The organism is Herbaspirillum sp. GCM10030257, assembly GCF_042666555.1.
Classification (GTDB): Bacteria; Pseudomonadota; Gammaproteobacteria; order Burkholderiales; family Burkholderiaceae_D; genus Noviherbaspirillum.
This window is the reverse complement of sequence record NZ_JBHTDH010000009.1, coordinates 114,443-172,113: the sequence shown is the minus strand read 5'-3', so window position 1 is coordinate 172,113 and position 57,671 is coordinate 114,443. Positions and strand designations below refer to the sequence as shown.

At 57.1% G+C, this 57,671-nt stretch carries 51 protein-coding genes and 1 tRNA gene (1 of these 52 cut by a window edge); 30 read left to right on the top strand and 22 right to left on the bottom strand.

What is annotated here, in order from left to right:
* The 6 genes from ACFQUU_RS15955 to ACFQUU_RS15930 form a co-directional block, all read left to right on the top strand.
* On the top strand, positions 1–430 hold the 3' portion of the coding sequence (locus ACFQUU_RS15955) for an ethanolamine ammonia-lyase subunit EutB (protein WP_382248834.1). 965 nt of this gene lie to the left of the window's left edge; the window shows 430 of its 1,395 coding nt (coding positions 966–1,395); the start codon falls outside the window, past its left edge; it ends in the stop codon at positions 428–430.
* Positions 431–462: 32 nt separating this feature from the next.
* The gene (eutC, locus tag ACFQUU_RS15950) at positions 463–1,272 is read left to right on the top strand and encodes an ethanolamine ammonia-lyase subunit EutC (RefSeq protein ID WP_382248832.1); all 810 of its coding nucleotides are present in this window, start codon (positions 463–465) and stop codon (positions 1,270–1,272) included.
* A gap of 432 nt (positions 1,273–1,704) precedes the next feature.
* On the top strand, positions 1,705–3,171 hold the full coding sequence (locus ACFQUU_RS15945; protein ID WP_382248830.1) for an efflux RND transporter periplasmic adaptor subunit: 1,467 nt from the start codon (positions 1,705–1,707) through the stop codon (positions 3,169–3,171).
* A 70-nt stretch (positions 3,172–3,241) separates the two neighbouring features.
* Complete coding sequence (locus ACFQUU_RS15940) at positions 3,242–6,322, top strand: efflux RND transporter permease subunit (protein ID WP_382248828.1); 3,081 nt, start codon at positions 3,242–3,244, stop codon at positions 6,320–6,322.
* Positions 6,319–9,618, top strand: coding sequence for an efflux RND transporter permease subunit (locus ACFQUU_RS15935; RefSeq protein WP_382248826.1), 3,300 nt, complete (start codon positions 6,319–6,321; stop codon positions 9,616–9,618). The genes ACFQUU_RS15940 and ACFQUU_RS15935 overlap by 4 nt, the downstream gene beginning before the upstream one ends.
* Before the next feature lie 8 nt (positions 9,619–9,626).
* Positions 9,627–11,060, top strand: coding sequence for an efflux transporter outer membrane subunit (locus ACFQUU_RS15930; RefSeq protein WP_382248824.1), 1,434 nt, complete (start codon positions 9,627–9,629; stop codon positions 11,058–11,060).
* A 443-nt stretch (positions 11,061–11,503) separates the two neighbouring features.
* Here the strand turns inward: ACFQUU_RS15930 and ACFQUU_RS15925 are convergent, their stop codons facing one another.
* A complete protein-coding gene (locus tag ACFQUU_RS15925) occupies positions 11,504–11,854 on the bottom strand; it encodes a VOC family protein (protein ID WP_382248822.1) in 351 nt (116 codons plus the stop codon).
* 613 nt (positions 11,855–12,467) lie between these two features.
* Between ACFQUU_RS15925 and ACFQUU_RS15920 the strand changes: the two genes are divergently transcribed.
* The 8 genes from ACFQUU_RS15920 to ACFQUU_RS15885 all read left to right on the top strand — a co-directional run bounded on the left by ACFQUU_RS15920 (position 12,468) and on the right by ACFQUU_RS15885 (position 20,587).
* A complete protein-coding gene (locus ACFQUU_RS15920; protein WP_382248820.1) occupies positions 12,468–13,334 on the top strand; it encodes an STAS domain-containing protein in 867 nt (288 codons plus the stop codon).
* Between the two features lie 7 nt (positions 13,335–13,341).
* Positions 13,342–13,698 carry an STAS domain-containing protein gene (locus tag ACFQUU_RS15915; RefSeq protein ID WP_057294006.1) on the top strand — a complete coding sequence of 119 codons (357 nt, stop codon included), beginning with the start codon at positions 13,342–13,344 and terminating at the stop codon, positions 13,696–13,698.
* A 60-nt stretch (positions 13,699–13,758) separates the two neighbouring features.
* Positions 13,759–14,175: an anti-sigma regulatory factor gene (locus tag ACFQUU_RS15910; protein ID WP_382248818.1), complete on the top strand. Its 417-nt coding sequence runs from the start codon at positions 13,759–13,761 to the stop codon at positions 14,173–14,175.
* A complete protein-coding gene (locus ACFQUU_RS15905) occupies positions 14,160–15,179 on the top strand; it encodes an ATP-binding protein (protein WP_382248816.1) in 1,020 nt (339 codons plus the stop codon). The genes ACFQUU_RS15910 and ACFQUU_RS15905 overlap by 16 nt, the downstream gene beginning before the upstream one ends.
* A 23-nt stretch (positions 15,180–15,202) precedes the next feature.
* Positions 15,203–17,035, top strand: a complete 1,833-nt coding sequence (locus tag ACFQUU_RS15900) for an ATP-binding protein (RefSeq protein WP_382248814.1) — start codon at positions 15,203–15,205, stop codon at positions 17,033–17,035.
* A gap of 10 nt (positions 17,036–17,045) precedes the next feature.
* Complete coding sequence (locus ACFQUU_RS15895; protein WP_382248812.1) at positions 17,046–18,578, top strand: response regulator; 1,533 nt, start codon at positions 17,046–17,048, stop codon at positions 18,576–18,578.
* Positions 18,579–18,635: 57 nt separating this feature from the next.
* Positions 18,636–19,172: a GNAT family N-acetyltransferase gene (locus tag ACFQUU_RS15890; RefSeq protein WP_382248810.1), complete on the top strand. Its 537-nt coding sequence runs from the start codon at positions 18,636–18,638 to the stop codon at positions 19,170–19,172.
* Between the two features lie 155 nt (positions 19,173–19,327).
* Positions 19,328–20,587 carry a M20/M25/M40 family metallo-hydrolase gene (locus ACFQUU_RS15885; RefSeq protein WP_382248808.1) on the top strand — a complete coding sequence of 420 codons (1,260 nt, stop codon included), beginning with the start codon at positions 19,328–19,330 and terminating at the stop codon, positions 20,585–20,587.
* A 14-nt stretch (positions 20,588–20,601) separates the two neighbouring features.
* On the opposite strand, the gene ACFQUU_RS15880 is transcribed toward ACFQUU_RS15885, so the two are convergent.
* The 5 genes from ACFQUU_RS15880 to ACFQUU_RS15860 form a co-directional block, all read right to left on the bottom strand.
* Entirely contained in the window at positions 20,602–21,876 is a 1,275-nt protein-coding gene (locus ACFQUU_RS15880; protein ID WP_382248806.1) for an RNA polymerase sigma factor, read from the bottom strand.
* The gene (locus tag ACFQUU_RS15875) at positions 21,876–22,283 is read right to left on the bottom strand and encodes a VOC family protein (protein WP_382248804.1); all 408 of its coding nucleotides are present in this window, start codon (positions 22,281–22,283) and stop codon (positions 21,876–21,878) included. Before ACFQUU_RS15875 ends, ACFQUU_RS15880 begins: the two co-directional genes overlap by 1 nt.
* Positions 22,284–22,418: 135 nt before the next feature.
* Complete coding sequence (locus ACFQUU_RS15870; protein ID WP_382248802.1) at positions 22,419–22,841, bottom strand: YciI family protein; 423 nt, start codon at positions 22,839–22,841, stop codon at positions 22,419–22,421.
* A 155-nt stretch (positions 22,842–22,996) separates the two neighbouring features.
* Entirely contained in the window at positions 22,997–23,353 is a 357-nt protein-coding gene (locus ACFQUU_RS15865) for a YciI family protein (protein ID WP_382248800.1), read from the bottom strand.
* A 405-nt stretch (positions 23,354–23,758) separates the two neighbouring features.
* The gene (locus ACFQUU_RS15860; protein ID WP_382248798.1) at positions 23,759–23,926 is read right to left on the bottom strand and encodes a hypothetical protein; all 168 of its coding nucleotides are present in this window, start codon (positions 23,924–23,926) and stop codon (positions 23,759–23,761) included.
* A gap of 273 nt (positions 23,927–24,199) precedes the next feature.
* Here ACFQUU_RS15860 and ACFQUU_RS15855 point away from each other — a divergent pair, with 273 nt between their 5' ends.
* The 3 genes from ACFQUU_RS15855 (at position 24,200) to ACFQUU_RS15845 (ending at position 25,810) form a co-directional block, all read left to right on the top strand.
* Positions 24,200–24,400 (top strand): DUF2892 domain-containing protein, encoded by a 201-nt coding sequence (locus ACFQUU_RS15855; protein ID WP_382248796.1) that lies wholly within the window; start codon positions 24,200–24,202, stop codon positions 24,398–24,400.
* Between the two features lie 8 nt (positions 24,401–24,408).
* Entirely contained in the window at positions 24,409–24,927 is a 519-nt protein-coding gene (locus tag ACFQUU_RS15850) for an RNA polymerase sigma factor (RefSeq protein ID WP_382248794.1), read from the top strand.
* A 490-nt stretch (positions 24,928–25,417) separates the two neighbouring features.
* Positions 25,418–25,810: a hypothetical protein gene (locus tag ACFQUU_RS15845; protein ID WP_382248792.1), complete on the top strand. Its 393-nt coding sequence runs from the start codon at positions 25,418–25,420 to the stop codon at positions 25,808–25,810.
* Positions 25,811–25,944: 134 nt separating this feature from the next.
* On the opposite strand, the gene ACFQUU_RS15840 is transcribed toward ACFQUU_RS15845, so the two are convergent.
* Positions 25,945–26,505, bottom strand: a complete 561-nt coding sequence (locus tag ACFQUU_RS15840) for a DedA family protein (RefSeq protein WP_382248790.1) — start codon at positions 26,503–26,505, stop codon at positions 25,945–25,947.
* A gap of 134 nt (positions 26,506–26,639) precedes the next feature.
* Positions 26,640–27,584: an alpha/beta hydrolase gene (locus ACFQUU_RS15835; protein ID WP_382248788.1), complete on the bottom strand. Its 945-nt coding sequence runs from the start codon at positions 27,582–27,584 to the stop codon at positions 26,640–26,642.
* Positions 27,585–28,076: 492 nt separating this feature from the next.
* Here ACFQUU_RS15835 and ACFQUU_RS15830 point away from each other — a divergent pair.
* Positions 28,077–28,152, top strand: a tRNA-Thr gene (locus ACFQUU_RS15830).
* A 165-nt stretch (positions 28,153–28,317) separates the two neighbouring features.
* On the opposite strand, the gene ACFQUU_RS15825 is transcribed toward ACFQUU_RS15830, so the two are convergent.
* Positions 28,318–29,817: a tripartite tricarboxylate transporter permease gene (locus tag ACFQUU_RS15825; protein ID WP_382248786.1), complete on the bottom strand. Its 1,500-nt coding sequence runs from the start codon at positions 29,815–29,817 to the stop codon at positions 28,318–28,320.
* A 9-nt stretch (positions 29,818–29,826) separates the two neighbouring features.
* Positions 29,827–30,288 (bottom strand): tripartite tricarboxylate transporter TctB family protein, encoded by a 462-nt coding sequence (locus ACFQUU_RS15820; RefSeq protein ID WP_382248784.1) that lies wholly within the window; start codon positions 30,286–30,288, stop codon positions 29,827–29,829.
* 409 nt (positions 30,289–30,697) lie between these two features.
* Between ACFQUU_RS15820 and ACFQUU_RS15815 the strand changes: the two genes are divergently transcribed.
* Positions 30,698–31,366, top strand: coding sequence for a response regulator transcription factor (locus ACFQUU_RS15815; RefSeq protein ID WP_382248782.1), 669 nt, complete (start codon positions 30,698–30,700; stop codon positions 31,364–31,366).
* Positions 31,363–32,724: a sensor histidine kinase gene (locus ACFQUU_RS15810; RefSeq protein ID WP_382248780.1), complete on the top strand. Its 1,362-nt coding sequence runs from the start codon at positions 31,363–31,365 to the stop codon at positions 32,722–32,724. Before ACFQUU_RS15815 ends, ACFQUU_RS15810 begins: the two co-directional genes overlap by 4 nt.
* 94 nt (positions 32,725–32,818) lie before the next feature.
* Here the strand turns inward: ACFQUU_RS15810 and ACFQUU_RS15805 are convergent, their stop codons facing one another.
* The 3 genes from ACFQUU_RS15805 to ACFQUU_RS15795 all read right to left on the bottom strand — a co-directional run bounded on the left by ACFQUU_RS15805 (position 32,819) and on the right by ACFQUU_RS15795 (position 37,403).
* Positions 32,819–35,005, bottom strand: coding sequence for a DUF4142 domain-containing protein (locus ACFQUU_RS15805; RefSeq protein WP_382248778.1), 2,187 nt, complete (start codon positions 35,003–35,005; stop codon positions 32,819–32,821).
* A gap of 299 nt (positions 35,006–35,304) precedes the next feature.
* On the bottom strand, positions 35,305–36,459 hold the full coding sequence (locus ACFQUU_RS15800; RefSeq protein ID WP_382248776.1) for a YbfB/YjiJ family MFS transporter: 1,155 nt from the start codon (positions 36,457–36,459) through the stop codon (positions 35,305–35,307).
* 56 nt (positions 36,460–36,515) lie between these two features.
* Positions 36,516–37,403, bottom strand: coding sequence for a LysR substrate-binding domain-containing protein (locus tag ACFQUU_RS15795; protein WP_382248774.1), 888 nt, complete (start codon positions 37,401–37,403; stop codon positions 36,516–36,518).
* 126 nt (positions 37,404–37,529) lie between these two features.
* On the opposite strand from ACFQUU_RS15795, the gene ACFQUU_RS15790 reads away from it, so the two are divergent.
* The 9 genes from ACFQUU_RS15790 (at position 37,530) to ACFQUU_RS15750 (ending at position 47,206) form a co-directional block, all read left to right on the top strand.
* The gene (locus tag ACFQUU_RS15790; protein WP_382248772.1) at positions 37,530–38,591 is read left to right on the top strand and encodes an NAD(P)H-dependent flavin oxidoreductase; all 1,062 of its coding nucleotides are present in this window, start codon (positions 37,530–37,532) and stop codon (positions 38,589–38,591) included.
* A gap of 283 nt (positions 38,592–38,874) precedes the next feature.
* Positions 38,875–40,488 carry an AMP-binding protein gene (locus tag ACFQUU_RS15785; protein WP_382248770.1) on the top strand — a complete coding sequence of 538 codons (1,614 nt, stop codon included), beginning with the start codon at positions 38,875–38,877 and terminating at the stop codon, positions 40,486–40,488.
* Between the two features lie 71 nt (positions 40,489–40,559).
* Positions 40,560–42,959: a bifunctional salicylyl-CoA 5-hydroxylase/oxidoreductase gene (locus ACFQUU_RS15780; protein WP_382248768.1), complete on the top strand. Its 2,400-nt coding sequence runs from the start codon at positions 40,560–40,562 to the stop codon at positions 42,957–42,959.
* Positions 42,956–43,741, top strand: a complete 786-nt coding sequence (locus tag ACFQUU_RS15775; protein WP_382248766.1) for an SDR family NAD(P)-dependent oxidoreductase — start codon at positions 42,956–42,958, stop codon at positions 43,739–43,741. The genes ACFQUU_RS15780 and ACFQUU_RS15775 overlap by 4 nt, the downstream gene beginning before the upstream one ends.
* 8 nt (positions 43,742–43,749) lie before the next feature.
* On the top strand, positions 43,750–44,289 hold the full coding sequence (locus ACFQUU_RS15770) for a MarR family winged helix-turn-helix transcriptional regulator (protein WP_382248764.1): 540 nt from the start codon (positions 43,750–43,752) through the stop codon (positions 44,287–44,289).
* Between the two features lies 1 nt (position 44,290).
* Positions 44,291–45,145, top strand: a complete 855-nt coding sequence (locus ACFQUU_RS15765; RefSeq protein WP_382248762.1) for an enoyl-CoA hydratase family protein — start codon at positions 44,291–44,293, stop codon at positions 45,143–45,145.
* A gap of 14 nt (positions 45,146–45,159) precedes the next feature.
* Positions 45,160–46,335 carry an acyl-CoA dehydrogenase family protein gene (locus tag ACFQUU_RS15760; protein WP_382248760.1) on the top strand — a complete coding sequence of 392 codons (1,176 nt, stop codon included), beginning with the start codon at positions 45,160–45,162 and terminating at the stop codon, positions 46,333–46,335.
* Positions 46,332–46,784 carry an acyl-CoA thioesterase gene (locus ACFQUU_RS15755; protein WP_382248758.1) on the top strand — a complete coding sequence of 151 codons (453 nt, stop codon included), beginning with the start codon at positions 46,332–46,334 and terminating at the stop codon, positions 46,782–46,784. The genes ACFQUU_RS15760 and ACFQUU_RS15755 overlap by 4 nt, the downstream gene beginning before the upstream one ends.
* 17 nt (positions 46,785–46,801) lie before the next feature.
* Positions 46,802–47,206, top strand: coding sequence for a RidA family protein (locus ACFQUU_RS15750; protein ID WP_382248756.1), 405 nt, complete (start codon positions 46,802–46,804; stop codon positions 47,204–47,206).
* A 45-nt stretch (positions 47,207–47,251) separates the two neighbouring features.
* Here the strand turns inward: ACFQUU_RS15750 and ACFQUU_RS15745 are convergent, their stop codons facing one another.
* The 9 genes from ACFQUU_RS15745 to ACFQUU_RS15705 all read right to left on the bottom strand — a co-directional run bounded on the left by ACFQUU_RS15745 (position 47,252) and on the right by ACFQUU_RS15705 (position 56,356).
* On the bottom strand, positions 47,252–48,289 hold the full coding sequence (locus tag ACFQUU_RS15745; RefSeq protein WP_382248754.1) for a zinc-binding dehydrogenase: 1,038 nt from the start codon (positions 48,287–48,289) through the stop codon (positions 47,252–47,254).
* Positions 48,290–48,370: 81 nt separating this feature from the next.
* On the bottom strand, positions 48,371–49,072 hold the full coding sequence (locus ACFQUU_RS15740) for an ABC transporter ATP-binding protein (RefSeq protein ID WP_382248752.1): 702 nt from the start codon (positions 49,070–49,072) through the stop codon (positions 48,371–48,373).
* Positions 49,073–49,145: 73 nt separating this feature from the next.
* Positions 49,146–49,904 (bottom strand): ABC transporter ATP-binding protein, encoded by a 759-nt coding sequence (locus ACFQUU_RS15735; RefSeq protein ID WP_382248872.1) that lies wholly within the window; start codon positions 49,902–49,904, stop codon positions 49,146–49,148.
* On the bottom strand, positions 49,904–50,854 hold the full coding sequence (locus ACFQUU_RS15730) for a branched-chain amino acid ABC transporter permease (protein ID WP_382248870.1): 951 nt from the start codon (positions 50,852–50,854) through the stop codon (positions 49,904–49,906). Before ACFQUU_RS15730 ends, ACFQUU_RS15735 begins: the two co-directional genes overlap by 1 nt.
* A 114-nt stretch (positions 50,855–50,968) precedes the next feature.
* Positions 50,969–51,841: a branched-chain amino acid ABC transporter permease gene (locus ACFQUU_RS15725; protein ID WP_382248750.1), complete on the bottom strand. Its 873-nt coding sequence runs from the start codon at positions 51,839–51,841 to the stop codon at positions 50,969–50,971.
* A gap of 73 nt (positions 51,842–51,914) precedes the next feature.
* Complete coding sequence (locus ACFQUU_RS15720; protein ID WP_382248748.1) at positions 51,915–53,099, bottom strand: ABC transporter substrate-binding protein; 1,185 nt, start codon at positions 53,097–53,099, stop codon at positions 51,915–51,917.
* Complete coding sequence (locus tag ACFQUU_RS15715; RefSeq protein ID WP_382248746.1) at positions 53,096–53,944, bottom strand: alpha/beta fold hydrolase; 849 nt, start codon at positions 53,942–53,944, stop codon at positions 53,096–53,098. The genes ACFQUU_RS15720 and ACFQUU_RS15715 overlap by 4 nt, the downstream gene beginning before the upstream one ends.
* Positions 53,941–55,530: a benzoate-CoA ligase family protein gene (locus ACFQUU_RS15710; protein ID WP_382248744.1), complete on the bottom strand. Its 1,590-nt coding sequence runs from the start codon at positions 55,528–55,530 to the stop codon at positions 53,941–53,943. The genes ACFQUU_RS15715 and ACFQUU_RS15710 overlap by 4 nt, the downstream gene beginning before the upstream one ends.
* A 352-nt stretch (positions 55,531–55,882) precedes the next feature.
* A complete protein-coding gene (locus tag ACFQUU_RS15705; protein ID WP_382248742.1) occupies positions 55,883–56,356 on the bottom strand; it encodes a DUF4863 family protein in 474 nt (157 codons plus the stop codon).
* A 208-nt stretch (positions 56,357–56,564) separates the two neighbouring features.
* On the opposite strand from ACFQUU_RS15705, the gene ACFQUU_RS15700 reads away from it, so the two are divergent.
* The gene (locus ACFQUU_RS15700; RefSeq protein WP_057294041.1) at positions 56,565–57,467 is read left to right on the top strand and encodes a helix-turn-helix transcriptional regulator; all 903 of its coding nucleotides are present in this window, start codon (positions 56,565–56,567) and stop codon (positions 57,465–57,467) included.
* Positions 57,468–57,671 lie beyond the last annotated feature (204 nt).

The window sequence follows — 57,671 nt, the reverse complement described above, 5'->3', positions numbered from 1 at the left end:
GCTGACCAACACCGTGGTTGGCTTTATCGGCCCGGAATATCTGTTCGATGGCAAGCAGATCATCCGCGCGGGCCTGGAAGACCATTTCTGCGGCAAGCTGCTCGGTGTGCCGATGGGCTGCGATATCTGCTATACCAATCATGCGGAAGCCGACCAGGACGACATGGACACCTTGCTGACTCTGCTTGGGGCGGCAGGCGTCAATTTCATCATGGGTGTACCGGGTGCCGACGACATCATGCTCAATTACCAGAGCACTTCCTTTCATGATGCCCTGTATCTGCGCAGTGTTCTCGGGCTGAAGCGAGCGCCTGAGTTTGAGCAGTGGCTGGAACGGATGCAGTTGACCGATACCGCGGGCAAACTCCGCTCGCCGGGTAGCAGCCATCCATTGCTGAAGTCGACGCTGTCACCTGCGTTACCTGGCTGAATCCGTTACACGAAAATCACTGGGGAAATTACATGGAAGACCACAAGGAAAAGACTCAGCAATCCTTCGCTTCACTGGTACGTAAGGATCCGTGGCAAGAACTGCAGTCGCATACGAGTGCCCGCATTGCACTTGGTCGCGTTGGCACCAGCCTGCCGACCGCCGAAGTGCTGCGCTTTGGCCTGGCCCATGCACAAGCCCGTGATGCCGTGCATCATCCACTTGATGTTGACGCCCTTCAGAACGGGCTTGGCGCAGCGGGCTTTTCATCAATTCGGGTAAACAGCAAGGCTGACAACCGCCATACGTATCTACTGCGGCCGGATCTCGGCCGCCGGTTGGACGATGCGAGCGCGGGGCGGCTCGAACAGGCAACGCAACACGTCGAACTGGCGGTCGTTATCGCTGACGGTCTATCTTCGATTGCGATAATGCGACACGCCGTTCCGCTACTGACACAACTGCGTGATGCCTACGTTACGGATTGGCATCACACGCCGGTAATCATTGCCAGCCAGGGGCGAGTAGCGATCGGCGACGAGATCGGTGCGGCACTCAAGGCACGGCTGGTAGTGGTACTGATCGGCGAGCGCCCGGGCCTTACTGCTCCGGATAGCCTGGGTATCTATCTAACGTACGAACCGCGTATCGGACGCATGGACAGCGAACGCAATTGCATCTCGAATATACGCCCGGAAGGCCTGCGGTATGAAGTAGCGGTGCATAAACTGGCCAGCCTGATGAAGCAGTCGCTGCACTTGCGCCTGTCCGGTATCGGTCTCAAGGATGAAAGCGTATCGTTGCCAGCTTCCGATGCAGGCAAAACTTCAGCTGAAAGATGACAAAATTTAAAGATTGTTGCCGGAGATGTGAGCTGGACATTATTGTCGATATGGCAATCGGCGTTTAACCCGATCGCGCTCGAACTCCTTTTCGTCACATACCTCCAACCAGACTCGCCGCCCGCTGCGATAAAGCTGTTCGACGGTGGGAACACATCGTGTGTTAACGGCTCATTATTTTCAACAAGCGTCTACAATGTTCCGGCGTCGTTGCACTTTTGCAATTTGAAGTGTGGCAAACACTTCGATACAAATCGCGCCGATGCGGACAACATAACGATACATTGCGCTGGCAACATGATGTCCAGGATAGCCGTGGCAGCGGTTGCGCCCCGGAAGCCGGTTCCGGTGGCAGCATCTGCCACGTGCAGTGCAGACACGGATTGTGTAAAACGCCGGTGAACGGCGATGCCGGAATAGAAAGAAATCTTGATGGATCAAAGAGCCGAACCGCCCCTCCCGCAAGTTGAAACAAAAGTACGCAAGCGGAAGTCGCTGCTGGGCAGCATCATTGCTCTGATTGCGCTGGCTCTCCTGGTTGCGCTTGCCTGGTACCTCACCCACCCGGCTACTGAAAGTGCCGGCGGGCCGGCGGCTCAGGCAGGACCCGGAGGCTCGGGGGCAAGGCGTGGACCGCCGACTACAACGGTCGGCGTTGCAAGTGTCGAGCGCGCCGACATACCTGTCACCGTGGAAGCACTCGGCACGGTCACTGCATCCGCGGTTGCGGTGGTTCGCCCGCAGGTATCAGGTGTGTTGAAGGAAGTTCTATTCACCGAGGGCCAGGCGGTACGCGCTGGCCAGCTACTTGCCGTTATCGACCCGCGACAGTTCGAAACCGCCTTGCTGCAAGCCAGCGGGCAACGGCAGCGCGACGAAGCGCAGTTGCAGAATGCCAGGGTCATGCTGGAACGCTTCAAGACTCTGCTTGAACAAGACTCCATCGCACGCCAGGAGGTCGATACACAGGCGGCCCTCGTCAAGCAGCTGGAAGGCACGGTTGCTATCGACAAGGCTGCAGAAGCGGCGGCGAAACTCAATCTCAGCTACACCAGGATCACTGCGCCGATCAGTGGCCGTGTCGGCCTCAGGGCGGTTGACGTCGGTAATCTGGTCGGCTCGAATGACGCCAATGGCATTGCCGACATCACGCAGGTGTCGCCAGTCGACGTCGAATTCTCCTTGCCGCAAGACCTGGTGTCCGATGTGCGCACACGTATCAACGACGAAGCCAGCCTCCCGGTCACCGTCCTCGACCGCAATCGCCAGACGGTACTGGACACCGGAAAATTCCTGGCGCTGGATAACCAGGTCGATACCCAAACCGGTACTGTCAAAGCCAAGGCACGGTTCGTTAATGCCAAAGCTGCGCTCTTTCCAAGCCAGTTTGTCAACGTCCGGTTGCTGCTACGTACGATACAAGGTGCTGCGGTGGTGCCGGTTTCTGCAGTCCGCCACGGCGGCAACGGCGATTTTGTCTATGTGCTCAATGCAACCGAGCGTACGGTCGCGCTGCGTAATGTCAAGGCAGGCCAGATGGTCGGTGAAAAAGTTGAAATTATTTCCGGACTCAAGCCGGGCGAACAAGTTATCACCGAAGGCGCGGACCGGTTGAAGGATGGCGCGAAGGTCAGCTTGCCGACAGACCGGCCGGGTGGCAATCGTGTACCGGGAGAACGTCGCGGCAATGGGCAGGGACAGGCACGACAGAACGGGCAGGGTGTCCAAGCTGGGCAGGGGGCACCGGGAACACAGGCTACTCAGGGTGGACAAGCTGCGCATGGTGGACAAGCTGCGCAAGGTGGTAACGGCGCCAGCGGTACGGCGTCTGCGGACGCCGCCGCCCAGGGCCAGCCCGGTGAACGTCGCCAACGCAAGCCAGACGCGGCAACGCAATGATGTACCTAATGATCTGCATAGGGAGTTGCATTAACCGCACCTCTCTACAAACGACAATGGAAATTACGCAATGAGTCCTTCCCGGCCATTCATTCAGCGGCCGGTCGCCACGTCGCTGTTCATGCTGGCGATTGTGCTCGCCGGCATCATCGGATTTCGCTTCCTGCCGTTGTCTGCGCTGCCGCAGGTCGATTTTCCGACCATCCAGGTACAGACCCTGTATCCGGGCGCCAGTCCTGAGGTCATGAGCCAGACTGTCACCGCACCGCTGGAACGGCAGTTTGGCCAGATGTCCGGCCTGCAGCGGATGAGTTCGACCAGCGCTGCAGGCGTGTCCATCGTCACGCTGCAGTTCGGCCTGGGGCAGACACTCGATGTCGCCGAGCAGGAAGTCCAGGCGGCCATCAATGCCGGCGGATCGCTACTGCCGGCCGACCTGCCCGCGCCGCCGGTCTATGCGAAGATCAACCCGGCTGACGCGCCGGTGCTGACGCTGGCGATCACCTCCGATACTCTGCCGCTGACTGATGTACAGAACATCGTCAACACCCGTCTGGCACTGAAGATCAGCCAGGTGGCAGGCGTTGGCCTGGTCACCCTGAATGGTGGCCAGCGTCCTGCAATGCGCATCCAGGCCGATACCCAGGCGCTGGCGTCGTATGGTCTCGGACTCGATACGTTGCGTACCGCGATTGCGGCTGCCAATGCCAACGGTGCCAAAGGCAGCTTCGATGGACCCACACGTTCGTACAGTATCAATTCGAACGATCAGTTATTGACGGTTGCCGATTATCAGAACCTGATCGTTGCCTATCGCAATGGTGCACCGGTGCGCCTGTCGAACGTCGCGCAAGTGGTAGAGAGCGCGGAAAACATCCGCCTCGGCGCCTGGGCCGGCATGAAGCCGGCCATTATCCTGAACGTACAACGCCAGCCAGGCGCCAATGTGATCGCGACCGTCGATGCAATCAAAGCCAGGCTGCCTGAATTGCAGGAAGGCCTGCCCGGGTCCTTGCGAGTCGACGTACTGAGCGACCGCACGACCGGCATCCGTGCATCGGTAGAACATGTCGAGATGGAGCTGATCCTCGCGGTGGTGCTGGTCGTGCTGGTGATCTTTGCATTCCTGCACGATCTGAGGGCAACGGTTATCGCCAGCCTGGCCGTGCCGATTTCCCTGATTGGCACATGCGGCGCGATGTACCTGCTGGGGTATAGCCTGAACAACCTCAGCCTGATGGCGTTGACGATTGCGACCGGCTTCGTGGTCGATGACGCGATCGTGATGATAGAAAACATTGCGCGCTATATCGAGGAAGGCGAGACGCCGATGGCGGCTGCGTTGAAGGGTGCGACACAGATCGGCTTTACCATCATTTCGCTGACGGTTTCGCTGATCGCGGTGCTGATCCCTTTACTGTTCATGGGGGACGTAGTGGGGCGTCTGTTCCGTGAATTTGCAGTGACCTTGTCGATCACCATCCTGATTTCCGGCCTGGTCTCGCTCACGCTGGTGCCGATGATGTCGGCGCGCTGGCTGCACGGGCCGGACGAAGACCGTAAGGAAAGCCGGTTGCAGCGTATGTTCGACGGCGTGATTGTGCGCTACGACAGGGGATTGCAATGGGTGCTGGCGCGGCAGGGCCTGACACTGGTCGTCGCCGTGCTGACGCTGGGACTGACCGTGTTGTTGTATATCCTGATCCCGAAGGGTTTGTTTCCGGTGCAGGATACCGGGCAGTTGCAGGCGCGGCTTGAAGCCACGCAGTCCGTGTCTTATCAACGCATGGCCGAGTTGCAACAAGACGCCGCTGCCGCGATCCTTGAAGACCCGGACGTGGCAACGCTCAGTTCAGTGGTCGGCGTTGATGCCGCCAACAACACCATGCTGCATACCGGCAGCATGCTCATCAATCTAAAGCGTGGCCGTAGCGGGTCGCAGCAGGAAACCATGGATCGGCTGCGCGAGCGCGTGAGCCGTATTCCCGGGCTCACCCTCTATTTGCAGCCGACGCAAGACTTGACCATCGACGCCGAGACTGGACCGACGCAGTTCCGTGTTTCGCTCGAAGGTGCCGACAACGCAACAGTCGTGCAGTGGGCGAACAAGCTGGAACAGCGCATGGCCAGTGCACCGGAGTTACGCAATGTAGTGTCCGATGCGGGCGCAACAGGGGTATCGGCCTTCGTCAAGATCGACCGCGATACCGCATCGCGATTATCCGTCACGGCGGCGTCGATCGACGATGCCCTGTACAGTGCATTCGGCCAGCGCATTGTCTCCACGATCTTCACCGAAACCAACCAGTACCGCGTGATCCTCGAAGCGAAGCCAGGCTTACTGTCAACCCCCGAAACCCTAGGCTTGCTTCCTTTGCGTACTGGCTCCGGCAAGCCGACGCCGCTGGCTGCGGTGGCCAGCATCACTGAACGTCCGGCGCCGCTGCAGATCACTCACGTCGCGCAGTTTCCAGCGACCACGCTCGGCTTCGATACCGCGCCCGGCGTGTCGCTAGGCAAGGCAGTGGATGCGGTGCGGCAAGCAGCAAAGGATATCGGCATGCCCGGTGCGGTGACTCTGAGCTTTCTCGGCGCAGCTGGTGCTTATGAAGCCTCGTTGACCAATCAGTTATGGCTGATTCTCGCGGCACTGGTCTGTGTCTACATCGTGCTGGGTGTCCTGTACGAGAGTTACATTCATCCGTTGACGATTCTGTCGACCCTGCCGTCCGCTGGCGTCGGTGCCTTGCTGGCATTGATGGTGACCGGTAATGACCTCGGCGTGATCGGGATCATCGGCATCATTCTCCTGATCGGTATCGTGAAGAAGAATGCAATCATGATGATCGACTTTGCCATCGATGCCGAACGCAACCAGGGCAAGTCACCGCAGGAGGCGATCCATCAGGCCGCCTTGCTGCGTTTTCGTCCGATCCTGATGACCACGCTGGCAGCCCTGTTCGCTGCGGTACCGCTGATGTTGGGTTGGGGCGAGGGTGCGGAACTGCGCAGGCCGTTGGGCCTTGCGATCTTCGGCGGCCTGATCGTCAGCCAGATCCTGACCTTGTTTACCACTCCGGTCATTTATCTGGCCTTCGACCGGCTTGGTCGGCGCTGGACCGGGCGTGGATCGAATGAGGTCGCCGCGTGAACCTGTCCGAACCATTCGTCCGGCGACCGGTCGCCACTATTCTGCTGACCATCGGCATTGCACTGGCGGGCATTGCGGCTTTCTTCGTACTGCCGGTCTCACCGTTGCCGCAAGTGGAATATCCGTCGATCACGGTCAGCGCGTCGCTGCCCGGCGCGAGCCCCGATACCATGGCGACCAGCGTTGCCACGCCGCTGGAGCGAAGATTGGGTGTGATTGCCGGCGTCAACGAAATGACGTCGAACAGCAGTACCGGCTCGACGCGGATCAGCCTGCAATTCGAACTCAACCGCAAGATCGATGCGGCGGCCCGTGAAGTTCAGGCAGCCATCAACGCCTCACGCGTAGACCTGCCCGCCACGCTGAAAAGCAATCCGACCTATCGCAAGGTCAGTCCGTCCGCTTCGCCGGTCATTATTCTTGCACTGACATCCCGCACCCGTTCTCCGGGTCAGATTTACGACGAGGTTTCCAACCTGGTGCAACAGAAACTTGCACAGGTGCCGGGCGTTGGTGACGTTGAACTTGGCGGCGGTTCGCTGCCGGCGGTGCGCGTGGAACTGCTGCCGTTTGCATTGAACAATTACGGCGTGAGCATGGAAGATGTACGCGCCGCGATCCAGGCCAGCACGGCCAACCGGCCCAAAGGCGCAATCGAAGGCGACGAGCGCCGGCTGCAGATTTATTCACAGGTTGGCACCGAAAACGGCGGCAAGAGCGCGTCGGACTATCGCGGGCTGGTGGTGGCGTGGCGCAATGGCGCCGCGGTGCGCTTGCAGGATGTAGCCAATGTCGTTGACGGCGTAGAAGACAGTCGCACCATCGGCCTCTTCAACGGCCAGCCGGCCGTGATCGTGCTGGTCACCCAGCAGCCGGGAGCCAACGTCATCAAGACGGTCGACGGCGTGCGTGCGCTCCTGCCGGAATTGCAGGAGCAGCTACCACAGGACGTGCGTTTGCAAGTGGCGTCGGACCGCACCAACTCGATCCGCTCCTCACTGCATGAAATTGAATTCACCCTGATCATTTCCGTGGTCCTGGTCGTCCTGGTGGTCAGCGCCTTCCTGCGTAGTTTCCGCGCGACGATTGTGCCGGCGGTCGCAACCGTGGTATCGCTGCTGGCTACTTTTGGCATCATGTACATGCTGGGGTTCAGCCTTAACAACCTGAGCCTGATGGCCCTGACCGTGGCCACCGGCTTCGTGGTCGACGATGCCATCGTGGTGCTGGAAAACACCAGCCGGCATATCGAAGCCGGCATGGACCGTTTCAAGGCGGCATTGCTGGGCGCGCGTGAAGTTGGCTTCACGGTACTGTCGATCAGCGTGTCACTGGTCGCGGTTTTTATTCCCCTGCTGTTCATGGGTGGCCAGATCGGCCGTCTGTTCCGCGAATTTGCCGTGACCTTGTCAGCGGCGGTGATGATCTCGATGGTCATCTCGCTGACGACGACTCCGATGATGTGCGCGTGGCTGCTGAAACGAACGCCGGAAGGTGCGAAGACCAAGTCGCCGGGCAGGATTGCACGATTCTTTGAGCGCGGCTTTGACATGGTGCATCGCAACTATGCGCGCAGTCTTGATTGGGCGCTGGATAACCGCTGGCTGGTCATGTTCATCCTGGTGGTTGTCGTAGGGATGAACGTCTACCTCTTCATTGCCGCGCCAAAAGGCTTCTTCCCGCAACAGGACACCGGCCAGATCAACGGAGGTCTGCGGGCGGATCGCAGCATTTCTTTCCAGGCCATGCAGGGCAAGCTGCAACAGCTGGTCGACATCATCCAGCGTGATCCCGCAGTTGACACCGTGGTGGGCTTTACTGGCGGGCGGCGTGCGGGCGGCGGATTCATGTTTATCAACCTCAAGCCGCGCTCCGAACGCTCTGATGGCGGACAGGCCGTGATCGCGCGTTTGCGTCCACAACTTGCGCAGGTCACCGGCATCAGCCTTTTTTTGAACACCGTGCAAGACTTGCGCATTGGCGGACGCCAGACCAATTCCACCTATCAGTACAGCCTGAAAAGCGACAGTAGTGCCGAACTGAAGACCTGGGCGATCAAGCTGGCGGAGGCAATGAAACTACAACCGGAATTGACCGATGTCGACACCGATCAGCAGGAGAATGCGGTGGAAACCTTCGTCGAGGTCGATCGCACCACGGCCGCGCGTCTCGGCGTGACTTCCCGGGATGTCGACAACGCGCTGTACAACGCTTTTGGTCAACGCCAGGTAGCCACGGTTTACGGCGAGTTGAATCAGTACCACGTTGTCATGGAAGTCTCTCCACAGTTTGCGAAAAGTCCGGAAGCGCTGAAGGATATCTATGTGCCGGTGCGTAACAGCACTGGTACCAGCACAAGTACAGGCACAAACACAAGCACAAACACGTTAGCGACCAGCACGACAGCATCTGGTCCCACTGCCGCAACCGTAACCGCAACCGGCACTAACTCTTCGGTCATCAATCCCGGCTTGCGAGACCAGTCGAGCGGACAGGCGCTGAGCACGGCACCCACCACCATGGTGCCGCTCGCCGGCATTGCGCGTTTTACCGAAAGGCCCGCGCCTGCATCGATCAGCCATGAAGATGCGGAACTCGAAACCACGATTTCCTTTAACCTGGCCGATGGTGCCACGCTCAGTGGAGCTCAGCATGCAGTCAAGGCAGCCGAGGCGGCAATCAGCATGCCGACCAACGTACGCGGAAGTTTTGCCGGTGCAGCACGCAGCTTCCAGGAATCGCAAAACCAGCAGCCTTTGCTGATCGCCGCCGCACTGGTCGTGATTTATATCGTGCTGGGTATCTTGTATGAAAGCCTGGTCCATCCGATCACCGTATTGTCGACCTTGCCGTCTGCGGGTGTTGGTGCCGTGCTGGCTCTGCTGATGTTCAAGATGGAATTTTCCATTATTGCGTTGATTGGCGTGTTCCTTTTGATTGGCATCGTCAAAAAGAATGCCATTCTGATCATCGACTTTGCCCTCGAAGCGGAGCGTGCGCGCGGCCTCAATGCGGTGGAAGCGGTACGCGAAGCATGCCTGTTGCGCTTCCGTCCCATCCTCATGACAACGCTGGCAGCCGCGCTTGGTGCGCTGCCGCTTGCCATAGGCTTCGGCGAAGGTTCGGAACTGCGCAGGCCGCTCGGCGTTGCGATCATTGGAGGATTGATTGCCAGCCAGGTGCTGACCTTGTTGACCACACCGGTCGTCTACATCCTGCTTGATAAACTCCGGCGACGTAGTCCGGCCGAATACGCGCTTCGTCGGGTTGATAACGCCACACCTTCTTCAACATGAATGCATCCATGATTTCAGCAAGCCGTATTGCCATTGCAACAGCCATCGCCCTACAGCTCGCCGGATGCGCTGTCGGCCCCGTCTATGAGCGGCCGGCGACGCCGCTGCCGGCGCAATTCAAGGAAGCGCCGGGATGGGTGCCCGCGATGCCGGCCGACGCGGCCGACCGCGGAGCGTGGTGGTCGCTGTTCAATGATCCTGTGCTGAATCAACTTGCGTCCGAGGTCGACGTATCAAACCAGAACGTGGCCGCCGCTGCGGCTGCGTATGAGCAGGCGCGCGCGCTGGTACGGGAGCAGCGCGCGGCGTTGTTTCCCATCGTGTCGCTGGATGGAGGTGGTTCACGCTCCGGCGGAAGCCGCAGCAACACCGGAAACACCAGCAGCGCTACTACCGCAGCGTCCGGCGTGCGGACCTCCAATTCCTATCAGGTCGGTATCGGCGGCAGTTGGGAACCGGATGTCTGGGGAAGATTGCGTGCGTCCGTGACCAGCGCGGGTGCCAGCGCCGAAGCGAGTGCCGCCGATCTCGCCTCGGCACGCCTCGCGGCACAAGGCGAACTGGCTGCCAATTATTTCGCGCTGCGGCTGACCGACCTGCAGACCGGCTTGCTACGCGACTCGATTGCCGGCTACCAGCGTGTCCTTCAGATTACGCGCAATCGCTACGCCGCCGGCATTGCGCCGAAGACGGATGTGCTGCAGTCCGAAACCCAGCTTGCGAACGCGCAGGCGGACGAGGTGGGCCTGGCCCGTCAGCGTGCGCAGCTCGAACACGCGATCGCGGTGCTGATCGGTAAACTGCCATCTGACTTCGCGCTTGCACCGACGACCTGGAAAAATTTTGTGCCGGATGTGCCAGCTGTCTTGCCATCGACGCTGCTACAGCGCCGGCCGGACATTGCGGGCGCGGAGCGTCGTGTCGCAGCGGCCAACGAACAGATCGGTATTGCCCGGACCGGCTATTTCCCCAGTGTTGGTCTTAACGCGTCATATGGAACCGCTGCCAGCACGGTCGGCAATCTGTTTAACGCCTCCACCATGCTGTGGTCGCTGGGCCTGTCGGCAGTGCAGACGATATTCGACGCCGGCGCGACGGGTGCCCGGATCGATGCTACGCGTGCCGCGCACGAACAAGCGGTCGCACGTTATCGGCAGACCGTGCTGACTGCCTTCCAGGATGTGGAAGACCAGCTCTCGGCGGGACAGGTACTCGCACGTCAGGTCGAGCTGCGCCAGCAGGCATCGACTGCGGCTGACCAGGCTGAAACACAAATGCTGAATCGATACAGGGCGGGGCAGGTGAACTATACCGAGGTCGTCAATGCGCAAGTCACTGCACTCAATGCCCGCCGTTCACTAGCGCAGGCGCAGGCCGACCGGCAGACAGCCGCAGTGGCGTTAATTCAGGCGCTGGGTGGTGGCTGGACGCAGGCACAATAATGGAAGATGAAAATTCATTTGACATGTTAAGCATTATCGATTGGCCGTCTTACGAAATAGCTTACTAAATAAGCGACAAACGAAGCGACGCTCCACCACAATATTGTCCAAAAGATGGCAGCAATTGCCCATCCGAATAACGATGGCGTAGCCCAGCCACCAGACTCCGCTGCCGTAAAAACCGGAAGACCAAGTCCCCGCAAAAGAGTGAGCGGCACGTAGATCGACATTGCTACTGCAGGTGCAATTGCATCCGGAGGAAATGCAACAGCAAGAAACTGGAGCATGAGGAGCAAACCCGATATGGCCAAGCGTAGTCGCATAGTTGATATGGTTAACGTCGATGATGGTATGCGGCAAAGGTGAAAGCGCTCGGGCTTGTCAGGCTTCGTGCGACCGCTCGACCATCGATCGGCTTGAATGAATTGCTAGCGCACACTCGTCTACTGATGCTGAAGAATGTTGATGAGCTTGCCAAGCGGATCCTTGACGTAGAACCGGCGAACGCCCCACGGCTCAGTGGCAGGGCCGTACTCCAAGGGAATCCTGGCGCTCTGGACCCGGCGCAGCGCCTCGTCAAGGTCGTCTACCTCTATAGATAGGTCAGGCACTGGCGTGCCGGAGCCACCTTCACTCGCGAAGCTGACTTGCACCACCATTTTGGAAGAACCTGTGTACGTGCGAATCCATCCATGATCCATGGCAAGTTCAAGGCCAAGAACGTTTCGATAGAAATCGTCCACTTCAGATGGCTCGGTCGCCCGGAGGTTGGCGACGATTCGTTTGACATTCATTTTCGATCCCAAAGGTGTTGGCGAAGCGCCCTGACTATATCTACGGACACCAAACATCTACTATGCTCGGCCACTGTACGGTATGCCCGGATTTGTTCCACGTCCAAGTTATTATTTTGAAAAGATGAAGGTGTCCGAAATTGTATGGATAAGGTTTATACGGACGGCATGACAGATTTCATAACACTGCTTGGTACTAGTTTACCGCACACGGCAATTGATGATCTTCACCTCCCGTGACGGCAGTTTTTCAATTTCCCGGCACAGTTCTTATTTTTCATAGCAATCGGGAATATCGGAAAGACCTTAAGGGATTTGGTATACGCAAAAATTTTCATTTGCTGTCCGGTTAATACGCAACGATTCTTAAATAGAACAGTCAACAAGCAAGCTGATATTTACTATTCTTGCAATTAAGGCAATAGCATTGAGAATGGTCAATTGACCACAAGAATTATTGCTTTTCACTAATATCTTTCCCGTCTACCACATAGGCCCGGTGATACACTGCCGGGCTAACATTTATGCAACGATTGTCGTTGTTGCAGGCGATCGAACTTGCTTACGCTATTCAAACCGACTTCAATTTCTATTCAGTATTAATGGAGCCCCAATGACAAAATTTGCGACCGGACATCTGGCAAAAGTAATTCAGAATAATCGCGACAATCTGCTTGCCGGATGGCTGGAAGGCATGCTTTCCCGCTCCGTACGCCGTGACAAGGCCGCCGAGAAAGACATGGCTGAGCAAGCCGCGCAATTCCTGGACATGCTGCAAGCAACTGTGCAGAAAGGACAAGACTACGATATCGATACAGGAGCCTGGAGCGATGTACGCAGCTTGCTGTCAGGAATTTCCCTGGCACGTGTACGCCAGGGCTTTTCCCCGATCGAAACCGCGAATTTCGTTTTTTCCCTGAAAGAACCGCTGTTTGCCTTGCTGCGCAAAGAGCTGGACAAGGATCCGGACGCGCTGGTCGACGAAACCGCACAGACAGGCACGCTGTTTGATCGTCTCGGCCTGTTCACCATCGAAGAGTTTCAAAAAGGGCGCGAACAGATCATCCTCAAGCAGCAACAGGAATTGATGGAACTGTCGACGCCGGTCGTCCAGTTGTGGAAAGACGTGCTCGCACTGCCGCTGATCGGCACGCTCGACAGTGCACGCACGCAGGTAGTGATGGAAAGCCTGCTGCAAAAGATCGTCGATACCGGCGCCTCCATCGCCATTATCGATATTACCGGTGTACCTACGGTGGATACACTGGTTGCTCAGCATCTGCTCAAGACCGTGGCAGCGGCACGCCTGATGGGCGCGGACTGCATCATCAGCGGCATCCGGCCACAAATCGCCCAGACCATCGTCCACCTTGGCGTTAATTTGGAAGATGTCATCACCAAGGCGACCCTGGCCGATGCATTCATTGTTGCATTGAAGCGCACCGGCGCGACGATCACCCACGCAAACCAAGAGCAGTGAGGCGCTAATGGATCGTATCCCCATCTTGAGGATGGGTCGCCTTTTGCTGGTGACCATCCAGGTCGACATGCACGACCGACTGGCCATGACGCTTCAGGATGACCTGACTGCCAGGATCGTCAAGGACCGTGCAAACGGCGTTCTGATCGACATCTCGGCGCTTGATATTGTCGACTCGTTTATCGGCCGCATGATTAGCAACACGGCGGCGATGGCCAAGATTCTTGATGCGCGTACGGTGGTGGTCGGTATGCAGCCGGCTGTCGCCATCACGCTGGTGGAACTTGGATTGACACTGGAAGGCGTGAGTACCGCCTTGAACGTCGAGCAGGGAATCAAATTGTTGCAGCGCACCGCGGCATAAGCCGGTGCATCAACTGTTTGATGATCCCGTAACCGGAACACGCTCGTAAAGGCAGATGTGTTGAGTACAAATAACGCTGAAAAGCTGGTGCTTCCGCTGCGCACGGATGAAGATGTTGTCCGTTTGCGCCAGTCGGTACGCGAGGCGCTGATTTCAATCGGCTTCAGCCTGATCGACCAGACCAAAATGGTGACAGCCGCCAGTGAACTCGCGCGCAATACGCTGCGCTATGGCGGCGGCGGGGAGTCGCATATATTGAAAGTGACCAATGGCGGGCGGCGCGGACTGAGCTTGTCGTTCATTGATCATGGCCCTGGAATTCCGGATGTCGCGCTGGCGCTGAAGGACGGCTATACGACGGGCGGCGGTCTTGGACTCGGACTGAGTGGAGCAAAGCGCCTCTCCGATGAATTTGAAATAATTACCGCTCCCGGCGAGGGCACTACCGTAAGTATTACGAAATGGAAACCATTCTAAGCACTGCCGGTCGCCAGAAAATCTATGCGATCGATGAGGCAGCTGAAATCGCCGGAGTACGGCGAGGCAGTGCGGAACTCGCCAAACTGCAATCCTTTGACGAAATCGCCGCCGGCAAGGTGGCTATCGCCGTGACGGAAGCGGCGACCAATATCGTCAAGCACGCTACACGAGGCCAGATCATCCTGCGCCCGGTGGAGCAGGGCAATGCGTCGGGTATTGAAGTCATTGCGCTGGACGCCGGACGCGGCATGGCTAACGTTGCATTGCACATGAAGGATGGCGTATCGACCGCCGGCAGCTATGGAGTTGGACTTGGGGCCATGGTGCGTCTTGCGGACGAATTCGACATCTATTCGCATGAGGACAAGGGTACGGCAATCTACATGAAGTTCTGGAACGTCCCCGAGGCACCCGTTTCAGGCGCCTGGCAGACGGGCGTTGTCTGCCTGCCGCTTCCCAGCGAAGAAGTCTGTGGTGACGCCTGGGCTGTTTGCAGCAACCCGACGCTTGCCACGGTGATGGTTGCTGACGGGCTGGGCCATGGGCCCGACGCGGCGCGTGCATCGGAGGCGGCGATCAACCTCATTGGCAGCCATCCTGAGTTGTATCCGGAAGCCGCGATCTGGGAAAGCCATGCTTCGCTGCGCGCTACCCGAGGTGCCGCAGTGGCGGTAGCGAGGCTGGATACGCTGTCGGAAGAATTGCACTTTTCCGGCGTCGGCAACATCGCGGCGGTGATCTTCCAAGGCGGAGGCAAGCGGCAACTGATGTCTCACAATGGGATCGTCGGCAGCAATATGCGCAAAGTGCAGGAGTTTGTCTTGCCGTGGACTTCCGGCACGATGCTGATCATGCATTCGGACGGATTGGGGACACGCTGGAGTCTCGATCATTATCCTGGCCTGGAAGCAGCACATCCGTCCTTGATCGCCGCCGTCCTATACCGTGATTTTTGCCGCCAAAGGGATGACGTGACAGTGCTTGTCATCCGTGAACAGTAAACAGGTAATGGACTGATATGAGCATGCGCATACTCACCATCGCGATCGAAACAGAACAAGACGTGGTCGCTGCGCGCCAGCGTGCCCGGCAGGTTGCGGCAGCCTGCGGCTTCTCGGCACAGGACCAGGTGCGGATTGCCACCGCCGTCTCGGAACTTGCCCGTAACGTATACAACTATGCGTCGCGTGGCCGGGTGGAATTCTCCATCGAAGGCAAGACTTCGCCACAAGTGCTCGTCGTCCGGATCGAAGACAGGGGCCCCGGCATCAGCAACCTGGACGAGGTTTTGTCAGGCAAATACCATTCGCCGACAGGCATGGGTGTCGGCATTATGGGCGCACGCCGCCTCATGGATCAGTTCGACATCGTCACTGGCAAGGGAACTGGCACCACCATCACCGTCAAAAAGTTGCTGTCGGCAGCGGCGCCCACCCTGACCCCGCAGTCCGTTGGCGCCATCGGCGCGGAACTGGCATCGGCACAGCCGGTGGCAACGCTGGGTGAAGTGCAGCAGCAAAATCGCGAACTCCTGATTACGCTGGAAGAGCTGAAGGCCAGACAGGAAGAACTGGTCCAGCTTACCCGTGAGCTGGAAGATACCAACCGCGGCGTGGTGGCGCTGTATGCCGAACTCGACGAAAAGGCAGATCACCTGCGTCGTGCTGATGAGATGAAGTCACGCTTCCTTTCCAATATGAGTCATGAGTTCAGGACACCGCTGAGTTCGATTCGCGGCCTATCCAAGCTCCTGCTTGACCGTGTCGATGGCGACCTGTCGGAAGAGCAGGAGAAGCAGGTCAACTTTATCCTCAAGGGCGCCGAGTCGCTGTCGGAACTCGTCAACGACTTGCTTGACCTCGCCAAGATCGAGGCCGGCAAAACGGATGTTCGGCCTACCAAGTTCGATGTTGCCGAACTGTTCAGCGCGCTGCGCGGCATGCTTCGTCCTCTGCTGGTCACCGAGTCGGTCCAGTTGATTTTTGAGGCACCCAACTTCCAATCCACGATGTACACGGACGAGGCAAAGGTTTCGCAAATTCTGCGCAACTTTATTTCCAACGCACTGAAATTCACCGATTCGGGTGAAGTCAGAGTGTCCGCAAATCATTTGCCTGAAGAGAGGGCGATCCGGTTTTCGGTTGCCGATACCGGCTTGGGTATTGCACCGGAGCACCAGCAGATCATCTTCGAGGAGTTCGGACAGGTCGAGAACCGGTTGCAACATAAAATCAAGGGCACCGGCCTGGGTTTGCCGCTTTGTCGCAAGCTTGCCGATTTGTTGGGCGGGCGCGTTGAACTTTCCAGTACACTTGATAAAGGTTCTACCTTCTCTGCAGTAATTCCGGTTACTCTTCCTAGTGAAGATACTGAACGCGAAGCGGAAATTCTAGTCGGCTCGGAGAGTGGAATCGCTGACGAGCGCCTGCCGGTACTCGTTATCGAAGACCAGCAGCCGGTCAGGATCATGTATGAGAAATTCCTGCGCGGTACGGCTTTCAGGGCGATTCCGGCACGTAGCTTGTGGGAGGCTGACGAAATCTGGGCGTCGGTTTCTCCGGTAGCCATCATTCTGGATATCAATCTGAATGGCGAGGATACCTGGCGGTGGCTGATGGATACGAAGAATGATGGCATGCGCGGTCGCACGCCGATCATTGTGGCGACAGAAGTTGACGATCCCGCGAAGGCTTTTGCGCTGGGAGCGGATGCTTTCTTCGTCAAGCCGGTGGTAGGCGACGAATTGGTTGCGCAGCTTACGCGCTTGGTGCCGGAGAAGACGGGTAGCAGGAACGTAGCGGGTTCGTCGGAGGGCGACGCATTGAACCACACTGCACGCGGTCCGCGTGCGCATTAAGAGCAAGATCATGTTTTCCGAAGACGACCACCTGATATTGAATGTTGACGATACGGACGCGGCGCGCTATGCGAAGTCGCGCATCCTGTCGCGCGCAGGATTCAAGGTGATCGAAGCACCGACCGGTGGGGAAGCGCTGCGCAGGGCAAAGAGCGATAAACCTGCGCTGGTACTGCTGGATGTGAAACTGCCGGATATCAATGGTTTCGAAGTCTGCCGTCGCCTCAAGGAAGATGAAGAGACCCGCCACATTCTGGTGCTGCAAACATCGGCTTCCTACATTGGCACCGGTGACAAAATCAGGGCCCTGGATGGCGGCGCCGATAACTACCTGTTCGAACCTATCGAACCGGAAGAACTCGTCGCCAATGTCCGGGCCTTGTTGCGTCTTGGACGGGTAGAGCGTGAATTGCGCGACGTCGATCGGCGCAAGGATGAGTTCCTTGCCGTGCTTGCGCACGAATTGCGCAATCCGCTCGGACCGATTCGTAATGCAGTCGAACTCCTACAACAGTCCGGACCGCATGAGTCTGACAAGCATAAGAGTGCGCATCAGACCATACTGCGCCAGACCGAACATATGGTCAGGCTGGTCGATGATTTGCTGGACGTGGCGCGGATATCGCAAGGTAAACTCGCATTGCAGAAGCAACCTGTCGAGCTCAGAACGGTCATCGACTCCGCGATTGAAACAGCGCGCCCCATGATTGAAAGCCGCCACCATACGCTGGCGACATCGCTGCCTGCCGACGAAATCTGGGTCGATGGGGATAGCGTACGTCTTTCGCAGACCATCTGCAATCTGTTAAACAATGCGGCCAAGTTTACGCGCCCGCATGGGGAAATTGCCCTTAGTACCGAGCTGCATGACGGCCAGGTGCATATCCGGGTGAAGGATAATGGCATTGGCATTCCCCCGGAAAGCCTTGACTCGATTTTCTCGCTATTTACGCAAGCCGGCCATGCCGCCGACCGGGTGCAGGACGGCCTGGGTATCGGACTCTCGCTGTCCAAGACATTGGTTGAGCTGCATAGCGGCTCGATTCGTGCGCTGAGCAGCGGCGTGGGTCTGGGGAGCGAGTTTGAAATCACGCTGCCAGTATTGGCGCCCAACCCGCAAAAAACGCCGAGCCAGAACAGCAGCAACCTGGCGCCCGCGGGCAAATACCGTATTTTGGTAGTGGATGACAACCGCGAAGCCGCTGATATTATTTCCGAACTGCTGAGGATGGACGGGCATGAAGTCGCGTCAGCGCACAATGGTGCCGACGCCCTGATCGCGGTGCGGCGTCACCAGCCTGACATTGTCATCCTTGATATCGGCTTGCCGGACATGGATGGTACGACGGTCGCTGGCAAGATCCGCACCATTTCCGGAATGAAGGATGCTTCCCTTATCGCTCTCACCGGTTATGGAAATTCTTCGGACATCGAGCGCACCAGGGCGGCAGGCTTCAATGATCATCTTGTCAAGCCGGCGAAGTTTGCCAATCTGCGAGAGTCGATCCATCGGTTACGCGAAGGTGCGGTCGCCAAGCGATAAGGTGATAGCGTGCGGAGCCGCTTGAGGACATCTTCGGATAATGCTGAGCAATGAGCCATGACCACCGCGATCCTGACCCACAGATTTGCTTGCCGTGACGATCTCGGTTTGCTGAATTCGCTGATCGATGCCGCCATCTCTGAATTGCAAAAACCCTTCCTGAGCGATAGCCAGATCGCATCGAGCCGGACCATTATGGGACTGGACACACAGCTGATTGATGACCATACCTACTTTATCGTGGAAGCAGATGGCCAGCTTGCCGGTTGCGGGGGATGGAGCAGGCGCGCCACGCTGTATGGCGGGGACCAGTCCCCGGGGCGTAGCGGGACGCTGCTCGATCCGACAAGGGATGCCGCGCGGGTTCGGGCCATGTATACGCATCCCGATCATGTGCGCAAGGGAGTCGGTCGACTGATCCTTGCCCTCTGCGAAGAAGCGGCACGCACGGAAGGTTTTGGCAAGGCAGAACTGATGGCCACCATGGCCGGCGAGCCGCTTTACCGGGCGTGCGGGTATGTACCGATCGAAAAGCTAATGGACGATCGTGGCGGCGTTGCGGTTCCTCTGTTGCGGATGGGTAAGGACCTATGAAGTATGTGTGGTGTATATGGCGCATATCTATGCGGCCGCTCTGGCACGACGCGGACGGAACTTGCGTCGGCTTAGGACAATCGCATCAAATCTCTGCGTCACTCGACACGTGTGATGTCGCGTGATGTCTCATCCCTCAACGACTCCGAGGAAAAATGACAACCCAACAAGCCCAACAGACCATGCAGAAGGAACCTCTCCTGAAATGGATCGACGATCATTTTGAACAGCAGGTGGCATTCCTGCAGGCATTGGTTCGCATTCCCACCGACACGCCGCCAGGTAATAACGCCCCGTTCAGTGAAGCCGTCGCTGCGATGATCGAAACCCGAGGCTGGCCAGTTGAACGGCATCCAGTGCCGGTACAGCTAGTCCATGACTACGGCATGGAAAGTATTACCAATCTCATCGTGCGCCGGCGCTATGCCGACCAGGGACCGACTATTGCGTTGAATGCGCACGGGGACGTGGTACCCCCGGGTGACGGCTGGACCAGGCCACCCTACGGTGGTGTCGTAGAGAATGGTCGCTTGTACGGACGCGCGGCAGCGGTCTCCAAATCCGATTTTGCGACCTATGTGTTCGCCACGCAGGCAATCGAAGCGCTTGGCACACGGTTACAGGGCGGTATTGAACTGCACTTCACCGCCGATGAAGAGTTTGGCGGCTTGCTCGGCCCGGGCTGGCTGCTGGAAAACAAGCTCACGCGACCGGATTACGTGATCGGAGCCGGCTTCGGCTATAACGTTGTCACCGCACATAATGGCTGTTTGCAATTCGAGGTGACGGTACATGGCAAGGCGACACACGGATCGATTCCCGATACCGGACATGATGCCCTGCAAGCAGCGACCCGCGTACTGCAGGCGATTTACGCCAAGGTGCCGGAATTGCGTCAGGTGCGCTCAAAGGTGCAGGGCATTACGAGTCCAACCATGATCGTCGGCCGTATCGACGGTGGCACCAACACGAACGTCGTCCCTGGCAAGGTTGTGCTCAAAATGGACCGCCGCATGATCCCTGAAGAGGATCCGGTTACGGTCGAGGCCGACGTGCGAAACATGATCGAGCAATCCGTTGCAGGAATGACAGGTATCCGGGTCGAGATCCGCAAGCTTCTCCAGGCAGGGGCGCTGCGCCCACTGCCAGGCCACGAAAAACTGGTTGAAAGCCTGCAAAAGAATGCGGTGACCGTATTTGGAGAACCGATTACGACCAATGGCTCTGCCTTGTACACCGATGCCCGCCTGTATGCGGAGGCGGGAATACCCTGCGTGCTCTACGGCGCGGGACCACGTACCGTTCTGGAATCCAATGCCAAACAGGCGGATGAATTCATCGAGCTGGAAGACCTGCGACGGGCAACGAAGGTCGTTGCGCTGACCTTGCTTGATCTGTTGGCAAGCGGCAATTAACCGTCACCTCGTCGTCACGTGTCCTTCAGTTTGCTCGACCGTTCAAGCAGGAGTTCGCGCTCCTGCAGATTGCCCGCGAGACTCGCGGCGCGCTCAAATTCCTGTCGTGCTTCGTCCTTGCGGCCAAGCTTTTCAAGCAGGTCGCCGCGCACGCTGGGCAGCCATTGATATCCTTGCAAACACTTGTCCTTGCATAAGCGATCCACGATCTCCAGCGCGGCTGCCGGCCCAGCCGCCATGCTGACGGCGACGGCGCGATTGAGCTCGACCACCGGAGAGGGCGAGACGATGGCAAGCATGCCGTAGATCTCGGCAATGCGATGCCAGTCCGTTTCCGCAGCGGTATGCGCTCGCGCATGGCAGGTCGCGATTGCCGCCTGCAAAACATAGGGACCGGCCGGACCTCCCAGGTTTTCCGCACGTTGCAACGCCGTCAGGCCACGACGTATCAGTAAATGATCCCAGCGTGAGCGATCCTGATCGAGCAGCAACACCGGTCGCCCGCTGGTGCCGACTCTGGCCTTGGCGCGCGAAGCCTGCAGCTCCATCAGGGCAATCAGGCCGTGCACTTCCGGTTCCTGCGGCGCCAGTTCGGCCAGCATGCGGCCGAGGCGCAACGCTTCTTCAATCAGGGTCGGACGCATCCAGTCTTCGCCTGCGGTTGCGGTGTAACCTTCGTTAAAGATCAGGTAGACCACCTCAAGCACCGTGGCAAGACGCTCCGCGAGTGCATCGCCCTGGGGCAGGTCGAACGGCACGCGTGACTCGTTCAGTGTGCGCTTTGCACGCACGATGCGTTGTGCAATCGTCGGTTCCGCGACCAGAAAAGCTCGGGCAATCTCGTGCGTGGTCAGTCCACCCAGTAGCTTCAGGGTCAGCGCGACTCTCGCTTCGGATGACAGCACCGGATGGCAGGCGGTAAAGATCAGGCGCAGCAGATCGTCACCGATCTGGTCATTCCTCGCTGCGTCGAGCGCGTCGACAAAGTCAGGCACGATCAAAGCCTCCTGCGCTTCGAGGTCATGGCCCATCTGCTCCAGCTTTTCGCCCAGCAGCTTGTCACGGCGAAGCCGGTCGAGGGCACGGTTCTTCGCCGTCGCCATCAGCCAAGCGCCCGGATTGGCCGGCACACCATCGAGCGGCCAATGTTCAAGCGCCGACACAAGCGCATCCTGGGCCAGCTCTTCCGCCAGCCCGATGTCACGCACCATGCGTGCGATACCGGCCACGATCTTCGCGGATTCGATGCGCCAGACGGCCGAAATCGCATGATGAGTGGCCGAATGCATCAGCCTTGACCCGCAGCGGATGGGTCCATATACATCAGCTCCCAGACATGACCGTCAGGGTCCTCGAATCCATGGCTATACATGAAGCCGTAATCCTGTGGCGCGTTCGGCGTCTTGCCCCCGGCAGCGACTGCTTTCGCAACCAGTTCGTCGACCCGTTCGCGGCTTTCGCAAGACAGGCAGGTCAGGACTTCGGTGACTTTGCTTGCATCCGCGATCGGCTTCTTTGTAAAGGTCTGGAAGAAGCTTTCGACCAGCAGCATCACGTAGATGTCATCGGAAATGACCATGCAGGCGGCTTGCTCGTTCGTGAACTGGGCATTGAATGTATAGCCGAGAGATGCGAAGAATTCTTTGGTACGTTCCAGGTTCTTGACAGGAAGATTGACGAAGATTTGCTTGTTCATGATGCTCCTTTGAATAATGAGATTCAGTTTCCCGGTTCATTGCGGCGACTGGCAGGACGACGTTGTGCACCATCGGATTTTCCTGAGAAAGTCGCTTATCTGCCGAGGGTTGATGGATTGTGGACAGTGGCCTGCCTACTGCGCGGTGAGTGCGCCGACTCCAATGGAGCGCATCTGTTCGACGCTTTCACTCGGCGGAAAATCATCCAGTTCGAACATCTGGCGTACCTCGATTTGCGCATCGGCGTCCTCGCCGTGCGGAGCGGGAAAACGGCGGGTCCATTCGAGCGCTTCATCGCGTGAACGTACCTGAATGATCGTGTAACCGGCAACCAGCTCCTTGGTTTCGGCGAAAGGTCCGTCGATGACAGTGCGCTTGCCGCCGGAATAATTGATGCGCCAACCCTTGGCGCTCGCCTGTAGTCCCGATCCATCGAGGAGCACGCCAGCCTTGGCCAGCTGCTCATGGTAATCGGCCATGGCGGCAATCAGTTTTTCGTCAGGCATCACGCCGGCTTCCGACTGTTCGGACGCTTTTACAATAATCATGTATCGCATTTCGATCTCCTTGATGGTGGGTAGCAAACACAGGTAAGGGAAGCGGCGGGCCCCCATTTTTCCTGGTTTCTAACTCCACGACGATCGAGCCGACACGAAATCGACAAAGCCGGCGAAATTTTTTTACTTTTTCTGTTTAACTTGTAACAAGCGAATCAGACAACATAACAGGGCGCAAGACTGCGGACTTCGACCGTACACCATTCGGCGGCCGGGCATTCAGCGGCAAGTGCCAGCGCCTCCTCCCGCGTCTGGCAATTCACCATGAAAAAGCCTCCTACCATTTCCTTTGCTTCGGCAAACGGTCCATCGACGACTTTGGACTTCCCGCCCTCCACCCGAACACGGGAGGCATGGTTGTGGGAGGCAAGCGACTCGGCGGAAAGCAGCAATCCCCGGGCTTGCAAGTCTGCGGCAAACGACATCATGCGATCGTAGACCGCGCGGCCTTCGGTTTCGGTGCGGGAGGCGCGTTGGTCGTTGGGTTCAATCATCAGAAGCATGTAAGCCATGGGTGGTTTCCTGTTTACTAGATATGGTGATGGAAACCGTATTTTATGCGCCAATGACCTGAATTCCGGAAGTCATTTATTGATTTGTCATCCGACTGACCAGCATGAGCGTGGTCCTGTTTGCTGATGGGCGGCGCCTCGCGGACGCAATGCCATTGCGTCGAGCACGCTTGCGCGCGCACCACGTGTGCGCAGTGCCGCTGATTACTTGTGGAATAAATTGGGAATGGAGATCTGGAACGATTGCCGCCAGCGGGCTGTTAGCGCCAGGGCAGGGATTCTGAGACGGCAGGGTGTGCCATCATCGGTTCGTGCCGGTACCGGCCGTTAGCGCACAATGCGCCCCGGTAGGAATCTGGGTATGGCCGGTACAGGAACCTCTACCGGCCATACAAAAACACGCTATCAGGCGGCGGCGTATTTGGCCAGTACAACGGCGAGAAACGACACGGCGACTGCGGCTGCAGTGGCACGAAACATAATGGCGGCGAGGTCACGAATAAGCATGGCGATGAACATAAAGAGTGGCGGTGCAGTTGGAACGATAGCACTCGGATTTCCACTCGTAAACATGGGCTGCAGGAGTGTGTGTCGGTCGCAACATATTCTTTGCGGCATGTCATTGTTCGTTGTTCTTTCGTCGCCGTTTGGGGCTTGGAGCGGACGAGAAAACGGATATACAAAAGAGCATTCGCAAAAGTTTTGCATGCGAGAACGGGCAGACCCGCCCTGTACCTAAGACGTTTGCCTGCGACTGAAAAGAATTTTTGACTGCGCGAATCCGTCTGGGCCGAAGCGGCCTCTTAGTTGGTGGGTATGTCGCCCGTTAACTGAAAGGACGCAGCAATGATGTATGTAAAAAACGTGCCGACCTGGGAGCGCATCGTACGCCTGTTAAGTGCAGTCGCCGCGATTGCTTATGGCTTGGTGGTCGCGACCGGGCCGCTGCAGTGGCTCGTGGTTGCAGGCGCAGCCTGCCTGGCAATGTCGAGTCTGCTAGGATTCTGTCCAGCATGCGCTATGGTCGGGCGCCGCCTGAACAAATAGGAAGATAAATGGCATTGGCAGAACAACACTATCCACTGCTGGCAGCAGCGCATGCGGGCGATCCATTCGCCCTTGAGCGCCTGCTGCGCCTGTGCCAGCCTGATGTCCGGCGTTATGCACAACGGCACTGCATGATCAGCGATGTGGACGACGCGGTTCAGGAAGCCTTGCTGACCCTGTCACGCCGGATCAGTTCACTGCGGGCACTTGCTGCTTTCTCTGGATGGTTGTTCAGGGTGGTCCAGCGCGAGTGTCGTCGTCTGGGGCGCAAAGCCTTGAACTTCGATCCTTATGATGAGGAAAAATTAGAAAACTGGCTGGCAGTGCATAACAATGAGAGCCTTCGACTTGAGCTGATCGCAGCGCTCGAGGCACTGCCAGAACACTATCGTGATGTCATTTTGCTACGTGATTTTGAAGCGTTGAGCATTGGAGAAATGGCAGAACGCCTTGGATTGACAGCGGCCGCCGTAAAAAGCCGACTGCACCGTGCGCGACAACTCACGCGCGAATATCTTCTCGACTAAATGTCCGGCCCAAATGGGTGTGATAAGGGTGTGAGATGCCTATTTAAAGGGCATTTTTTAATTCGACTTCGTGGAACGAATTCGACAGATAATGTCTATGGAGGGTAAGGAAGCCACTTCGCTAAAGGGCGAAATGAAGCGTGACATGACAGGCCACCGGGCCGGAATGCACATGAACAAGCACGCATTTGCGCGCGCATGACGGTATATCCTGCTGGTATCAGGCCCCTGAATATCTGCTATCACCATTCGGAAGCAGACTATGCCGCTCCATGGTTGTAGTATCTGGTTGTCTCCTCCAACTCTTCTTGAATTGGATTCGCCCGCAACCGAAAGGTCTGCGGGCTTTTTTCTGCGTAATTGGTTTCCTGCGTTTTTCTTGCGACGGACCGGGCGCGAAAATAAGCGACTTCGTGTGCATATGCTTTCAGGCTGATGCAACTTGTCGTCCGGTTGATCGCTCCAACGTACTTTTCTGACAGGGTAACAAGTGGCAAGCAACGGATGTGAAAAGGTGGATGTCTCCCGCGTCCTGATCCAGCGTACAAAAGGTCTTCATTCCAAGGCGCGTGTCTCGTCGATACAGGCCGCCGACATGGTCCTGAAGAACTGGGCCGATGATGGCATGCCGATCGCTGAAGATGATCAGTGCGATGTCCAGGTGATATTTGAAGACGGCTTTCGCTATCGCGGCAAGTTCGGCCTCAAGCGCACCGACAAGCGCATTTCACTGGCACGCCATATTCGGCGACAGCTGACCGCGCTTGCTGCGGCCAAACGCTGCAGCAATGCGTCGACAGCAGGTGAGGAGCCGGTCATCAGCCTGATCGGTACCGATATCGCCGACTCGGCGAGGATCGCGCTGGATCAATACGATATCTGAGCGCGGACGCCCGGGTTCTTGCAGTTAAGTTAGTAAATGCACAAGTGCATTTAGGATCATCGGGCAATCAGGCAGTTTGGCAAATTTGACATGTGCGACGTGCCTTCATCGGCATCTCGTTGGGTCGACTGCCCTTACTGTCCTGGATTCTTTTTACGGTGACGCATGGCATAAGCAATTGTCACGCATAACAGCACCGTCGCCGCAACAGCTGCCTGCGTCACGCCCGAAGTTTCGCCGAGAAACTGCAAGCCGTAGCCGGCACCGAATCCGATCAGCGCGAAAGCCAGCGCCCAAACTACGGCACTCAGCAGATTCAGCATCTGGAAAGGCAAAGTGGCGATACCGCTCATGCCAAAGGCGATCAGCCCGACCATACGCAATCCGTATAAAAAACGCAGCGTCGGGACCAACAGCATATGATGTCGCAGTATCAACTCGTCAATTCTGGATTTTCTCGATTGTAAGGACGGAAAACGTCCTAGCAACGATGCGCCATATTTTCGTCCCGCATAGAAATACGGTTGATCGCCTAAAAAGCTGGCGATCGCAGCAATAACGATAACCGCTGGCAATGTCAGGTGATTGTGATAAGCCGCCAACCCTGCTGCCATGACAATGGCCTCGCCTTCAAGAAAGCTGCCAAGTGCCAGTGCGAAGTAACCGTATTGTTGAATAAAGCCGATTAAACTCATAATTGTCGTCGCTTTCCAAGTTGGCTAGATAGAGCGCGCGCGACTCAGGAAGTTGCATTGTCCGCTTAAACGTAGGAATCATTCGGCTCATTCCGCGGATTTTCTTTCTTTGCAACTTTCCTGAAGTTATTTGCTTAGAGGGCCAGATGGCGGGCAAGTTGCGAAGCGCATAGTTCGACTGCCGCATTAGCCTCATCAATCACCCGGCCCATCGTAATAAAGCCATGAATCTGGCGTTCGAAGCAAATATGCGTTGCCCGATTGCCTGACTCGCTCAGGCGTTGCGAGTACATCAAGCCCTCATCACGCAACGGGTCGTACCCTGCTGTCAGTACAAGTGCCGGCGGCAGGTTAGTCAGGTCAGGATGCAATAACGGCGATGCGCGCCAGTCAAGGTCATGGGCCGCGTCGTCGATGTAATGATCATGGAAATACGTAATCGTATCGCTGGTCAGCAAGTAGCCCTGACCGTTGGTCGTGTGTGACGGAGCGCCGCGGCGCATGTCCGTGGCAGGATAAATCAGCAGCTGGAAGGCGATCCGGACATCGCCCGCGTCGCGCAAGGCAATCGCAACGACAGCGGCGAGATTTCCCCCCGCACTGTCGCCTCCTACGGCAAGCCGCGATGCATCTACGCCCAGCTTATCTGCTTCCTTGTGAATCCAGCGGGTTGCCGCAATGCTGTCGTCCACCGCTGCAGGAAAGCGATGCTCGGGGCCGAGCCGGTAGTCGACGGACACAACTGCGCACTTTGAAGCGTTCGCAAGCTGTCGGCACAAGGAATCATGCGTATCAAGGTCACCGATGACCCACCCTCCGCCATGGAAGTACACCAGCACCGGCAGCGAGCCTTTATTCATGTCGCCGCCAAGCGGTTTATAGAGGCGTAATGGAATTGCTCCATGTGGCCCTTCGGCCTGAAGGTGACGGACTTCCGCAACGTCGGCGGGGTCTGGTTGGGTGAAGCCGCGCCGTTCACGGTAAAAGGTACGTGCATCGGTGACGCTTAGCGTGTGCGTTGCTGGTACGCCGCGTTGTTCAATGAGATCGAGAAGCGCTTTTGCCTGTGGATGCAACATGTTGTCTCCTTAAATTGTCCGCGACTCTGTCGGCGCGTAGAGCTTGCAAGTATAGGACCCGATGGAAAATTCTGCCGGAAACGGGATATATGGTCTTGCGATCCGTCGTTTGCCCCTCGAAGGCATTTGTTTAAAGCCGAGAACAAGTGCTTGCCTGAACGTGCCGCGATGGCAATGTGACTTGCTGCCAGTATGGCGAAAAAAAGCCCACGGATAAGGTTATCGCGGGCTAAGCTTTTTCAAGCAATAGAGGAAACAGAGGAGACAGTCAGGATACTACGCCGCTTCCATTGTGAAAGCCTGACAAGCAGCTGACACTACGCTGACATTGAGGATATATCTTAAAAAGAACTGTCCCTTCAGCAACGGTATGCCGCTTTCGAGGAATATACCTTGGCATCAGCGGAATGCCATCCTCGGGTCAAAGTTGTTTCGCCGTTTGGCAAAGATCAAGAACGGCCAGGAGGATGTAACTAGAATAGTAATCACGATGCCGGCTTAGCTCATCTGGTAGAGCGGTTCAACTGTAATGAACAGGTAGGGGGTTCGAGGCCTTCAGCTGGCACCAGCTATTCAGTAAAAAAGGGTTGCGACTTCCTTGTCGCAACCCTTTTTTATTTCTTGCCGTGCTCGGCGATAGGCAATCTGTCTGTCTTTGCGCAACGCTGGGCCGGGCCATCCGCCATACGGATAAGCCCGGCCATCCGCCATACGGATAAGCCCGGCCGTCACATCACTCCACAAAGGCTTCTTCGCGCTTCCTGCGCAAGGAGGGTAGCAACACCACCGCCATTGCGATCGCCGAGATCACCAGCATGGTGGCACTGATGGGACGCTGCAGGAAGACCATCGGATCGCTACGTGACAGCAGCAAGGCGCGACGCAGATATTCTTCCATCATCGGCCCGATGATAAAGCCCAGCAGCATCGGTGCCGGCTCTGCACCGAGCTTGGCGCAGATGTAGCCGAACAATCCGAAGCCCGCCATCATGAAGACATCGAACTCCGTGTTGGACAGGCTGAATACGCCGATCGTACAGAACACCAGGATACCCGGATACAGGAAGTGGTAAGGCACCATGATCATGCGTACCCATAGCCCGATCATCGGCAGGTTCAGCACGACCAGGAAGAAGTTACCGATCCACATCGAGGCGATGATGCCCCAGAAGAGCGCCGGCTGTTCGGTCATCACCGCCGGTCCCGGCTGGATACCCTGGATGATCATCGCGCCGATCATCAATGCCATCACCGGGTTCGATGGAATCCCCAAGGTCAGCATGGGGATAAAGGAAGTTTGCGCGCCGGCGTTGTTGGCAGCTTCTGGTGCGGCCACGCCTTCAATGGCACCTTTGCCGAACTGGGCAGAATTCTTCGATACCTTTTTCTCGACCGAGTAAGCTGAAAAAGATGCCAGCATTGCGCCGCCGCCTGGCAGAATGCCCAGCGCGGAGCCGAGGACGGTGCCGCGCAGGACTGGGGCAACGATGCGCTTGAAATCATCCTTGTTCGGCATCAGATTGCCGACTTTCATCGACAGCATCGAGCGTGTTTCTTCATTGTCCAGATTGGAGATGATTTCCCCAAGGCCGAACATACCCATGGCAACGACGACGAAGTTAATACCGTCAGCAAGTTGCGGCATATCGAAGGTATAGCGCGGCGTGCCTGAATTGACGTCGGTACCGATCAGACCCAGCAGGAGGCCGAGAATGATCATGCCAATTGCGCGCAGCAGCGAGCCGTGCGCCAGCACTACCGAGGCCACCAGACCCAGTACCATCAGCGAGAAGTATTCGGCAGGGCCAAACTTCAATGCCAGTTCCGCCAGCGGCGGCGCAAACATGGCCAGTAGAAAGGTGGCGACCGTCCCGGCGAAGAAGGAACCGAGAGCAGCCGTCGCCAATGCCTTGCCGGCGTGCCCCTGACGTGCCATCTGGTAACCGTCGATCGCCGTGACTACCGACGAGGATTCTCCCGGCAGGTTGACCAGAATCGCGGTGGTGGAACCGCCGTATTGCGCGCCGTAATAAATGCCCGACAACATGATCAAGGAAGCGATCGGGGGCAGCGAGAAGGTGGCAGGCAATAACATCGCGATGGTTGCCACCGGGCCAAGTCCAGGCAGCACACCGATGGCCGTACCGAGAAACACGCCGATCAGGCAATACAGCAGGTTGTTGAGCGACAGCGCGGTATCGAAACCGAGTGCGAGATGACTGAGGATTTCCATGGCAGCTCCTTAGTATCCAAACCAGGCGCCGAGGATCGGCATCGGCAAGCCAAGGCCAACCACAAAGACCAGCGCGCTGAACACCGCAAGGCCGATTGCCACAGCGAGAAACGGCAGTAAACGGAATTTCCGGCTTGCGAAGCCGCTCAGCATCACCAGGACGATGACAGCGATTACCAGCCCTGCACCGCGGACCAGCAGGCCGAACAGCACGACGGCCAATAGAATTATGAGGAGATTCTTGATCGCGATGCGTTCAATCGGGTCACCGGAGCGGAACATCGACCGGACAACCGAAATGGCGCCAATCACTGCAAGCAATCCGCCGAGAATGGTAGGGAAATAAGCGGGGCCCATTCGACCCGCGGTTCCCATTGCATATTCACGGCCGATCAGCGCTGCGGCAAGGCCGAAGGCAAGAAAAATGACGCCCGACCAGAAATCCTGGGGGTTCCTTATAAAGTTAGGCACACCGGTCTCCAATGTTGTTGATCCTGCCTTCGTTGAGGCGGATATGTTTTAGGATTGCATCGCACAGTTGCACACGATCGTATTAAACCGTTTTAACGAACATGCAAAACCTATCGATTTCCAAACGCCTTTACCTCTCTGTATCTCAATGGGGTTCAGCTTTTGGCACACTACCCGGCGATGCGCTCCTGGGAGCCGCGACTATAAATACCGGGGCTGTCAGCAACCTGAAGAATTCCTGACAATAAGCTGACATCCGGGCAGGCTTCATCACAGAAAATATTTCCTCAAAAGCCCGTTGTGCCTGATTTTCCAATACCATTAGACGCAAGAGAAAACATCATCCAATCCAGAACGCGCTTTGACCGCGCGACGGCAGTACGACGGATGTAACCCAACGTTAACAACAATGCATGTTTTACTGGTAGAAGACGACGCGGTGCTCGCCGACGGCATCTCCCGTATCCTCAAAGGCTACGGGATGGTGGTCGATGTGACGTCGAATGGTTCGGAGGCAGATGCACTACTCAAACGCAGTGAAGTGGCGGTCGTTGTGCTCGACATTGGGCTCCCGGGCATTGATGGTTTTGAAGTTGTCCGCCGCCTCCGGGCGCGGGGTAGCAACGTTCCGGTGCTACTGCTTACCGCGCGCGACGCCATCGAGGATCGGGTAAGGGGGCTTGAACTCGGCGCCGACGATTACCTGGTGAAGCCTTTTGCCGCACCAGAACTGGCCGCACGCATTCGCGCCCTGGTCCGACGCAGCAGTCCACGCCCATCCGAACTGCAATTGATGGGACTGACGCTCGACATGCATGCGAAACGCGCGAGGGTGAACGACAAGGTGATCGAATTGTCGGCGCGTGAGTGGGCAGTGCTTGAATACCTGCTACAGCAGGCAACCCGAGTTGTCTCCAAGGAACAGATTCTGGATGCCATTCTTCCATGGGGTGAAGAACTTACCTTGAATGCGGTCGAGGTATATGTCTCGCGCATCCGTATCAAGATTGCAGGAGCAGGAATCGTTATCCGGACCATACGCGGCTTTGGCTACATGCTCGAAGCGAGCAAGGAATGACTGCCAGCATTCGCGCGGACCTTCTGAAATGGTTGATCGCTCCACTTGTCGTCATCAACCTGGTCGGTGCCTTGCTGATCTATATGCTCGCGTGGTCGCCGGCGCAAGATGCGCTTGATCAGAATCTGGTAGATGCGGTGCATGACCTGCGTGCGCACATCAAGCTTGTCGACGGCAAGATTACGTTGGATCTTTCCGATCAGGCGGAACGCATGTTGCGTGTCAATCAGGCCGATTCGGTGTTTTACGCAGTGCGGGACGTTCGCGGCGTTACCTTGGCCGGAGACACCGATTTCCCGTCGTTTCTTTTCTTCGCTGGTAAAAATAATGAACCGATTGCGTACATGTCCAACTTGCGGAAGCTGCATGTTCGTGTCGTTGCAATGAAAATTGTGATGGCGGGCCAGCCTCTATGGATCGGCGTTGCGGAAACCCTCACGGCGCGGCGACAGATCCAGTCACGTATCCTGTTGGCCTTAATTGGACTGGAAGCTATATTGTTCATCGCATCACTGGCGATCGTATGGTTTGCCGTCACTGAAAGTCTCTTCCCTCTACAAAAAATCCGTACTCGTCTCGACACGCGCCATGTCAATGACCTGACACCGACCGAAGAACACGACATGCCGGCTGAGTTACGTCCATTGGTGCGCGCGATCAATGGTCTGCTGGCGCGCGCGCAGGACGACAGTCGCGCCCGGCAGGCCTTCCTTGCCGACATTGCACATCAGTTGCGTACCCCGCTCGCAGGCTTCAAGACCCAGCTTGAACTGCTGCGCACGAGCCATGGGTTAAACCGGGAAGCAGAACAATCGGCTCAACTCATGACGGACTCGATCGACAGAATGATCCGGCAAACCAATCAATTGTTATCGCTGGCCCGCGCCGAGCCGGGGCAGGTCGAGAACAAGCGTTTCGAGATTGTCGAACTCGACAAATTGATGGCGGAGTCGATTCAACATTTTGTGCAGGAAGCAGACAAGAAAAATATTGATATCGGTTTCGAATTGCAGCCTGCCAAAATCATGGGAGATCGCTTTTTGTTGCGCGATCTGGTTGATAACCTTGTCGACAACGCCGTGCGCTATTGTGACGCCAACGGCAGAATCACGGTGAAGTGTTTTCAGGAGGTCGACATCGTGACAATCTTGGTTGAAGATTCCGGTCCCGGCGTACCAGTGGCGGATCGGGAAAAGATATTCAAGCGCTTCATACGTCTGGACGATAAAACCAGCGGTACAGGACTGGGGCTTGCGATCGTACATGACATTGCGAAAATCCACGATGCCCGTATCGGGATTGAAGATGGACCGGAGGAAAAGGGTACGCGCTTTTCTGTGCACTTCAAGGCGGCGTGATAATTTGATGATCCAAGCTTGCTGAGAGCAATGTACGGGAAAAGCCGCCCGACTTTATGCCGGGCGGCCAGTCCCTGTTTTGCTTGCGGTGGACTTAAGTGCCAGTTGTTGCAGTGTCGGTTGCAGCGGCGCCAGTCGCTGCATCATCCGTTGCAGCGGCATCCGCAGCCGCCCCTGTACCGGAGGCGGCAGTATCGGTATCAGCACTTCCGGTCGCGCCCGCATCAGCCCCAGGTGTAGTGCCCGCATCAGCCCCAGGTGTGGTGCCTGCATCAGCTCCAGGTGTGGCACCTGTATCAGTTTCTGTCGTGCCGGGACCAGTAGTGTCGGTAACATCGGGCGTACCAGTGGAGTCCGGGTCGGTTGTGCTAACTCCAACGCTTGCGCTGATGGTTTGCGATTCCGTAAGGTGTCCCTGCAGGATTGGCAGAGTCGCCTGTGCAAACTGCTTCTGCTCGGGGTCGGTCTCATTCTGCGCACGATTTGTGAACAGGTTGACAGCAGCCGTGTGGGTATCGACATTCGTGGTCATGTAGGCACGATCGAACTCTTCGCCGCTCAGGGGCCAGAGAGTACGGAATGCCAGAATTGCTTCTGCGGGAAGGATTTCTGGCAGCCGGATGTTTTCTTGCGCGGCCAGCGTGGCTACCTGTGCGTTGGCATTGGTATGATCAGCAATCATTTTCTGTGCAAATGAAAGAACCGCCGCGTTAGTTGCCCTAGGAGTGGTTGCTGGATTTTGGGCTTGCCCCTGAGGGGATCCGGTGCCTGTACCAGTGCCTGCACCTGTGCCAGTAGTGGGTGTTCCAGTACCGGGTGCTGTTGTGCCTGTGGTACCGGTCTGTGCAGGCGGCTGCGACGATGTCGCGAGTTTTGCCAGCAGGATTTCAGTGACGTTACTTTGATAGGCCGATACCAGGAACGACGCGCTTAGCGTTTGGTAGAGTTGCTGTGCACGGTCGAAGTGCGTTGTTAGTCGAGGCAAGGACTCTGTTGCCAATGCACGTACTTCAGCATCGGCCCCCGATTGAGACTGGACGGTCGTTGCATTCACATTGGCAAGGTGGACGATGACGTTGTGGCTCATGTACGCCTTGTCGAAGTCGTTGCCGGTCAGCTGCGCAAGGCTGTTCTGCACTATCTGATGTTCGGCCGGCAAGGCGGCTGCGGCATTGTCCGTCGGCAGAGTGATGCCTTTTGCAGTCGCCAAGGTTTTAATCGTATTGTTCAGCGCGGTATGTTCGGTCACCATCATCGTTGCAAACGCCTTCACTTCGGCATTGCTGACCTTTTGCGCAGCGAGTTGGCCCAGCGCGATTTCTGCAAGTCCATCTTCATACGCGGCGAGGATATAGGCAGCGGGATCGATTGAGCCAGTGATTTCCTTAGCCAGCAGCAAATGGGTATTGAGAGCAGGTAACGCGTTCATGGCAAAGGTTTGCGTCTGCGAAGCGATGGTCGGAGTCGGAGTGGCAGTACCCGTCCCCGTTGCCGCACCGGTCGTGTTGCCAGTTGCAGCGCCGGCCCCGGCCGTCGGTGTAGCTGTCAGGCCGCTCGGTGTCGTCGTTCCAGTGCCGGTGGTCGTCCCTGTTCCGGTTGTACCGGTAGCTGTACCAGCTGCATCCGTTGTGGTACCTGCACCGGTCGTGCCTGTAGTGCCGGTTGTTCCGGTAGCACCTGTCCCACTAATCGTGAGAGTCGAATTCAGGTTTGCCTGCTGCCTGAACAGCGACAGATCCTGACGATGGGCACCAAGATTATGTTGCATATATAGCCGGTCAAAATCGGTAGCTTGTGCCGAAGTAAGCGATGTCAGCAAAGCTGCATCCTCAGCGTTTGCGGCTGACGGCAAAGCAATGGCATTGACCTGTGCAAGCTGCGAGAGTGAGGCATTCATTTGTGTATGGTGGTCAATCAGCGTCTGCGCAAAGCGGCGTACGTCTGGATTCGTTGCGCGTTGTAATGCTAATTTCGCAAGCTGCAATTCGCTAACCCCCGATTGGTATACTTCAGAGAGGAAAGAACTGCTTGGATTTGCACTGGCATTCGTATCAGTTGTAGCGGCTGGTGTTGTAGCAGTCGGCGTTGCAGGTGCTGCAGATGCAGCAGGCGTGGTCCCTGTCGTGCTTGGCGGTGCCCCGGTCGTTGTCGTCGAATCCGTGGGGGTGGCGCCGGCGGCTGGAGTGTTAGTTTGCGCATTTGCGACCGTTGCATCATCGTTATTGTCTCCGCCACAAGCTGCAAGGAATGCGGTCAGCACGATAGGTATTACCTTTTTCATTACGAAATCTCCGAGATAGAATCAATCAGGAGGGTTTCGACGGTAAGTGAATGACACATGTTTCAACGAATTAGCTTTCATTCCCCTTCGCTTGGTCTATATCAAACATCTTTGCAATGAGCGAAATCTATCGACGATATCTGGAATCAAGTGACAAATGTGCTACGAGCCGTAGAGCTAAAACAGCAGCTGGAAATTGCTACCTTTATTAGATAACAAGTTATGTTGGTTTAATACAGCTGCACAACGCTGCGTTGAAAGATTTCATAAAGGAAGCCGAAGACGGTATGGCGCCCAGATTATGAATGCGGACGTGCTCTTGCCTTTAACGATATCGCCGCAGCCAACAGGAGCGCGCCGCAGGCCACCCATAACGCGGCATCAAACGTCTGCGTATGCCGGTACAGCGCGTCGGACAAGAGCGGGCCAATGATCTGCCCGATACCGTAGGCGGCAGTCATGACGGCAAAAATATTAAACGACACTACGGTCGCGAGATGTCGCGCAGCGGGCATGGCAATCGTCACGGTACCCATGAAGGTACCGCCAACGAGAAGCGCGCTTAGAAGAAAAGCCAGCGGCGATTTACTAACAATAGGCAGCATTACACCAACCGCCTGGACAATGAGATTAAAGACCAGGGCCCGACGTGTTCCAAAGCGCAATTGAAGCTGGTGCCAAAGAAAACACGATGGCGCTGCTCCCAGGCCGAAGGCGGCCCATATATGTATGGGATCATACATACCGATTGCGTTGCGGACGAACAGGGGGAGATAGGTTGCGGTAATGATGTACCCAAATCCCGCAAGGCCGTATATCGCAATTAATGACCATGGTCCTAGACTTTGCCCACGCGGCAAAGTCGAAGAACCAGATGCCATGGCAGATCTTTGCTGCGTTGTCAGAAAGCGCCACGCAAACGCGCACAGAATGCCGCTCCCTACTGTTAGGCCGAGCCAGAGCATGGAGCTGTGCAGCGTGAGGACATTGCCGATAGCGATCGTTTCAGCGGACATCATGATGCCGACCCCGACGCCCGCATACAGCAATGGTGCACCTTGGGTGTTACCTACGACCTGAAACAGCCATGCGGAAGCGCTTACCATGGCAAGCGCACTGATTATCCCTGCGATCAGTCGTATCGTAATGATGTATGCAGGACCACCATCATGCGCAAGTGCGGCGAGGCAGAGCACGGTGCCAGCGAGCGCTGCCTTGCACAGGAAGGCCGATTTGCCGGGGCCCGTTCTGCTTACCAGCAAGGCTCCGACCAGGTACCCCGCATAATTTGCCGATGCTGCCATCGAGCCCGTGGATACGCTAAGCAAGCCGTCTCGTACCATCAAGGGATACATGCCGGTATAGGCAAAGCGGCCAAAGCCCATGCCTACAGCAAGAATGACTGCGGCTGCCAGTGTCTCCCGCAGGACGACTGGATACTGTAGCGAAGGCATGGGTTGTTCCGGCGAATGCAAGGGATTCTCCTCAACGACCTAACGATGCAGCCAAGTTACGACGCCTGCAAAGTACGTAAAAACTCTTCAAACGCCGGTGTGCGAAATCCTGCGCGAGTGACCAGCAAGGTGTCGACCTGCATCAAGGGGACTACTTGCAATCGCAGTGGCTCGCTGCGCAGATCGAGCACCGACTGCGGTACGATGCCGACGCACGAGCCCGAGACGACACAGGCCAGAATCGCGTGATAGGAGTTAACTGGAAGCACCCTGAGTTTTTGATCGGGGGTTGCGGTGGAGCCGGCGAACCAGTCTTCCGCAATTTCGCGATAGGTACATCCTTGCCCGAACCCCGCAAGAGTCCGTACCTTTATCTTTTCAGGCGCGCTTACCGGCTCGTGGTGTGCCGGGAGCACAAGCATCAACTGTTCGGTATACATGCGTATCCAGTCGAGGCTCTCTTCCTTGACAGTATGGGCAAAGCTGCAGGACGGCAGGGCCGCCGGGTCCGCCACAAGCGCACAGTCAAGGCGGCGATCGCGAACCGCATCAATAAGGTCTTCCGAGGTGCCGGTTGTTATTGAGAGGCTTACTCCCGGCCAGCGCGAGTGGAAAGCTGCAAGAGGCTTCGGAAGCCGCGTCGCGGCGGTGCTCTCCATCGCACCTATCCTGAGAGTGCCTTGCGGCTGTCCGGGATGCAACGACTGCTTTGCCTCATCTGCAAGTGAAAGCAGTTTTTCCGCATAACCAAGAAAACGCTCCCCTTCGGGAGTCAGCAGCATACGCTTGCCCTCGCGCAGGAAAAGTACTGCCCCTAACTCCTCCTCAAGCTGCTTGATGCGCGTCGTTACGTTCGACTGCACACGGTCGAGAAGCTGCGCGGCGCGCGTGACGCTTTTCTCCTGCGCAACGGCACGAAATATTTCGAGGACAGCGAGATCCATCGGGTTTTTAATCTTAAAAAGAGAATGATATGGTTGAAATCATCTTCTTTTGGAATAGAATAGTCAAGCGGGCAGTAAAGAAATTGACTTTAAATTCAGCAAACTCGGAAACCAGAAAGGTGAAGTATGACAAGCGCACTCTTTTCCCAGCTTGGGATTCGTATACCCATCATTCAGGCGCCAATGGCGGGCGTCTCGACCGTCAAACTTGCCGCAGCGGTTTGCGAAGCCGGTGCGCTTGGTTCGGTGCCGCTTGGCACCAACACGGCCGAACAGGCGATGGCCCAGATTGCCGAGATGCGCGAACTGACCGACAAGCCTTTCAACGTGAATGTTTTTTGCCACCGTCCGGCACAATCCGACGCGGAACGCGAGGCACGATGGATCGCGCATTTGAGGCCGCACTTTGACCAGCTGGGAGTTGCTCCACCGGAACGCCTCAAGGAAATTTACAAGAGTTTTGTCGAGGACGAGGCGATGCTGGAGGTTTTCTTGACACAGCGTCCGGCCATTGTGAGCTTTCATTTCGGCCTTCCGCCGCAGCGCTATATCGATGCACTCAAGGCCGCAGGCATTATTCTGATGGCGAGCGCCACAACGCCGGCGGAGGCGAGACTGATTGAGCAGGCCGGCATTGATGTCATCGTGGCGCAGGGGGTAGAAGCCGGCGGGCATCGAGGAGTTTTCGATCCTGAGCAAGGCGATGCTGGTATCGGCACCTTTGCACTGGTGCGCCTGTTGGCCAAATCTTCGACATTGCCGATCGTCGCGGCAGGCGGCATCATGGACGGTCAGGGCATCGCTGCCGCGATGGCCCTGGGGGCAAGTGCGGTACAACTGGGAACGGCCTTCGTGCTCTGTCCCGAATCGTCCGCCAATGCGGTTTATCGCAGCCTGTTCAAAAGCGAGCATGTTCATCGTACCGAACTGACGGATGCCATTTCAGGCAGATCGGCGCGAGGTTTCATGAACCGCTTTATCACCGACATCGGCGCAGACGGCCATCCGCCAATTCCCGATTATCCGATTGCTTATGATGTCGCCAAGGCTTTGACTGCTGCTGCAGCGCAAAAAGGAGTGCAGGGCTTTGCAGTGACGTGGGCCGGGCAGGGCGCGGCGCTGGCACGGGAGTTACCTGCGGCGGACCTGGTTAAGGTGCTTGCGGAAGAGCTTGCCGCGGCGCGGTGATACTGATTCATTGAACGAGGCGGCTCGTCATCGGCGGGCCGCCGAAGTGCGCAGAACCCATCGTTTAATTCTTCGGTGCGCTTCATGATGCGCAAGACGGCAGACGACGCTACGCCGGCTTTCCTTTCTCTTATTCAATACCTTCCGTCATTCTCAAAACTTGGCGCAAAAATCGGTCGCAAATAATCCTTGAAGTTAAAATAGTTTAGGTTTAAAGTAATTTCGCAATGACGCGGCGACACAATCGCTTGCGTTTTCCTGGCCGGTGACCAAAGGAGCGGATATGAATGAGACTGCGCATGTGGACAACTTTGCCAAAGACAATCTCCCTCCGCGTGAACAGTGGCCGAAGCTGGTTTTTGAATTGCCTGAATTGCAGTACCCGCCGAGGTTGAATTGCGCTGTCGAATTGCTCGACAAGATGGTGGCGAATGGCTTTGCCGATAAGCCCGCAGTACGTAACCGCAATATTGACTGGACCTACCGCGAACTACTTGAAAACGCGAACCGCATTGCCGCCGTATTACAGGATGACATGAAGCTGGTTCCCGGTAATCGCGTGCTGTTGCGCGGGGCAAACCATCCCATGCTGGCGGCAGCGATACTCGGCGTCTGGAAGGCTGGTTGCATCGCCGTACCCACCATGCCTCTGCTGCGCGCGAAGGAACTGTCTGTCATCCTCGACAAGGCGCAAGTTGGCGCCGCGTTATGCGCATCCGAGCTCAAGGAAGAAATGGAGCTTGCGAGAGAGCAGTCGCCTGTGCTGCGTCAGGTCATGTACTACGGCGGCACGCAGGGTGCGCTGGAGCAGGCGATGGGATCCAAGTCCGGCGTTTTCCGGTCCGTTGACACTTCCGCCGAAGATGTTTGCCTGATCGGGTTTACGTCGGGTACCACAGGCAAGCCAAAGGGTACGATGCATTTTCATCGGGACATCCTCGCAGTCTGCGATTGCTTTCCGCGTTCTACGTTGCAATCAAGCGCAGACGATGTCTTTATCGGCACGCCACCACTGGCGTTCACGTTCGGTCTCGGCGGTCTTCTGTTATTTCCGCTGCGTATCGGTGCGTCAACCATCATGCTGGAGAAGCTGACCCCGGAAACTTTGATGCAGGCGATCCAGGAATTCAGGCCGACAGTATGCTTTACCGCGCCCACCTTTTATCGGCAGATGGCGCCGCTCGCGTCGAAGTACGATATTTGCAGCCTGAAGAAAACCGTATCCGCCGGCGAAGCCTTGCCCACGGCCACGCGGGATGCCTGGAAACGCGCAACGGGAATCTCCATGATAGACGGCATCGGCGCGACGGAAATGCTGCATATCTTTATTTCCGCCGCCGGCGATGCCGTCCGGCCAGGTGCGACCGGCAAGCCCATTCCCGGATATCGTGCGTGTATTCTGGATGACAACAACCATCCCGTTGGCCCAGGTGTCGTTGGCCGACTGGCCGTCATGGGGCCGACCGGTTGCCGTTATCTTGCGGACCCGCGGCAGGCCGATTATGTGCATGACGGCTGGAACCTGACCGGGGATGCATTCGAGATGGATGCCGATGGTTATTTCTGGTACCGCGCCCGTACCGATGACATGATCATCTCCGCCGGCTATAACATTGCCGGTCCGGAAGTCGAGGACGCCTTGCTTAAACATGAAGCCGTTGCGGAATGCGCGGTGATCGGCGTGCCGGACGACGAACGCGGACAGATCGTCAAGGCGTTTGTCGTGCTGAAGCCGGGTATCGCGCCGGACGATGCGACAACGACACAGCTACAGGCGTTCGTCAAGCAGAGTATCGCTCCTTACAAATATCCCCGCGCAATTGAATACCGCGATTCACTGCCGCGCACGGAAACCGGCAAGTTGCAGCGGTTTAAGTTACGTGAGCAAGCGGTGTAAGAGAGCAGCCAGATAAATTTGACGACGCAGCAAAAAAGTCAGAAAAAAGTCAGCAAGGAACGAGGCAAGCAATGAAGATAGTATGTATAGGCGGAGGCCCCGCCGGTTTGTATTTCGGCCTGCTGATGAAGAAGCGGAATCCCGCGCACGATATCACCATCATTGAACGCAACCGACCCTACGACACCTTTGGCTGGGGTGTCGTTTTTTCCGATCAGACGCTGGGTAACCTGAGCGTGGCCGATGAAGAAACGGCACGCACCATCCTGCAGTCCTTCAATCACTGGGACGACATCGATGTGCACATCAAGGGCAAGACCGTGACGTCGGGCGGTCATGGCTTTTGCGGCATCGGGCGCAAGCGGCTACTCAATATCTTGCAGGAACGCTGCGAACAGCTTGGCGTCAAGCTCGTATTCGAAACCGATGTCGTTGACGATCAGAAGATCGCGGCAGAATATGATGCCGACCTTGTTATTGCCAGTGACGGACTGAACAGTCGCATCCGGACCCGTTATGCGGACACCTACCAGCCCGACATTGACATGCGCAATTGCCGCTTTGTCTGGTTAGGCACCAAAAAGATGTTCGATGCCTTCACCTTTGCATTTGAAGAAACCGAACATGGTTGGTTCCAGGCGCATATTTATCAGTTTGACGGCGACACCTCGACTTTCATCATCGAGGCGCCGGAAGAAACCTGGCAAAAAGCCGGCATCGACAAGATGAGCCAGGAGGAAGGCATTGCGTATTGCGAAAAGCTATTCGCCCGCTATCTCGACGGCTATCCTTTGCTTAGCAACGCCAAGCATTTGCGTGGTGCGGCTATCTGGATCAAATTCCCGCGCGTGATCTGCAAGGCATGGGTGCACTGGAACCGGATCGGTGCAAAGAAAGTTCCCGTCGTACTGATGGGCGATGCCGCCCATACCGCACATTTTTCGATCGGATCAGGAACCAAGCTTGCCCTCGAAGATGCGATCGAGCTGGCGCGCTGCTTCGACACACACGGGAAGGATGGCATGGAGAAGGTGCTGGATGCGTACCAGGAGCTGCGTTCGGTTGAGGTGCTCAAGATTCAGAGTGCGGCGCGCAATTCCATGGAATGGTTTGAAAACGTGCAGCGCTATGCTTATCTGGAACCTGAACAACTTGCGTATTCCATGCTGACGCGCAGCCAGCGCATCTCCCACGAAAACCTGCGGCTGCGCGATCCGGACTATGTGCAGCGTTATGAGCAGTTGATTGCCGAGCGTTCGTTCGCGCAGGCAGGACTTCCCATGCCGTATAACGGTAAGCAAACGCCTCCTCCAATGCTGACGCCGTTCAGGCTGCGCGGGACCGTACTGAAGAACCGTATCGTTGTGTCACCCATGGCGCAATACTCCGCCGTGAACGGAACGGTCGGTGATTACCATCTCGTGCATCTCGGCAGCCGGGGGATGGGCGGTGCCGGCATGGTGTTTGCGGAAATGACTTGCGTATCCGCCGATGCGCGTATCACGCCGGGTTGTCCGGGCTTGTATGCGCCCGAGCATGTCACTGCATGGAAGCGTATCGTCGACTTTGTCCATACCAATACCGATGCAAAAATTGCAATCCAGTTAGGGCATGCCGGTCCCAAAGGTTCGACGCGCTGCGCATGGGATGGTATCGACCTGCCGCTTGAATCCGGTAACTGGCCATTGGTGGCTGCCTCCGAGATGCAATATCTGGATGGTGTTTCCCAGGTCGCCCGCGCGGCGACACGCGATGACATGGAACGCATCCAGGCTGATTTCGTCATGGCGGCCCGTGCCGCTGCGGAAGCGGGCTTCGACTGGCTGGAACTGCATTGCGCGCACGGCTACTTGTTGTCGAGTTTTATTTCACCACTGACCAATCGACGCGAGGACGCGTATGGAGGCTCGCTAGAAAACCGTTGTCGTTATCCATTGCAAGTATTTGCCGCCATCCGCGAAGTATGGCCGCAAGACAAGCCGATCAGTGTGCGCATTTCGGCGCATGACTGGGTCGAAGGCGGCATCACGCCAGACGATGCTGTGGAGATCGCGCGCTTGTTCAAGCAGGCCGGTACCGACATGATCGACTGTTCGTCCGGCCAGGTCAGTAAAAAGGAGCAGCCCGTGTATGGCCGGATGTTCCAGACGCCCTTTGCCGACCGGGTACGCAATGAAGCACGCATTCCCACTATTGCCGTTGGTGCGATCTACGAAGCCGACCATGCCAACAGTATCATCGCCGCTGGCCGTGCCGACTTGTGCGCGATTGCACGACCGCATCTGGCCAATCCAGCCTGGACCCTGAATGAAGCGGCAAAGATCGGCTATCACGACATGGCCTGGCCGAAACAGTACCGCCCGGCCAAGGTGCAGCTTGAGCGCAATATTGAACGTGACAGGCAGATGGCGGCTGCCAATAGCGGTCTCTCCCCGCAGCAGATCGCTGCTCGCCTCATGGAGGGATCATGAGCGAGATGAGACAGCCACTGGAAGGCCGGCATGCGCTGGTGACCGGCGGAGGCAGAGGCATCGGCGCGGCGATTGCGAAAGCGCTGCTTGAACAGGGCGCGAAGCTGACCTTGCTCGGCCGCAGTGAGGCGACACTTGCCGATACTGCTCGTTCGCTCGCTGCTTCAGGCGATGTGCATTACTTCATGGCGGATGTTTCAGATCCGGCATCAATTACGCAAGCCTTCAGCCGAGCGACCTTAAAGCATGGTGAAGTCAGTATCCTTGTCAACAATGCGGGTCAGGCAAGTTCCGCTCCCTTTTTGAAAACGGACAGTGAACTCTGGAACCAGATGCTGTCAGTCAACCTGAATGGGACCTTCCACTGCACGCAGGCCGCCTTGCCCGGCATGCTGCGTGCGGGTTGGGGCAGGGTAGTTAACCTCGCGAGCACGGCCGGACTGACCGGCTACGCGTATGTCTCCGCCTATTGCGCGGCAAAGCATGGCGTGATCGGTTTGACGCGCGCACTGGCGCTCGAACTTGCGACCAAGGGCATCACCGTTAATGCCGTCTGTCCGGGCTATACCGATACCGATATCGTCAAGGAGACGATCGCAAACATCGTCAGCAAGACCGGCCGCAGCGCGGATGCCGCACAGGCCGAACTGACTGCCGGAAATCCACAGAAGCGGCTTGTTACCCCGGAAGAGGTAGCCGCGACAGTCGCCTGGCTTTGTCTGCCACAGTCAGCCGCGATGAACGGACAAGCCATCGCCGTTGCCGGCGGCGAAGTCATGTAAGGAACAACATGCCACGCAAGCCCATCAATGCCGCCGATGAAGTACCCGAACAGGAATCGGCGCAGGTTTTCGATATGGAAAGCCGTCTCGGCAAGGACCATCATCAGTCCCTGCGCGTCTGGTTACGCATGCTGTCCTGTACCGTGCTGATCGAAGATCAAATCCGGTCACGGCTGCGCAATGAATTCGGCATTACCTTGCCGCGCTTCGATCTCATGGCGCAGCTGGAACGCCATCCCGAAGGATTACGTATGGGCGAGCTGTCCAAGCGCATGATGGTCACCGGCGGCAATATCACCGGCATCACCGATCAGCTTGAACAGGAAAAGCTTGTGGTACGCGTACCAGACCCCAATGATCGCCGTGCCTACAGCGTAAAACTGACCGCTGCGGGCAGACGAGCATTTGAGCGCATGGCATCGGTCCATGAAGGATGGATAGACGAATTGCTGGGCGGACTTTCCAATGCCGAGAAAAGCAAGCTGACCGAATTGCTGTCCAAAGTCAAACAACATCTGAACGGTCCGATGACCGACAACGAGGAATAACATGCGCTATTTACCGGGAGAACCACAGCAGTTGCCAGGCAATCGCCAGGGTCTTGCAAACTACGAAGCCAGGCATTTCCATTTTTCTGTCAAGGATTGCGTCGCCACACTGACATTGAACCGGCCGGAGCGCAAGAATCCGCTGACCTTCGATTCCTATGCCGAACTGCGTGACCTGTTCCGCGCACTAGCCTATGCGGACGATGTGAACGCGGTGGTCGTCACCGGCGCGGGTGACAATTTCTGTTCCGGCGGTGATGTCCATGAAATCATCGGCCCGCTCACCAAACTCGACATGCCCGGCTTGCTGGCATTCACCCGCATGACCGGTGATGTGGTCAAGGCCATGCGCGCCTGTCCGCAACCCGTCATTGCCGCGATCGATGGCGTCTGTGCGGGCGCCGGCGCGATTCTCGCCTTAGCTTCCGATATTCGTTTTGGTACGGCGCGCAGCAAGACTGCCTTCCTCTTCACGCGGGTTGGTCTTGCCGGGTGCGATATGGGCGCCTGTGCCATCCTGCCAAGGATCATCGGCCAGGGCAGGGCATCGGAGCTGTTATATACCGGTCGTGCCATGAATGGCGAAGAAGCAGAACGCTGGGGATTCTTCAATCGACTGAGCACGCCGGAAACGGTACTCGCCGACGCCCAGCAGTTCGCAGCCGATCTGGTCCGCGGTCCCACCTTTGCGCACGGGATGACCAAGAAGATGCTGCAGCAGGAATGGAACATGGGAGTCGATGAAGCAATTGAAGCGGAAGCGCAGGCACAGGCCATCTGCATGATGACCAATGACTTCCATCGGGCGTACCACGCCTTCGTTGCCAAACAAAGGCCGACCTTTGAAGGCGATTAAAAAAAGGAGCAGCAATGGCGGATAAAAGCTATCTCGACTGGCCATTCATGGCCGCGCAGCACAGGGAACTGGAAGCGGCGCTCGACCGCTGGGCCAGTGAAAGCATCAGCCAGGAGCATGGCACCGATGTCGATGCCGCTTGCCGTCATCTGGTTCGCCAGCTTGGCGAAGCCGGATGGTTGCGACATGCGATTGGTGGTACACGCTACGGTGGCGCGCTGGATGTTATCGATACCCGGGCTATATGCCTGATCCGCGAAACGCTCGCTCGCCATTCCGGCCTCGCCGATTTTGCCTTTGCCATGCAAGGCTTGGGTTCGGGCGCTATTACGCTGTTCGGGTCGGAAGACCAGAAAGAACGTTACCTCACCCGTGTCGCAGAAGGTGAAGCAATTGCGGCGTTCGCGTTATCGGAACCGGAAGCCGGGTCCGATGTCGCCGCCATGCAGTGTGTCGCCGTGGAAGACGGGCAAGGTTACGTCCTCAACGGCGAAAAGACATGGATTTCCAATGGCGGCATCGCTGATTTTTATGTTGTGTTTGCGCGCACCGGCGAAGCGCCGGGCGCACGCGGTATTTCAGCCTTTGTTGTCGATGCCGATACACCTGGCTTCGAGATTGCGGAGCGGATCAATGTCATTGCGCCCCATCCGTTGGCGCGGTTGCGCTTTGCCAATTGCCGCGTTCCGGCTTCATGTAGGCTGGGGCAACAGGGACAGGGTTTCAAGGTCGCGATGGCAACACTGGATATTTTCCGCACGTCGGTTGCCGCCGCTGCGCTCGGCTTTGCGCGGCGTGCCATGGACGAGGCGCTCGCGCGTGCAAGGTCACGAAAAATGTTTGGTCAGTCCTTGTCGGATTTTCAGCTGACACAAGCCAAACTCGCCCAGATGGCAACCGGCATTGATGCATCGGCTTTACTGACCTATCGCGCCGCATGGCAGCGCGATCAGGGGCAAAAAGTCACCAGAGAAGCCGCGATGGCAAAGATGACCGCGACGGAGACGGCGCAGCAGGTGATCGATGCGGCGGTACAACTGTTTGGCGGACTTGGGGTGGTGAGCGAGCAGCCGGTGGAACGCCTTTATCGTGAAATCCGGTCGCTGCGTATTTATGAAGGCGCGACCGAAGTGCAACAGCTCATTATCGCGCGTGAGTTGCTGCGCGATGCGGCAGGATCCAAAACATGAACCCGGGCAGCGGCCGGGTTTTTGCCACGCGTATTCCAGTACGCTTTGGAGATTGCGACCCGGCTGGAATCGTGTTTTATCCGCGCTATTTTGAGATGATCAACGGCCTCGTCGAAGACTGGTGCGGGCAAGCGCTAAGTACCAGCTTTCATGACATGCATCTGCGCGACGGCTGGGGCTTGCCGACCGTGCATCTGGAAACGGATTTTCTTGCGCCGAGTGAATTAGGCGAAAACCTGCAGGCTGAGTTACGGGTGGAAAAGATGGGCGGTGCGTCGCTTCATCTTGCAATCCGCCTGCTGGGACCGGACAATGCCGAGCGCGTACGCGCAAAGGTCGTGTTGGTAGCTATGGATCTGAAGGAGCGGCGGGCGATACCAATGCCGCGCGAATTTGCGATCCGTGCCAACACATACTGCGGTACCGATACGGCTGAGCCGACGAATTGACAACGAAAGGAATAAGTATGGAAATCCTGCAACCGCCGGACTGGATGCGCCCCAAAGGTTACTCAAACGGCATCGCGGCGAAAGGCACCATGGTGTTTGTCAGCGGGATGATCGGCTGGGACAAGGAGTGCCAGTTCCGCACCAGCGACTTTGCGGGCCAGGTAAGGCAGGCTTTGCAAAACGTGGTCGATGTATTGCGGGAAGCGAATGCGCTGCCGGAACACATTGTCCGCATGACCTGGTATGTGGTCGACAAGCAGGAGTATGTATCGGCTTACAAGGAAATCGGCGATGCCTATCGTGACATCATTGGAAAACACTATCCGGCAATGACGGCGGTGCAAGTCGTGGCATTGGTCGAGGACAAGGCGCGCGTGGAGATTGAAGTGACCGCGGTGGTGCCTGACGGACGGAATGATTAGGTGCGGGCCAACACGGCGCGGCAACCGATTGACGTCGATGCCTTCTTAGTGATCTGCGATGTTGATCGCTACCTTGCCAAACTGGCGCCCGGAATCCAGATGGTCCAGCGCCGCATGCACATCGTCCAGCGTATATCGCGCCGAAATGATCGGTCGCAGCGAGGTCTTGTCGGCAAAGTTGATCAGGTTGCGAAACTCATTGAAGTTGCCAAGCGTTGAACCAATAATCTGCAACTGTCGGATGAAGATGCGACGGATATCCGCCGGCGGCTGGTCGCCGGTGGTTGCGCCGCAAGTCACAAGGCGTCCCCCACGCACCAGCGATTTCATCGCGCTCGACCAGACGGCTTGACCTACGTTTTCAATTACCACGTCGACACCGCGTCCGGCGGTAATTTCCATCACCCTCTTCGCAACGTCCTGTGCCGCGCTGTTGATGACATGATCCGCGCCGACAGTAGTGGCACTTTTCAGCTTCTCGTCATCCCGCGATGTAACGATCACGGTTGCACCGGTCAGTTTTGCCAACTGCAACGCGGCCAGCGATACGCCGCCGCCGACACCGAAGATCAGGACGGTTTCCCAGGGCTTCAGCTGAGCCCGGGTGAACAGCATGCGCCATGCAGTCAGATAGGTGACACCGAGCGACGCTGCCTCATCCGGAGCAAGCTTGTCGGGCATCGGGAATACATTGGCAGCAGGTACCGAGACGTACTCCGCCAGTGTGCCGTCGCGATGTTCTCCCAGATAGCTCACCTTGGTGCATAGGACGATATCACCGCGTTGGCAGAATTCACAGCGTCCGCAGACGACAGCGGGGTGGACCAGGACGCGCTGGCCGACAGACAGAATTTTTTCGCTCGCATCCATCTCTTCCACCACACCCATGCCGTCCAGGCCCATGATCTGTGGCAGGCGGTGTGTAATTCCTGCACCACTGTCACGCATGTAAAGATCGACCCGATTCAGAGTGGCAGCGTGGAGCTTTACCAGCACTTCGCCAGGTTGGCGTGCGGGATCGGGGCGGTTGCCGATTTCAACGACTTCGTTGCCGCCGTGGCCGGTGATATAAGCTGCTTTCATGTTGGCCCTCTGTTAGTGCCCATGCAGTGAATGCTCATGTGCTTGACAAGGTGGTTCGGCACTGAACGACCAAAGTCACCGTCATACGCCAAGATATTTCATTAGCAGTTCAGGAGACTGCATGAGCTCGCTCGACTCCCCTTGCAAAACGATCTTGCCCTTTTCCAGCAGGACTGCCGAATCAGTGTGTTCGAGCACCGCACGATAATTGCGATCGACGATCAACGTGCTGATGCCGGTCTCGCGGATGGTGGAAATCACTTTCCATATTTCCTGTACGATCAGTGGCGCCAGCCCCTCGGTTGCTTCATCAAGAATCATCAGATCCGGGTTGGTCATCAGTGCACGACCGATCGACAACATCTGCTGCTCGCCGCCGGAAAGTTGCTGCCCACCATGGTCAAGACGCTCCTTGAGGCGCGGGAAGGTTTCGAGTACGCGTTCATAGGTCCAGTCGTTCCGGCCATCGGGGCCGGCACGGGCACTCATGAGCAGGTTTTCTCGTACGGACAGGTTGGGAAAAATGCCGCGTCCTTCAGGTACATAGCCAATCCCGAGGCGTGCCATTTTCTCTGGTGGCTGTCCGCCGACCGGCTTGCCTTGCCATGACACTTTTCCGCTCGCGGCAGGGACATAACCCATCAGCGAACGGATCAGGGTTGTCTTCCCCATACCGTTACGTCCGAGCAGGCCGACCGCTTTGCCGCGAGGTATGTGCAGGTCCACACCATGCAGAATGTGACTGTCACCGTAGTAGGTATTGAGTGATGTAATCTGAAGCACAGCTGTCCCGATAAGTTATACCCACCCTCACCCCCGACGCGATTCCATGTTGCGTTATGGGGAATAGATGGTATTAGTGGTTGCCCAAATAAGCGACTTGCACATCGGCGTTGCTGCGTATGGCAGCCGGCACGTCACTAGCGATGACCTCGCCGTTCACCATCACCGTGATCCGGTCCGCGACACGGAACACCGCATCCATGTCATGTTCGACAAGCAGAACGGCGTGTCCGCGTTTCAGGTTTTCCAGCAGCGCGAGCATGCGTTCCGTTTCTTCGGCACCCATACCCGCCAGCGGTTCGTCGAGCAGTAATACTTGCGGCGCCGTTGCCAGGCACATGGCGATCTCCAATTGCCGTTTCTTGCCGTGACTCATGCTGCCTGCCGTAAGATGTGCAGCATCCGAAAGGCCGGCATCATCCAGTGCGCGACGTGCGGCGGCGACCGTGTCCTTGCACTGCGCTGCGGATTCCCACAGTGCCCAGGGGCGCTGCCGTGCCGCCTGAGCCGCCAGCCTGCAGTTTTCCAGCACAGTAAAAGAAGGAAAAATCGTGGTGCGTTGATAGCTGCGCCCAATGCCTGACCGCGCACGCTTCGGCTGCGGCAGATGCGTGACGTCCGCGCCCTTGAGCATGATCGTCCCGCTCGACACCGGAATCTCGCCGGATAGCATGTTGATCAGCGTTGACTTGCCCGCACCGTTAGTGCCGATCACCGCATGGACTTCCCCTACGTGCAGGTCAACCGAGACATTATTGACGGCCTTGAGACCGCCGAATCGCCTGGTGAGTCCACTTGCTACCAGCAATGGTGCGTCGCTTGCCTGGGCCATCATTTTTCTGCTCCCGCCTGAATGCTGCTGCTCATCCTGCTTTTATCCACTCGCTTGCCATAGCGAAGGGAAGCGAGTCCAATCAAGCCCTTGGGAAGCAGCGCAACAAAGAAAATCATGGTCAGGCCCAGCGTCAATTGCCAGCGCGCGGCGAACTCGCCGAATATCGCTTCCGATGAATAGAACTCTTTCAACAGTACGAACGCGATGGCGCCAATCACGGCGCCGCGCAACGAGCCAAGGCCGCCAAGAATAATCATCAGCAAAACCGCACCGGATTCATGCCAGGACAGCATTTCCGGATTGACCACGCCGTTCTTGGTACCCATCAGGAAACCGGCCAGCCCGGCCAGCGTACCGGCAAGGACGAAGGCCGCGAGTTTGTACCAATAGGTCTGGAAGCCTGCTGCGCGCATGCGCTGCTCGTTGATGCGAATCCCGGCAAGGGCATGGCCAAAACGAGAACGCTGGACCAGAGCGAGCAGGGCAAAGGTAAATACCAGTGCACCCAGCGCCATGAAATACAAATGCCGTGAATTGTCCAGGTCGATCAGTGTCGTCGAGCCAAGTGTCAGGGCCGGGCGCAAGGTGATATACATGCCGTCGCTGCCGCCCCCAATGCCGGTGTCATGGAAAACGTAATAGGCCATCTGTGCAAAGGCCAGGGTTACCATGATGAAATACACACCCTTGGTGCGCAGGCTGAGCGCACCGACAACCAGCGCATAGGCGCCGGCCGCCAGCATCGCAAGAGGCAGCAGAATCAGAATGGACCCTGCTTCGGTTTCCGGCGATGCCAGACCCGTCACATAGGCAGCAATGCCGAAGAAGGCAGCATGGCCAAGGCTCACCAGGCCTGTTGTTCCTACCAGTAGTTCCAGACTGAGCGCGAGAATCGCATAGATGATGATCTTGGCCGCCAGGTCCTGGAAATACGAGGAGAGGAACATCGGCAGGGCCGCCAGGATGACCAGGAATGCCAACGGCGCGAGCCATCCGAAACGCGGTGTGTCGGCCGGCAGTACCCGGTTTGTTGCGACAATCGTAGTGCTAGTGCCCATGACTTAGTATCCTTTGCTCCTGAGGCCTTCCGGACGCCAGACCAGGATGATGGCCATCAGCACGTAGATGCCGATACCGCTCAACTGGGCGAAGAATACCTTGCCAAACGTGTCGACGAAACCGACCAGTAGGGACGCCATCAGCGCGCCGGAAATGGAGCCAATCCCGCCGATCACGACGACCACGAAGCAAACGATAAGAACATGCCCGCCCATGCCGGGATACACCGAAGTCATCGGCGCCGCAATCATCCCGGCCAGCGCGGCGAGCGCCACGCCGGCGGCGAAAACGATGCGATAGAGCAGGCGAATGTTGATACCCAGGCCACGTACCATATCGCGGTTACTGGCTCCGGCCCGGATCATCATGCCGAGACGCGTGCGGTTGACCACCAGATACAGGCCGATAGCCACGACGATGCAGGCTGCCGACGCAAACAGGTTGTAAACGGGATAGGTCATCACGTCACCGAGCGCCACGCCGCCTGACAGCCATTCAGGCGCTTTTACGCCGTGCACATCATTGCCAATCAGCATGCTGCGCAATTCTTCAAATACCAGGATCAACGCATAAGTCATCAACACCTGCTGCAGGTGATCGCGCTGGTACAGGTAGCTGAAGAAAACCCATTCAAGGATGAATCCGAACAGCGCCGACAAGGCAACACCGGCGAGCAGCATGACAATGAACTGATCGCCGAAAAACGGCGCGATCGAAAACGCCAGATACGCACCGATCATATAGAAACTGCCGTGGGCAAGGTTGATCACGCCCATGATGCCGAAGATCAGCGTCAGGCCGCTGGCGACCAGGAAAAGCAGCAATCCGTACTGGATGGAATTGAGGCACTGCACCAGGAAGGTGGAAATGTCCATGACGATCTTTGCATGAAGAAGGGAAGAGCGCCGCCACGCTATGGCGGGCGGCGCCGTACTAAGATGTCACAGCTCAGGACTGCTTGCAACCGCGGGCCGGATCTGCCAGTGCCTTGATGGCCACGCCCTTGACTTCGTTGTTGATGCCCTTGACCTCGCGCAGGTAGATATCCTGGATAGGATTGTGCGCGGGTGACAGGGTGAACTTGCCGCGCGGACTGTCGATCGTTGCGCTACCCATTGCCTTCAGCATCTGGTCGCGCTTGCTGAAATCACCGTTGACCGACTTCAGTCCGGTGGCCAGCAGCTGCGCCGCGTCGTAACCTTGTACCGCATAAACATCCGCATTCGCCTTGTAAGCCTTGGCAAAGTTGAGACGGAAGGCGTTGTCACGCGGTGTGTTCAGGTTGTCCGCATAGTGCAGGGTGGTGATCATTCCTTGCGCAGCCTCACCCTGTGCTTCCAGAGTGCCGTCGGTCAGGAAGCCCGGGCCGTACAGCGGGATGGTTTTGTTCAGACCTGCAGCGACATAGTCCTTCACGAACTTGACCGCACCGCCACCGGCGAAGAATGCATACACGGCATCTGGTTTCTGCGATGCAATCTGCGTGAGCAAAGCCTGGTATTCGACATTGGGGAATGGCAACGTCAGGCTCTCGGTCACCTTGCCGCCAGCCTTTTCAAAGCCTTCCTGGAAGCCCTTGACCGACTCATTACCTGCCGCGTAATTCCAGGTAATGGTCATGATTTTCTTGTGACCACGGTCAGCCGCAACCTTGCCCATCGCGTATGCCGGCTGCCAGTTGGTAAAGGAGGTACGGAAAATATTCGGCGCGCACATCGCGCCGGTAATCACGTCGGCGCCGGCGTTCGGGACGATCAGCAAGGTCTTGGTTTCACGCGCGACTTTCGCCATCGCGAGCGCCACGCCGGAGTGGACTGTGCCGACCACCACATCAACCTGATCACGCTTGATCAGCTTGTTGACGTTGTCGGTCGCTTTTGCCGGGTCGGATTCATCATCGACCTTGAAGTACTGGATTTCGCGCCCGCCCAGTTTTCCTCCTTGTTCATTCACGTACATCTTGAAGCCGTTCTCGATCATGTTGCCGAGATTGGCGTAGGTGCCGGTGGCCGGTAGCATGAAGCCGACCTTGATCGGTGCCTGGCTCTGCGCTGCGACGGGAGCCGCGGCAAAGATGCCGGCGACCGCTGCGGCCAGACTGAGGGTAATGGCTGGCTTGATGGAATTCTTCACGGCTTGTCTCCTTGTTTATGATGACGTTCAGGTATTACCGACGTATTACTTTGGATGAATTCTGCGACTTCTTTGGTGAGCGCTTCAGGTTGATCGCGATGCGGCGAATGGCCGCATCGGGGCAGGACGACGAGTCGGGTTTGCGGTGCCTTTCGTTGTATGCCACGGATCTGTTCTAGCGTACCATATTCGTCATCTTCACCCTGCACGGCTATGACAGGGCAAGTAATATTGTGCAACTCGTTTTCGATGTTCCATGAGCGGAAGGCAGGGTCGAGCCAGATATTATTCCAGCCCCAGAACGCGGAGTCGGCATCGGCGTGATATCGCCCGAGCTTGCTCTGGAAGTCGGTGGACAGGTAGGTTTCGCGCGCCTGCTCGATGCTGGTGATGCTTACCTCTTCCACAAAGATATGGGGGGCGACTACGGCAATGCCGCTGACCGAATCGGGAAAATGCGCTGCGTGCAGCAAGGAAATCGAGCCACCGTCGCTATGGCCGAACAGCCATGGCTTATCCAGGCCGAGCGCAGCAAAAAACATCGGCAGCACTTCATCCGCCTGCGCATGCATGAAACTCACCGGCCAGCGCTCGTCATGCGGTCGCGGCGTCGAATGGCCATAGCCGTAGCGTGAGAATACGAGGCCGGTAAAGCCGTTGGCCTCACAGAAACGTTGCGGATAGTCCTTCCACAAAGCGATCGACCCCAAGCCTTCATGCAGGAAAACCACCACCGGATACGCGGATTTGACCGCGCCGACCCACTGGTACTCCAAGCGCAGTGGCTTGTCGCGCCAGGCCAAATTGACAAACTCGGTTCGTGGTTCATGCAGCATGACTGTCATACCGTCTGCTCCTGCAGCGCACGCAATTTAAAGCGCTGGATTTTCCCTGTTGCAGTCTTCGGCAACTCCTGGACAAAGATGACTTCGCGTGGATATTTGTGGGGTGCGAGTTTGCCTTTGACAAAGCTCTTGAGCTCTTCGGCTAGCGCTGGCGTTTCGGATTGGCCTTTGCCAAGCACCACGTAGGCGACGGTCTTGACGAGCCCATCGCTGCCGGTCTTGCCGACTACGGCGCATTCAAGGACGGCAGGATGTTCAATCATGACGTTTTCAATTTCGACGGGGGAAACGTATTGTCCGCTGACTTTCAGCATGTCGTCACTGCGACCGGAGTACGAATAATAACCGTCGGCGTCCACGACATATTTATCGCCGCTCTTGAGCCAGTCGCCGATAAACGTGGTGCGGCTCTTCTCACGGTTACACCAGTACAGCAGGGCTGCACTGGGACCACGGATGTACAGATCGCCGATCTCGCCGATCGATACCGCCTGGCCTTTTTCATCGCGCAGTTCGACGTCATACCCCGGAACTGGCTGACCCGTCGTTCCGTAACGTACGTTGCCGATGCGATTGGACAGGAAGATATGCAGCATTTCTGTCGAACCGATGCCGTCGAGGATGTCGCAGCCAAAACGGTTACGGAATTTTTCACCGACTTCGCGTGGCAAGGCTTCGCCTGCGGAGGTGCACACGCGCAGCGCGACATCTTCCCTGGTGGGCAATTCATCCGATGCGAGCATGGCGACATACAGGGTCGGCACCCCATAAAAGATCGTCGGCTTATGTTCGGTCAGGCGCTTGAACACCGCTGTTGGTGTCGGCCGCTCCGCCATCAGGATGACGGTGGCGCCCACGCTCAGCGGGAAGGTCAAGCCATTGCCGAGGCCATAGGCGAAGAACAGCTTGGCAGCCGAAAAGACGACGTCGTCCGTCTTGATGCCAAGAATCGGCTTGCCATATAGTTCCGCCGTCCAGAACAGGTTGGCATGGGAATGCACGGTGCCTTTCGGACGCCCAGTCGACCCGGAGGAATAAAGCCAGAATGCGAAATCATCACCATGCGTGTTGGCCGCGGCGGTCGCAGGAAGTGGCTCGGATGCCAGCAGATCGGCGATGGTGCGCAGACCTTCGCTGTTATTGGCGGGTTCTGTGGTCAGCGCAGGTGCGCAAACAATCATCTCAGGCTGTGCGTCCGTCTTGCCGAGCGCCTCCTTGACACAGGAAAGTAAAGTCTGGGATACCAGTACGGCTTTGGCTCCGCTATGCTCGATCATGTAAGCATAGTCGTCTGCCGGGAGCAAGGTGTTGACCGGCACTGGGATGATTCCGGCAAACAGGGCGCCGAGGAAGGCAACCGGCATGTCGTTGGTGTCTTGCATTACCAGAAGAATGCGTTCCTCGGGATGGATGCCGCTGGCGAGCAGGCCAGCGGCGAAGCGTTTTACGCGCTGGTCAAGTTCGCCATACGTCATCGTATCCTTGTCATCGATATACGCAATCTTGTCCGCACGTCCGGCATTGATTTCAAGAATGTGCCGCGCAAAATTGAAACGCTGGGGCAGCACCGTCGTTGGCTGATTCATTTCGTCTCTCCATATCCCGCTGTGCTACGACTCGCGGTTGAATTGAATACTTTGTTCAGGCGACGTGTACGTCGCTCTTGTTCTGTCGTGTTTGCGCTGTTTCTTGTTGTTTATCAGCCTTGTCCATTGTCTGTCGCCAGCCATATCCGGTAGAACCTGAATGAATGGAAGAACGCTGTAATGCGTTCGCTGAAGTTTGTAATGAAGGCCCGATATTCCCGGCAGGCGGCAGAAGCAGGCGCCGTGCATGCGCTCTTCCAGACGGCATGAGGGAAGCCACAGGGCTCATCGAGAGAAGAGGGCATCGGTATTTTGCAGGTCAGATTCACGATCGGTAAGCGAGACGACGCGGTCACGCAGCGGCCGCCGTGAACTTGATCGCGCCTTCCGGCAGCAGATAGAGCACCAGTGCACGGCCTTTGGCGACTGTCGGACGATGTGCGCTGCCTGGTTCATAAACACACCAGCCAGCAGGATGCCCATCGAAGCTTGCACCGGCGGTCAGCGGCATGATCAAGTCGATTTCACCATTGGGGTGGAAATGGTGCGGACCGGCGATGTCTTCCATTTCCACCACGTCGACGCTGAAGCCATGGGTGGCTTCCGTGGCCTTCAATACGCGCCCGTAGCGAATGCCATCTGCTTCGCGATTGCAAAGCCAGCCATCGCGGACGCCCACTTTGCAGGCTTCAAAGAGTTGATCATACAGATACGTACCAGCCCCATGCTGAGCATTTAAATGCGATTCGAGGGAGGAATCCAGGGGAACCGAAGCGATTTCTTCGGTGAGTTGACTGATGAGGCTTTGAAAACGTGTGACGTCCATGACTTACCTCGCTTCGATGCACTACAGTGCATTAGTGTAGTGAATTGGATTTTTAATGCTTCTGCGGCGAGTTTAGGTGTACTATCTTGCATGTGTCAAGCGCTATCCGTAACTATATTTCATTTGACTCGGCGCCACATGCATTAGTTTTTTGAGATAATCCGCGCTGGCATATAGACTGCGTTTAACCCCGGAGAATCGAGTTCGCATGACTGCGCAAAATGTATTAGCGGAAAACCTTGAAGAGGAAAAGGACCCTTTCCTGGTTGCATTAGGCGAACGCCTGCGCGCATTACGCTCCCGTCGCGGCTTTACCCGAAAGGCCCTTGCCAGACTCGCCAACGTGTCGGAGCGCCATCTTGCCAACGTCGAGTCTGGTGTCGGCAATGCCACGATCCAGTTTCTGCGACAACTCACCACAGTTTTAAATTGCACCCTTGCCGAAATGATCGGTGACGAGACCGCGACTTCGCCGGAATGGCTGATGATCCGCGAAATCCTGCGTGGTCGTTCTGATGAAGAACTCGCCAAGGCACGCTCTACGCTGGCCGGCATTTTTGATGCACCCACCAGTGAAACGGCCCGCAGGCAAAGGGTGGCACTGATTGGCTTGAGAGGCGCCGGTAAGTCGAGCCTCGGGCGGATGCTTGCCGATCAATGGATGGTGCCCTTCATTGAATTGAGTCGCCATGTGGAAACCGTGGCGGGTTGCAGTGTCGCCGAGATCCATGCCCTCTACGGCCCCAGTGCATATCGCCGTTATGAATATCGGGCACTGGAAGACATCATCCAGCGCTTTCCACGCGCCGTGATTGCAACGCCCGGCGGTATCGTGTCCGATCCGGCGACCTTCAATCTTCTCCTTTCCCATTGCTATACCGTATGGTTGCAGGCGTCGCCGAAAGACCATATGGAGCGCGTTCTTGCCCAGGGCGATACTCGCCCGATGTCGGGCAACCGGGAAGCGATGGAAGACTTGAAAAGCATTCTGGAAAGCCGGGCTGCGTTTTACTCCAAGGCGGATCAGACTTTCAATACCAGTGAGATGACGCAGGAGACTGCTTTCTTTGGCCTCATGGACCAGTTGCGGGAAGTGATTCAACCGCACTAGAGAGTCAGCATCAGACAGCTAAATTGTTTCCGCGAGCCGTTCCAATCGCTCGACGGCAAAATTCTCTGGTGCGATCTTTTGGCAATCCAAGCCGTCCTACGACGGAGCTTTATTACTGCCTTTACTTGCTGAACCGTTTTCAGGATCAGCATGCCAATTCTTCATACCTATCCTTTGACCGCGACGGCCAAGTGTATTGACGTT

Excerpts from the sequence above, each read along its gene's own strand:
- eutC (WP_382248832.1), top strand. The coding sequence starts at position 463 with ATGGAAGACCACAAGGAAAAGACTCAGCAATCCTTCGCTTCACTGGTA.
- ACFQUU_RS15945 (WP_382248830.1), top strand. The coding sequence starts at position 1,705 with ATGGATCAAAGAGCCGAACCGCCCCTCCCGCAAGTTGAAACAAAAGTA.
- ACFQUU_RS15940 (WP_382248828.1), top strand. The coding sequence starts at position 3,242 with ATGAGTCCTTCCCGGCCATTCATTCAGCGGCCGGTCGCCACGTCGCTG.
- ACFQUU_RS15930 (WP_382248824.1), top strand. The coding sequence starts at position 9,627 with ATGATTTCAGCAAGCCGTATTGCCATTGCAACAGCCATCGCCCTACAG.
- ACFQUU_RS15925 (WP_382248822.1), bottom strand. The coding sequence starts at position 11,854 with ATGAATGTCAAACGAATCGTCGCCAACCTCCGGGCGACCGAGCCATCT.
- ACFQUU_RS15920 (WP_382248820.1), top strand. The coding sequence starts at position 12,468 with ATGACAAAATTTGCGACCGGACATCTGGCAAAAGTAATTCAGAATAAT.
- ACFQUU_RS15915 (WP_057294006.1), top strand. The coding sequence starts at position 13,342 with ATGGATCGTATCCCCATCTTGAGGATGGGTCGCCTTTTGCTGGTGACC.
- ACFQUU_RS15905 (WP_382248816.1), top strand. The coding sequence starts at position 14,160 with ATGGAAACCATTCTAAGCACTGCCGGTCGCCAGAAAATCTATGCGATC.
- ACFQUU_RS15900 (WP_382248814.1), top strand. The coding sequence starts at position 15,203 with ATGCGCATACTCACCATCGCGATCGAAACAGAACAAGACGTGGTCGCT.
- ACFQUU_RS15895 (WP_382248812.1), top strand. The coding sequence starts at position 17,046 with ATGTTTTCCGAAGACGACCACCTGATATTGAATGTTGACGATACGGAC.
- ACFQUU_RS15890 (WP_382248810.1), top strand. The coding sequence starts at position 18,636 with ATGACCACCGCGATCCTGACCCACAGATTTGCTTGCCGTGACGATCTC.
- ACFQUU_RS15885 (WP_382248808.1), top strand. The coding sequence starts at position 19,328 with ATGACAACCCAACAAGCCCAACAGACCATGCAGAAGGAACCTCTCCTG.
- ACFQUU_RS15880 (WP_382248806.1), bottom strand. The coding sequence starts at position 21,876 with ATGCATTCGGCCACTCATCATGCGATTTCGGCCGTCTGGCGCATCGAA.
- ACFQUU_RS15875 (WP_382248804.1), bottom strand. The coding sequence starts at position 22,283 with ATGAACAAGCAAATCTTCGTCAATCTTCCTGTCAAGAACCTGGAACGT.
- ACFQUU_RS15870 (WP_382248802.1), bottom strand. The coding sequence starts at position 22,841 with ATGCGATACATGATTATTGTAAAAGCGTCCGAACAGTCGGAAGCCGGC.
- ACFQUU_RS15865 (WP_382248800.1), bottom strand. The coding sequence starts at position 23,353 with ATGGCTTACATGCTTCTGATGATTGAACCCAACGACCAACGCGCCTCC.
- ACFQUU_RS15860 (WP_382248798.1), bottom strand. The coding sequence starts at position 23,926 with ATGTTTACGAGTGGAAATCCGAGTGCTATCGTTCCAACTGCACCGCCA.
- ACFQUU_RS15855 (WP_382248796.1), top strand. The coding sequence starts at position 24,200 with ATGATGTATGTAAAAAACGTGCCGACCTGGGAGCGCATCGTACGCCTG.
- ACFQUU_RS15850 (WP_382248794.1), top strand. The coding sequence starts at position 24,409 with ATGGCATTGGCAGAACAACACTATCCACTGCTGGCAGCAGCGCATGCG.
- ACFQUU_RS15840 (WP_382248790.1), bottom strand. The coding sequence starts at position 26,505 with ATGAGTTTAATCGGCTTTATTCAACAATACGGTTACTTCGCACTGGCA.
- ACFQUU_RS15835 (WP_382248788.1), bottom strand. The coding sequence starts at position 27,584 with ATGTTGCATCCACAGGCAAAAGCGCTTCTCGATCTCATTGAACAACGC.
- ACFQUU_RS15825 (WP_382248786.1), bottom strand. The coding sequence starts at position 29,817 with ATGGAAATCCTCAGTCATCTCGCACTCGGTTTCGATACCGCGCTGTCG.
- ACFQUU_RS15815 (WP_382248782.1), top strand. The coding sequence starts at position 30,698 with ATGCATGTTTTACTGGTAGAAGACGACGCGGTGCTCGCCGACGGCATC.
- ACFQUU_RS15810 (WP_382248780.1), top strand. The coding sequence starts at position 31,363 with ATGACTGCCAGCATTCGCGCGGACCTTCTGAAATGGTTGATCGCTCCA.
- ACFQUU_RS15805 (WP_382248778.1), bottom strand. The coding sequence starts at position 35,005 with ATGAAAAAGGTAATACCTATCGTGCTGACCGCATTCCTTGCAGCTTGT.
- ACFQUU_RS15800 (WP_382248776.1), bottom strand. The coding sequence starts at position 36,459 with ATGCCTTCGCTACAGTATCCAGTCGTCCTGCGGGAGACACTGGCAGCC.
- ACFQUU_RS15795 (WP_382248774.1), bottom strand. The coding sequence starts at position 37,403 with ATGGATCTCGCTGTCCTCGAAATATTTCGTGCCGTTGCGCAGGAGAAA.
- ACFQUU_RS15790 (WP_382248772.1), top strand. The coding sequence starts at position 37,530 with ATGACAAGCGCACTCTTTTCCCAGCTTGGGATTCGTATACCCATCATT.
- ACFQUU_RS15785 (WP_382248770.1), top strand. The coding sequence starts at position 38,875 with ATGAATGAGACTGCGCATGTGGACAACTTTGCCAAAGACAATCTCCCT.
- ACFQUU_RS15780 (WP_382248768.1), top strand. The coding sequence starts at position 40,560 with ATGAAGATAGTATGTATAGGCGGAGGCCCCGCCGGTTTGTATTTCGGC.
- ACFQUU_RS15775 (WP_382248766.1), top strand. The coding sequence starts at position 42,956 with ATGAGCGAGATGAGACAGCCACTGGAAGGCCGGCATGCGCTGGTGACC.
- ACFQUU_RS15770 (WP_382248764.1), top strand. The coding sequence starts at position 43,750 with ATGCCACGCAAGCCCATCAATGCCGCCGATGAAGTACCCGAACAGGAA.
- ACFQUU_RS15765 (WP_382248762.1), top strand. The coding sequence starts at position 44,291 with ATGCGCTATTTACCGGGAGAACCACAGCAGTTGCCAGGCAATCGCCAG.
- ACFQUU_RS15760 (WP_382248760.1), top strand. The coding sequence starts at position 45,160 with ATGGCGGATAAAAGCTATCTCGACTGGCCATTCATGGCCGCGCAGCAC.
- ACFQUU_RS15755 (WP_382248758.1), top strand. The coding sequence starts at position 46,332 with ATGAACCCGGGCAGCGGCCGGGTTTTTGCCACGCGTATTCCAGTACGC.
- ACFQUU_RS15750 (WP_382248756.1), top strand. The coding sequence starts at position 46,802 with ATGGAAATCCTGCAACCGCCGGACTGGATGCGCCCCAAAGGTTACTCA.
- ACFQUU_RS15745 (WP_382248754.1), bottom strand. The coding sequence starts at position 48,289 with ATGAAAGCAGCTTATATCACCGGCCACGGCGGCAACGAAGTCGTTGAA.
- ACFQUU_RS15735 (WP_382248872.1), bottom strand. The coding sequence starts at position 49,904 with ATGGCCCAGGCAAGCGACGCACCATTGCTGGTAGCAAGTGGACTCACC.
- ACFQUU_RS15730 (WP_382248870.1), bottom strand. The coding sequence starts at position 50,854 with ATGTTCCTCTCCTCGTATTTCCAGGACCTGGCGGCCAAGATCATCATC.
- ACFQUU_RS15725 (WP_382248750.1), bottom strand. The coding sequence starts at position 51,841 with ATGGACATTTCCACCTTCCTGGTGCAGTGCCTCAATTCCATCCAGTAC.
- ACFQUU_RS15715 (WP_382248746.1), bottom strand. The coding sequence starts at position 53,944 with ATGACAGTCATGCTGCATGAACCACGAACCGAGTTTGTCAATTTGGCC.
- ACFQUU_RS15710 (WP_382248744.1), bottom strand. The coding sequence starts at position 55,530 with ATGAATCAGCCAACGACGGTGCTGCCCCAGCGTTTCAATTTTGCGCGG.
- ACFQUU_RS15705 (WP_382248742.1), bottom strand. The coding sequence starts at position 56,356 with ATGGACGTCACACGTTTTCAAAGCCTCATCAGTCAACTCACCGAAGAA.
- ACFQUU_RS15700 (WP_057294041.1), top strand. The coding sequence starts at position 56,565 with ATGACTGCGCAAAATGTATTAGCGGAAAACCTTGAAGAGGAAAAGGAC.